At 32.5% G+C, this 57,671-nt stretch carries 56 protein-coding genes, 1 tRNA gene, 1 other RNA gene and 1 pseudogene; 15 read left to right on the forward strand and 44 right to left on the reverse strand.

The window, feature by feature from the left end; translation table 11 throughout:
* Window positions 1-131: 131 nt before the first annotated feature.
* From BBG48_RS00005 to bioB, 23 genes are all read right to left on the reverse strand, one after another.
* Window positions 132-662: a flagellar hook assembly protein FlgD gene (locus BBG48_RS00005; RefSeq protein ID WP_068911420.1), complete on the reverse strand. Its 531-nt coding sequence runs from the start codon at window positions 660-662 to the stop codon at window positions 132-134.
* A gap of 12 nt (window positions 663-674) precedes the next feature.
* Complete coding sequence (locus tag BBG48_RS00010; protein WP_068911422.1) at window positions 675-2,120, reverse strand: flagellar hook-length control protein FliK; 1,446 nt, start codon at window positions 2,118-2,120, stop codon at window positions 675-677.
* Window positions 2,120-3,430 carry a hypothetical protein gene (locus BBG48_RS00015; protein ID WP_068911424.1) on the reverse strand — a complete coding sequence of 437 codons (1,311 nt, stop codon included), beginning with the start codon at window positions 3,428-3,430 and terminating at the stop codon, window positions 2,120-2,122. The genes BBG48_RS00010 and BBG48_RS00015 overlap by 1 nt, the downstream gene beginning before the upstream one ends.
* A gap of 33 nt (window positions 3,431-3,463) precedes the next feature.
* Window positions 3,464-3,907, reverse strand: coding sequence for a flagellar export protein FliJ (gene fliJ, locus BBG48_RS00020; RefSeq protein ID WP_068911425.1), 444 nt, complete (start codon window positions 3,905-3,907; stop codon window positions 3,464-3,466).
* 33 nt (window positions 3,908-3,940) lie between these two features.
* Complete coding sequence (gene fliI / locus BBG48_RS00025) at window positions 3,941-5,239, reverse strand: flagellar protein export ATPase FliI (protein ID WP_068911427.1); 1,299 nt, start codon at window positions 5,237-5,239, stop codon at window positions 3,941-3,943.
* Window positions 5,240-5,241: 2 nt separating this feature from the next.
* Window positions 5,242-6,057: a FliH/SctL family protein gene (locus tag BBG48_RS00030; RefSeq protein ID WP_068911429.1), complete on the reverse strand. Its 816-nt coding sequence runs from the start codon at window positions 6,055-6,057 to the stop codon at window positions 5,242-5,244.
* Window positions 6,050-7,075 (reverse strand): flagellar motor switch protein FliG, encoded by a 1,026-nt coding sequence (gene fliG, locus BBG48_RS00035; protein ID WP_199560367.1) that lies wholly within the window; start codon window positions 7,073-7,075, stop codon window positions 6,050-6,052. The genes BBG48_RS00030 and fliG overlap by 8 nt, the downstream gene beginning before the upstream one ends.
* Before the next feature lie 15 nt (window positions 7,076-7,090).
* On the reverse strand, window positions 7,091-8,653 hold the full coding sequence (fliF, locus tag BBG48_RS00040) for a flagellar basal-body MS-ring/collar protein FliF (RefSeq protein WP_243446712.1): 1,563 nt from the start codon (window positions 8,651-8,653) through the stop codon (window positions 7,091-7,093).
* A gap of 22 nt (window positions 8,654-8,675) precedes the next feature.
* Window positions 8,676-8,978 (reverse strand): flagellar hook-basal body complex protein FliE, encoded by a 303-nt coding sequence (fliE, locus tag BBG48_RS00045; protein WP_068911434.1) that lies wholly within the window; start codon window positions 8,976-8,978, stop codon window positions 8,676-8,678.
* Between the two features lie 11 nt (window positions 8,979-8,989).
* A complete protein-coding gene (flgC, locus tag BBG48_RS00050) occupies window positions 8,990-9,439 on the reverse strand; it encodes a flagellar basal body rod protein FlgC (RefSeq protein ID WP_068911436.1) in 450 nt (149 codons plus the stop codon).
* Complete coding sequence (gene flgB, locus BBG48_RS00055; RefSeq protein ID WP_068911438.1) at window positions 9,439-9,834, reverse strand: flagellar basal body rod protein FlgB; 396 nt, start codon at window positions 9,832-9,834, stop codon at window positions 9,439-9,441. The genes flgC and flgB overlap by 1 nt, the downstream gene beginning before the upstream one ends.
* Window positions 9,835-9,857: 23 nt before the next feature.
* An RNA gene (rnpB, locus tag BBG48_RS00060) (RNase P RNA component class A) lies at window positions 9,858-10,189 on the reverse strand.
* Between the two features lie 97 nt (window positions 10,190-10,286).
* Window positions 10,287-10,769: a 2-C-methyl-D-erythritol 2,4-cyclodiphosphate synthase gene (ispF, locus tag BBG48_RS00065; protein WP_068911440.1), complete on the reverse strand. Its 483-nt coding sequence runs from the start codon at window positions 10,767-10,769 to the stop codon at window positions 10,287-10,289.
* A 27-nt stretch (window positions 10,770-10,796) separates the two neighbouring features.
* Window positions 10,797-11,630 carry a PIN/TRAM domain-containing protein gene (locus BBG48_RS00070; RefSeq protein ID WP_243446713.1) on the reverse strand — a complete coding sequence of 278 codons (834 nt, stop codon included), beginning with the start codon at window positions 11,628-11,630 and terminating at the stop codon, window positions 10,797-10,799.
* Window positions 11,631-11,898: 268 nt separating this feature from the next.
* Window positions 11,899-13,296 (reverse strand): DNA repair protein RadA, encoded by a 1,398-nt coding sequence (gene radA / locus BBG48_RS00075; protein WP_068911443.1) that lies wholly within the window; start codon window positions 13,294-13,296, stop codon window positions 11,899-11,901.
* Entirely contained in the window at window positions 13,296-15,761 is a 2,466-nt protein-coding gene (locus BBG48_RS00080; protein WP_068911445.1) for an AAA family ATPase, read from the reverse strand. The genes radA and BBG48_RS00080 overlap by 1 nt, the downstream gene beginning before the upstream one ends.
* A gap of 104 nt (window positions 15,762-15,865) precedes the next feature.
* Window positions 15,866-16,993: a tRNA 2-thiouridine(34) synthase MnmA gene (gene mnmA, locus BBG48_RS00085; RefSeq protein WP_068911446.1), complete on the reverse strand. Its 1,128-nt coding sequence runs from the start codon at window positions 16,991-16,993 to the stop codon at window positions 15,866-15,868.
* A gap of 287 nt (window positions 16,994-17,280) precedes the next feature.
* Window positions 17,281-18,054 (reverse strand): hypothetical protein, encoded by a 774-nt coding sequence (locus tag BBG48_RS00090; protein WP_068911448.1) that lies wholly within the window; start codon window positions 18,052-18,054, stop codon window positions 17,281-17,283.
* Between the two features lie 11 nt (window positions 18,055-18,065).
* Window positions 18,066-19,052, reverse strand: coding sequence for an ABC transporter permease subunit (locus tag BBG48_RS00095; protein ID WP_068911450.1), 987 nt, complete (start codon window positions 19,050-19,052; stop codon window positions 18,066-18,068).
* Window positions 19,030-19,926: an ABC transporter ATP-binding protein gene (locus BBG48_RS00100; RefSeq protein WP_068911451.1), complete on the reverse strand. Its 897-nt coding sequence runs from the start codon at window positions 19,924-19,926 to the stop codon at window positions 19,030-19,032. Before BBG48_RS00100 ends, BBG48_RS00095 begins: the two co-directional genes overlap by 23 nt.
* The gene (locus BBG48_RS00105; protein ID WP_068911453.1) at window positions 19,923-20,333 is read right to left on the reverse strand and encodes a GntR family transcriptional regulator; all 411 of its coding nucleotides are present in this window, start codon (window positions 20,331-20,333) and stop codon (window positions 19,923-19,925) included. Before BBG48_RS00105 ends, BBG48_RS00100 begins: the two co-directional genes overlap by 4 nt.
* A gap of 452 nt (window positions 20,334-20,785) precedes the next feature.
* The gene (locus BBG48_RS00115) at window positions 20,786-21,172 is read right to left on the reverse strand and encodes a uracil phosphoribosyltransferase (RefSeq protein WP_068911457.1); all 387 of its coding nucleotides are present in this window, start codon (window positions 21,170-21,172) and stop codon (window positions 20,786-20,788) included.
* A gap of 179 nt (window positions 21,173-21,351) precedes the next feature.
* Window positions 21,352-22,329, reverse strand: coding sequence for a biotin synthase BioB (bioB, locus tag BBG48_RS00120; RefSeq protein WP_068911459.1), 978 nt, complete (start codon window positions 22,327-22,329; stop codon window positions 21,352-21,354).
* 180 nt (window positions 22,330-22,509) lie between these two features.
* On the opposite strand from bioB, the gene BBG48_RS00125 reads away from it, so the two are divergent.
* From BBG48_RS00125 to BBG48_RS00135, 3 genes are all read left to right on the forward strand, one after another.
* Window positions 22,510-24,867 (forward strand): endonuclease MutS2, encoded by a 2,358-nt coding sequence (locus BBG48_RS00125; protein WP_068911461.1) that lies wholly within the window; start codon window positions 22,510-22,512, stop codon window positions 24,865-24,867.
* A gap of 24 nt (window positions 24,868-24,891) precedes the next feature.
* Window positions 24,892-25,278 carry a hypothetical protein gene (locus tag BBG48_RS00130; RefSeq protein ID WP_068911463.1) on the forward strand — a complete coding sequence of 129 codons (387 nt, stop codon included), beginning with the start codon at window positions 24,892-24,894 and terminating at the stop codon, window positions 25,276-25,278.
* Window positions 25,279-25,341: 63 nt separating this feature from the next.
* Window positions 25,342-26,022: a metallophosphoesterase gene (locus tag BBG48_RS00135; protein WP_068911465.1), complete on the forward strand. Its 681-nt coding sequence runs from the start codon at window positions 25,342-25,344 to the stop codon at window positions 26,020-26,022.
* On the opposite strand, the pseudogene BBG48_RS00145 reads toward BBG48_RS00135, so the two are convergent.
* Window positions 26,019-26,653: pseudogene (locus tag BBG48_RS00145) on the reverse strand (GntR family transcriptional regulator). The gene BBG48_RS00135 and the pseudogene BBG48_RS00145 overlap by 4 nt on opposite strands.
* A gap of 51 nt (window positions 26,654-26,704) precedes the next feature.
* Window positions 26,705-26,992 carry an NAD(P)-dependent oxidoreductase gene (locus BBG48_RS00150; RefSeq protein ID WP_094754327.1) on the reverse strand — a complete coding sequence of 96 codons (288 nt, stop codon included), beginning with the start codon at window positions 26,990-26,992 and terminating at the stop codon, window positions 26,705-26,707.
* Between the two features lie 592 nt (window positions 26,993-27,584).
* On the opposite strand from BBG48_RS00150, the gene BBG48_RS00155 reads away from it, so the two are divergent.
* Window positions 27,585-27,902, forward strand: coding sequence for a DUF1292 domain-containing protein (locus BBG48_RS00155; protein WP_068911469.1), 318 nt, complete (start codon window positions 27,585-27,587; stop codon window positions 27,900-27,902).
* Between the two features lie 341 nt (window positions 27,903-28,243).
* Here BBG48_RS00155 and asnS read toward each other — a convergent pair whose 3' ends face one another.
* The 14 genes from asnS to BBG48_RS00230 form a co-directional block, all read right to left on the reverse strand.
* Window positions 28,244-29,632: an asparagine--tRNA ligase gene (gene asnS, locus BBG48_RS00160; RefSeq protein WP_068911471.1), complete on the reverse strand. Its 1,389-nt coding sequence runs from the start codon at window positions 29,630-29,632 to the stop codon at window positions 28,244-28,246.
* A 150-nt stretch (window positions 29,633-29,782) separates the two neighbouring features.
* Window positions 29,783-30,481, reverse strand: a complete 699-nt coding sequence (locus BBG48_RS00165) for a pseudouridine synthase (RefSeq protein WP_068911473.1) — start codon at window positions 30,479-30,481, stop codon at window positions 29,783-29,785.
* A 35-nt stretch (window positions 30,482-30,516) separates the two neighbouring features.
* Window positions 30,517-31,074, reverse strand: a complete 558-nt coding sequence (gene lepB, locus BBG48_RS00170) for a signal peptidase I (RefSeq protein ID WP_068911474.1) — start codon at window positions 31,072-31,074, stop codon at window positions 30,517-30,519.
* A 51-nt stretch (window positions 31,075-31,125) separates the two neighbouring features.
* Window positions 31,126-32,442 carry a CdaR family protein gene (locus BBG48_RS00175; protein ID WP_068911476.1) on the reverse strand — a complete coding sequence of 439 codons (1,317 nt, stop codon included), beginning with the start codon at window positions 32,440-32,442 and terminating at the stop codon, window positions 31,126-31,128.
* Window positions 32,435-33,328, reverse strand: coding sequence for a diadenylate cyclase CdaA (gene cdaA / locus BBG48_RS00180; RefSeq protein WP_068911478.1), 894 nt, complete (start codon window positions 33,326-33,328; stop codon window positions 32,435-32,437). The genes BBG48_RS00175 and cdaA overlap by 8 nt, the downstream gene beginning before the upstream one ends.
* A gap of 113 nt (window positions 33,329-33,441) precedes the next feature.
* Window positions 33,442-34,704: a competence/damage-inducible protein A gene (locus BBG48_RS00185; protein WP_068911480.1), complete on the reverse strand. Its 1,263-nt coding sequence runs from the start codon at window positions 34,702-34,704 to the stop codon at window positions 33,442-33,444.
* 28 nt (window positions 34,705-34,732) lie between these two features.
* The gene (locus tag BBG48_RS00190; protein ID WP_068911482.1) at window positions 34,733-35,731 is read right to left on the reverse strand and encodes a galactose-1-phosphate uridylyltransferase; all 999 of its coding nucleotides are present in this window, start codon (window positions 35,729-35,731) and stop codon (window positions 34,733-34,735) included.
* A gap of 222 nt (window positions 35,732-35,953) precedes the next feature.
* Window positions 35,954-36,439 carry a QueT transporter family protein gene (locus BBG48_RS00195; protein ID WP_068911484.1) on the reverse strand — a complete coding sequence of 162 codons (486 nt, stop codon included), beginning with the start codon at window positions 36,437-36,439 and terminating at the stop codon, window positions 35,954-35,956.
* A gap of 107 nt (window positions 36,440-36,546) precedes the next feature.
* On the reverse strand, window positions 36,547-37,347 hold the full coding sequence (locus BBG48_RS00200) for a metal ABC transporter permease (RefSeq protein WP_068911486.1): 801 nt from the start codon (window positions 37,345-37,347) through the stop codon (window positions 36,547-36,549).
* Complete coding sequence (locus tag BBG48_RS00205) at window positions 37,337-37,999, reverse strand: metal ABC transporter ATP-binding protein (protein WP_068911487.1); 663 nt, start codon at window positions 37,997-37,999, stop codon at window positions 37,337-37,339. The genes BBG48_RS00200 and BBG48_RS00205 overlap by 11 nt, the downstream gene beginning before the upstream one ends.
* A 50-nt stretch (window positions 38,000-38,049) precedes the next feature.
* Window positions 38,050-39,057, reverse strand: a complete 1,008-nt coding sequence (locus tag BBG48_RS00210; protein WP_068911489.1) for a metal ABC transporter substrate-binding protein — start codon at window positions 39,055-39,057, stop codon at window positions 38,050-38,052.
* A gap of 825 nt (window positions 39,058-39,882) precedes the next feature.
* Window positions 39,883-39,958, reverse strand: a tRNA-Thr gene (locus BBG48_RS00220).
* Window positions 39,959-40,170: 212 nt separating this feature from the next.
* Entirely contained in the window at window positions 40,171-41,472 is a 1,302-nt protein-coding gene (locus tag BBG48_RS00225) for a BaiN/RdsA family NAD(P)/FAD-dependent oxidoreductase (RefSeq protein ID WP_068911491.1), read from the reverse strand.
* Window positions 41,473-42,183: 711 nt separating this feature from the next.
* Window positions 42,184-42,936: a CAMP factor family pore-forming toxin gene (locus tag BBG48_RS00230; RefSeq protein WP_158527882.1), complete on the reverse strand. Its 753-nt coding sequence runs from the start codon at window positions 42,934-42,936 to the stop codon at window positions 42,184-42,186.
* Window positions 42,937-43,443: 507 nt separating this feature from the next.
* Here BBG48_RS00230 and pyrH point away from each other — a divergent pair.
* The 10 genes from pyrH to BBG48_RS00280 all read left to right on the forward strand — a co-directional run bounded on the left by pyrH (window position 43,444) and on the right by BBG48_RS00280 (window position 50,334).
* On the forward strand, window positions 43,444-44,142 hold the full coding sequence (pyrH, locus tag BBG48_RS00235; RefSeq protein ID WP_068911492.1) for a UMP kinase: 699 nt from the start codon (window positions 43,444-43,446) through the stop codon (window positions 44,140-44,142).
* Window positions 44,143-44,175: 33 nt separating this feature from the next.
* The gene (gene frr, locus BBG48_RS00240; protein WP_068911494.1) at window positions 44,176-44,733 is read left to right on the forward strand and encodes a ribosome recycling factor; all 558 of its coding nucleotides are present in this window, start codon (window positions 44,176-44,178) and stop codon (window positions 44,731-44,733) included.
* Window positions 44,734-44,736: 3 nt separating this feature from the next.
* Window positions 44,737-44,949: a hypothetical protein gene (locus BBG48_RS00245; protein WP_068911496.1), complete on the forward strand. Its 213-nt coding sequence runs from the start codon at window positions 44,737-44,739 to the stop codon at window positions 44,947-44,949.
* Window positions 44,950-45,009: 60 nt separating this feature from the next.
* Entirely contained in the window at window positions 45,010-45,474 is a 465-nt protein-coding gene (gene smpB, locus BBG48_RS00250) for an SsrA-binding protein SmpB (RefSeq protein WP_068911498.1), read from the forward strand.
* Complete coding sequence (locus BBG48_RS00255; protein ID WP_068911500.1) at window positions 45,474-46,811, forward strand: MATE family efflux transporter; 1,338 nt, start codon at window positions 45,474-45,476, stop codon at window positions 46,809-46,811. The genes smpB and BBG48_RS00255 overlap by 1 nt, the downstream gene beginning before the upstream one ends.
* 27 nt (window positions 46,812-46,838) lie before the next feature.
* Window positions 46,839-47,567, forward strand: a complete 729-nt coding sequence (locus BBG48_RS00260) for a hypothetical protein (protein WP_068911502.1) — start codon at window positions 46,839-46,841, stop codon at window positions 47,565-47,567.
* A 62-nt stretch (window positions 47,568-47,629) separates the two neighbouring features.
* A complete protein-coding gene (locus tag BBG48_RS00265) occupies window positions 47,630-47,995 on the forward strand; it encodes a VOC family protein (RefSeq protein WP_068911504.1) in 366 nt (121 codons plus the stop codon).
* A gap of 20 nt (window positions 47,996-48,015) precedes the next feature.
* A complete protein-coding gene (locus BBG48_RS00270; RefSeq protein WP_068911507.1) occupies window positions 48,016-48,552 on the forward strand; it encodes a phosphatase PAP2 family protein in 537 nt (178 codons plus the stop codon).
* 46 nt (window positions 48,553-48,598) lie between these two features.
* Window positions 48,599-50,026 (forward strand): aminoacyl-histidine dipeptidase, encoded by a 1,428-nt coding sequence (locus tag BBG48_RS00275; protein WP_068911509.1) that lies wholly within the window; start codon window positions 48,599-48,601, stop codon window positions 50,024-50,026.
* A gap of 44 nt (window positions 50,027-50,070) precedes the next feature.
* Window positions 50,071-50,334 carry an HPr family phosphocarrier protein gene (locus BBG48_RS00280; RefSeq protein ID WP_068911510.1) on the forward strand — a complete coding sequence of 88 codons (264 nt, stop codon included), beginning with the start codon at window positions 50,071-50,073 and terminating at the stop codon, window positions 50,332-50,334.
* 77 nt (window positions 50,335-50,411) lie between these two features.
* On the opposite strand, the gene BBG48_RS00285 is transcribed toward BBG48_RS00280, so the two are convergent.
* The 5 genes from BBG48_RS00285 to BBG48_RS00305 form a co-directional block, all read right to left on the reverse strand.
* Complete coding sequence (locus tag BBG48_RS00285; protein WP_068911512.1) at window positions 50,412-51,122, reverse strand: MgtC/SapB family protein; 711 nt, start codon at window positions 51,120-51,122, stop codon at window positions 50,412-50,414.
* Between the two features lie 13 nt (window positions 51,123-51,135).
* On the reverse strand, window positions 51,136-51,861 hold the full coding sequence (locus BBG48_RS00290) for an MgtC/SapB family protein (protein ID WP_068911513.1): 726 nt from the start codon (window positions 51,859-51,861) through the stop codon (window positions 51,136-51,138).
* 127 nt (window positions 51,862-51,988) lie between these two features.
* Complete coding sequence (locus BBG48_RS00295; RefSeq protein WP_068911515.1) at window positions 51,989-53,488, reverse strand: tripartite tricarboxylate transporter permease; 1,500 nt, start codon at window positions 53,486-53,488, stop codon at window positions 51,989-51,991.
* A 19-nt stretch (window positions 53,489-53,507) separates the two neighbouring features.
* Window positions 53,508-53,951: a tripartite tricarboxylate transporter TctB family protein gene (locus BBG48_RS00300; protein ID WP_068911517.1), complete on the reverse strand. Its 444-nt coding sequence runs from the start codon at window positions 53,949-53,951 to the stop codon at window positions 53,508-53,510.
* Window positions 53,952-54,021: 70 nt separating this feature from the next.
* A complete protein-coding gene (locus BBG48_RS00305) occupies window positions 54,022-55,017 on the reverse strand; it encodes a tripartite tricarboxylate transporter substrate binding protein (RefSeq protein WP_243446714.1) in 996 nt (331 codons plus the stop codon).
* Between the two features lie 163 nt (window positions 55,018-55,180).
* Between BBG48_RS00305 and BBG48_RS00310 the strand changes: the two genes are divergently transcribed.
* Complete coding sequence (locus BBG48_RS00310) at window positions 55,181-57,343, forward strand: helix-turn-helix domain-containing protein (RefSeq protein ID WP_068911521.1); 2,163 nt, start codon at window positions 55,181-55,183, stop codon at window positions 57,341-57,343.
* Window positions 57,344-57,671: the final 328 nt, after the last annotated feature.

A 57,671-nucleotide genomic window follows, 5' to 3' on the forward strand; every position in this document is an offset into this window, starting at 1 on the left:
AGTAACAGCAGAGCTCATTGATCTCATCATAACGGTTTTTCCCCCTGTATAAATCTATATATTTTTTAGAATTTTTTACAATATTTTAAATTAAAATTCATGAATAATTATTATCTATTCTTTATTATATACTATCCATTATTTACAGGAGTAGTACCTGTTGTAGTTGTTGTGCCACCATTTAATTTTTTTATTTCATTTTGTAGTGTATCTATTTTTTCAAGTAGACTTTTTGTATTTTTATCATAAGCTTTGGCAAAGTCACCCATTAATTTTAAGTAGTCTAAATTTTCAGTAGCAGGCGTGATGCTGCCCATATACTTACCCATTGTAGTATTTAGATTTTTCATTTCTTGTAATAACGCATTTGTAGTATTGCCTTTACTGTCTTTTGTCTCAAATGTCTTTTTGAAGTCTTCAAATGATTTAGCCATATTTGTAATCTGCTCAGTAGCTGTAAGCTGAGCCATTTGACTCATAAACTCTTCATTTTTCATTGGCTCTAGTGGATTTTGATATTTCATTTGTGAAGTCAAGAGTTTTAAAAAAGTATCCTTGCCATATGGATTATTTTTTTCTTTTTTTATTTTTTCTTCACGTTCTTTTCTTATTTTTTCATAAGTACTAACATCTACTTCTACTGGTACTATTTTATCAGCCATTTTCTCACCTTATTATATTAAATCGTTAAATGAATCATCATCCTTGATGTATGGGTTAAAGGATTCGTCCTCATCCTTTGATATTGTGCCTATTTTGCCGGAATAATTTCTAGCTTCCATAAGGTTTTTATGGAAAGATAAATCTTCGTTATTTTGTCCTACTTGAACATTTATATCTTGAACTGTAATGCCTTGGTCTGTCAACGCTTGTCTCAATGTAATCATTTGATTTTCAAGAATTTGTTTTGCTTTTTCTGATTCTACAAAAAATGACGCATTGAAAATTCCGTTTTCAGAATTTATTTTTACACTAAGCTTCCCTAAGCTTTCCGGTTCTAATTTGATATTAAGGCTAGTTTTGTTTGAGAAAAATGCAACTCTAATTTCATCAACTACTTTGCTGAAATTCTCTATTTGCTGAGTCATATTTGGACTAATCATTTTAGCCTGTGCTATGGCTTTATCTCCAAATATAAATGTTTTTATGTCAGCAACATTTCCCTGAACTGTATCTATATCGGTTGTTTGATTAAGATTATTAATTTCTTCTAAAATATTTTGTCCGTCAAATTGATTAGAGAAATTTTGCAAGTTGTTATTCATTGAATCATTTTTAAGACTCTGTAGCTCTTTGGCAAAATCCATAGGTGCTTGTTCAGGTTCGTCAAGCACTTGTAAATTCTCTTCTATTAGCCTTGATGATAAATCCATTTTGTCTAAATTCTTAGCTATATCATTTTGTAATAGTGCAAACTGTTTTAATACATTTTGGTCTAATACTGTAGTTAATTTCGTATCCTGACTTACTTGGCCTTTATTCATTAAATCTACCAGTTTGTTTAATGCCTGTTTGACATCGCTACTAAGATTTAATTTTTCTGTAATATCTTGAATATCTTCTTTGTTAAGATTAGATAGTTCCTCTTTAACATCCTCTAGAGTAGCTTGATTTTCCTGTGCATTTGCAATTAGATTTACTGTATTTAAAACTGCTGCTACTTCCTGTGAAACTTCTTTGTCTGTGTTATCTTCTGCAACTTTATTGTCTTGTGGTTTTACTTCAGTTTTGTCGTCAATTTTATTCGTGTCTATTTTATTATTATCATCTTGATTCATTTTTTTTGAATCAGATTTATTCACATCCTGTGTTTTTTGAGCATCCTTTACATCTTGCAGGTCTTTTTTTTCGTTATTTTTCACTGTATCAGTTTTTTGCGTTTTACCGTCTGATATTTTTTCTGTGTCGTTTAGCTTTTCTGCTCTTGGTTTAAATGTTTTTTGGGATTCAATCCCATTTGATTTTGTTTTAAATCTGTCACTTACTTGTCTGTTATTGATGTAATCTTTAAAATTGCCAACAGACGTATCTTGTGGACTTAACTTCAAATTCTTTGTTAAGTCAAGCACTATACTCTGGTTACTGAGTTTATCGCTCGGTGTCTGGCTGATTTTTTCCATCAGTTTCCTCCTGCTCTATTTGGCTCGGGTATTCCGATTTGTCTGCTTAAATACGCAGCTTTATCTACCTTGTTTTGATTTTTGAGCTCTGAGATTACTCCAGCAACAAGATTTGGTTTCATGCGTTTCATTGCCTCTACCGCCATATCTTCTTCTGATATGGTAAACTTTCTAGTAGGGTCTATGATATATTCTTTATATGTTGGATTTTGGTTTACAAGTGCATCTATAACTGCAGCTAGACTTGCACTGTCCATTTTCTCATATGCTCTTTTGAGTATATCGACATCGTTGTTATAATTCTTTAATATTTTTATAGAACTCGCTATTACTGTAGATAAACTACCATCAAAGTTTATTTGATAGTCTTCAACGTTTTTAATAGCTGATATTACTGACTGCATTCTTTTTTCATCTTCAAAAGAATTGAGTATTTTAGCCGCACTTAAATAATTCATATTTGAAAAAATAACTGCCAAATCTTCGTCTTTAAATTTTTTTATATCCTGCAAAGATGCAGCTGCTAGTTTTGGCTCAGAATTACCATAAACTTTTGCCTGCGACACATTTTTTCTCAAAAATTCTGTATAAACTTCTTGCTGTTTTTCAACTTCTCTTAAAAAATCAGGGTTTAATCTATTTTTTATTCCATCTATGTAAATTGGATTTATATAATGTAACACCCTTGCCACAAATGTTGCTTGCGATGCACCAAGAGCATTTGCAACCTTATCATAATCCATTGTTTGTTGTAGTTCATTTGATATTGCATCTATTGCTCCACGCACTCCTAGTGATGTGTAGTGTGTAGATGCATCCATACCCTGTTTTGCTAATTCTGTTTGCATAGCTTCATATTCTGACTTTATAACATCATTTTTTGATGTCATTTTTTTTATTATCGCATTAATTTCGTCTGACTTTCTAGGATTTATCAAATTCATTGAAGATGCTATCTTTTCGTATGATTTTTTATCTTTCGCTTTTATCTCTATTAGCTTGTTTGCTGCATCTTCATTACTCATTGTTAGATAATAGTTTGCCAATTCTGACACTCTTTTATCTCCAAGCCCCTGAGCCTGACTTGCTTTTTTTAGCTCTTGGTCAGCCTTGTATTTTGATATTTCGTTATTTATTATTTTGTTTGCATTTTTATTTGTAAAATAGAGTATGCCAAAAGTAAGCCCAACTATGAATAAAAATAGTAATATTACTGCTATCCCTATTTTTAATCCATTAAGTATGGACCTACCTCTTGATTTCTTTGTTCCAAGATTCGCAATGTCAAGATTGTCTTTTTCTAAGCTCACTTTGGTACTCCTTTATATCTCCAAACTTGAAAATTATTTTATTTTTTTAGTGTAAGTATAGCTAACTATTTGGTCTATAACTTTTGCTTCTTCTTTTTGTTCTTCTTGTAAAAATCTTTGATAAGTTTTTTCTTTTAAATTATCATACGTTTTTCTAGTTTTTCTTGATTCAAGATATTCGTCTTTTCTTTCATCGGCCTCTTGCTCTAGTTTTTTTATTTCTATTTTTTTCTTGTCTATCGCCTTGCCAAGGTAATCAATATATCCATTTATCTCTAATACCTCAGATAGCTGTGAGCCATCGCTGATTTTTAATACTCTTTCTTGTCCCTTTAATTTATATTCTTCTAACAAGTCACCCAGCTCCATATTTGCAATTTCCACTTTTTTATTTGCTATAGAGGCTGCATTTTTTCTATCGTCTTCTTCTTTTTCTTTGATATCAAGAATTTTTTGTAACCTAAAATTAAATGCCATTTTGCCCTCCGCCAAAATAAAGTGGTTTACATTCTAGACTAAATTAATCACCATGTCGTGTATTTGTTCGTAGGTGAATTTATCGTACACTTTTTGTTTTAAAAAGTCATTGATGTCGTCTATTTTATCAATAGCTAAATCAACCTTTTCACTAGTACCTTTGACATAAGCTCCTATATTTATCAGGTCCTCAGATTCTTTATATGTAGCCATTAAGTCTCTTATATTCCCGACTTTTTGCATATAATCTTGATTTGTTACTGCCGGCATTACCCTTGAAACAGAGGCTAATATATCTATTGCAGGGTAATGATTTTTATTAGCAAGTGCACGACTTAAAACTATATGACCATCCAAAATACCTCTAACGGCATCTGCAATCGGCTCATTCATGTCGTCCCCATCGACTAAGACTGTATATAGTCCAGTTATAGAGCCTTTGTCAGAATTACCAGCCCTTTCTAAAAGCTTTGGCAACTCAGCAAATACTGATGGTGGATATCCTTTTGTAACCGGAGGCTCACCTATTGCAAGTCCTATTTCTCTTTGTGCCATAGAAAATCTAGTGAGGGAGTCCATCATAAGTATTACATTTTTACCCTGGTCTCTGAAATATTCTGCTATTGATGTAGCTATCATTGCACCTTTTTTCCTTATAAGTGCAGGCTGGTCTGATGTAGCTACTACAACAATAGACCTTCTAAGTCCTTCTTCTTGTAGGTCATTTTCTATAAATTCTTTTACTTCTCTTCCTCTTTCGCCTATAAGTCCTATAACGTTTATATCTGCTAGAGTATTTCTAGCAATCATACCTAATAAAGTTGATTTACCAACACCTGAGCCGGCAAATATTCCTATTCTTTGTCCTCTACCACAGGTAAGCATTCCATCTAGCGCTTTTATACCTAGTGGCAGTGGTTCTCTTATTTTATCACGCGCCAATGGATTTGGTGGTGGACTGTTTACCGGATAGGCTCTGCTCAAATTTAACCGCTCTTTATCATCAATCGGTTGTCCTAAACCATCAAGCACTCTGCCAAGTAGTTCATGTCCTACTTGTACCTCTAAGCTATTGCCAGCAGCAATTACTACTGACCCAGGCCCTATACCTTGCATATCACCAAGCGGCATCAACAATACGGCAGTATCTGTAAAGCCAACTACTTCTGCAAGTATCGGATTTTCCGACTTTACCGGATAAATTTGGCATACTTCTCCGATTTGAACTTGTGGTCCTGTAGATTCTATTGTCAGTCCTACTACCTTAGACACTCTCCCCTTATATGAAACAAGAGAGACATCAGATAGTTTATCAAAATATTTTTTTAGCATTTTTATTCGCCTTCAATAAGCTTATTAAATTCTTCCCTAAGCTTGATGATTTGTTTTTCTATGGATGGATTGACAGTACCCTCTACGCTTTCAATTTCTATGTCACCCTTTTTATATCCGTCCATTATTTTAAACTGTATATCTTTCACAGTTGGAAAAGTGCCTAGAATTTTATCTCTAAGTAATTTAGTAGAGCCAAAATCCTCGCTACTTATTTTTATTAAAAGAGATGACCTGGAATGAAAGTCAGCTATTGCTGACATTATTACATTAGTAACTATTTGGTCATCTTTTTCAATTTTTTCCCTAATTATTTTTTCAACACACTTTAATACAAGGTTGATTATATCTTTTTCTGAATTTTCTATTGTTGATTTTTTGTATGTTTCAGCCTGTTCTATTACTTCTTTTCCTTCTTTTAACAACGAATCGTACTTTTCAATTACTGATTTTTTGCCATCTTGAATTGCTTGTTCTATTTTTTCTCTGTAAGACTGCTTTGCCTTATCCCTCGCCTCTTCTATTATCCTTCTGGCTTCTTCATTGGCATCTTGAAGCATTTGGTCAGCTAACTGTCTTGTATTTTTACTTAGCTCTTGGGCTTCGTTTTCCAATTTCTTTTTTAATTGCTCTAGCTTTTGGATTTTTTCCTTAGCCTGATTTTCCTCAGCTTCAGTTGCTTTTAAATTTTCATTTACATTTTCACTGAAGTTTTCTGAGGATTTATCAGGCAAAAAGTCCTTTTTTTCGTCTTTTTGAATGCCAATTATTACTTTATCCTTCATCTCTACATAGCCGGATTTTATCAGTCTAGCCAACTAACTCATCTCCTCCGCCTCTTGAGATTATTATTTCTCCCGCTTCTTCTAATCTTCTAATAACATTTACTATATTTTGTTGTGCTTCTTCTACATCTCTGAGCCTTACCGGTCCCATGAATTCCATTTCTTCTTTTATCATTTCAGCCATACGTTTAGACATATTTGCAAAGATAAGGTCTGATACTTCCGGTGTAGCACCTTTTAATGCAACTGTTAATTCCTTGTTTTCTACATCTCTTATGAAACGCTGTATTGCTGTAGAATCCAAAGATACGATGTCTTCGAATACAAACATCTTCTTCTTGATGTCTTCTGCAAGTTCTGAGTCGGATTCTTCAAGATTTTCGATGATGTATCTTTCTGTACCTCTATCAACAGAGTTAAGTATTTGGACTATAGAGTCTATACCGCCGGCTTTTGTATAGTCTTGAGTTACTATATTTGAAAGTTTCTTTTCTAAGACAACTTCCACTTCCTTTATAACTTCCGGATATGTGCTATCCATTGTGGCGATACGTTTTGCTACCTCCACTTGTTTTTGCTCACTCAATGAAGATAATATTTGTCCTGATTTTTCCGGGTCTAGGTACGCCAATATAAGTGCAATTGTTTGCGGATGTTCGTTTTGTATGAAGTTTGCTAATTGAGCCGGGTCTGTTTTCTTAGCAAAGTCAAATGGTTTAACCTGAAGAGCTGCTGTCAATTTATTAATTACTTCATAAGCTTTATCAGAGCCCAAGGATTTTTCAAGCACTTCCTTAGCATAGTTTATACCGCCCTCGGAGATATAATCCTGAGCTATACACATTTCGTAAAACTCATCAAGAACTTCTTCTTTGACAATAGGGTCTACTTTTCGTACGTTGGCAATTTCCAAGGTCATTTCTTCAATTTCTTCTTCTGTCAAATTTTGATAAATCTTAGAAGAAGATTCCGGTCCAAGGCTTATTAACAGTATAGCAGCTTTTTGCTTACCATAGAGCGTTGTGCCTGTTTTTGTAGTTGTTTTAGCCACAATTATTCCCCTTTCCTATTCTTCTTCCATCCAAGTTTTTAAAAGTTGTGTAACAATTTCCGGATTCTTTTCAATCAAGTCTTCTATGCTCTTCTTCTTGCCAGATTCTTTTATATCCAATTCTATGGTTTCAACTTCTCTATCCATCTTTTCTTGATTCATTTTACCCAATTGTTTTTCAGCTTCTACTTTCTTTCTTCTTCTAGAAATTACCACAAATGCTACAAGTGCAATTATCGGTATAAGAGCCAATAATCCTATTGCTATCCATTGCCATAATGGTATTGTGCCTCCTGTAGGCTGTGTAGCTGTTGTATCTTTATTAAAGCTTTCAGCAAATACTTCAACAGCCTGTGTCTGTAGTCCTGTTGCGGCTGTAATTAGATTGACTATCTGTGTCTTTTTATCATCAGATAAATTCCCACCCTCAAGACTGTCTTTATTTAGTATAACCGATACTGTAATACTTTCTATTGTTCCTTTTGCCTTTTCTACACTATCAACTATTTCATTTATTTCGTAGTTAATTGTATCTTCTGTTCTGTTATATTTAGAATTACCATTTTCATCTACTGTTACATAGTTTGTAGTGCCGCCTTGTTCATTGTCATTCGCTGTAACCCCAGGCGTTCCTAATGCCGGATTTTTATTCTCAACTACCTCTTTATTTCTCTGCTCACTCCTTATTATGCCTCCTGTTTCTCCCTCTATTGGAGGATTAAATACTTTCTTTTGAGTTGATTGAGTGTCAAAATTCAGTTTTACTGATGCCATAACTGAAAGGTTTTCATATCCAAACATCGGAGATAGAAAATTATGTAGAGAATCCTCTAATTCTTTTTTCACTTTTTCTTGGACTTCTAAGTTTGAGTTTGCAAGGGCTCCACTATCTTTATCGCTTGGATTTTGATTTAATATTTGACCGTTTGGTCCATGTATTGTCACATTTTCTACTGTTAATCCTTCTACAGAATTAGCAACTAGTGCTGCTATACCATTTATAGATTGAGGGTCTAGTGTACTACCACTTTTTAATGATAATACTACACTTGCTTTAGTCGGTTGCTTATTTTGCTCTAAAACAAACTCAGAGTTTTTTGGTATAGATAAGTTTACATAAGCTTTTTCAATATTTGGTATCGACTCTATAACTGTGGAAATTTGGTTAGCTAGCGCATATTGCTTTGCTGTATTTTTTTCATCGTCACTCATAAACATGGAGTTCATATTTATCAGCTGAGAATAATCAAACTTGGCATTAGGCACTCCACTACCTGCTAGGTCAACCATTATTTTATTTCTTTGATTTTCCGGCACAGCTATAGAAGATTGGTTCTCTATTTTATAATTCACGTTCATTGAGTCAAGAGTTGTAGTAACTTGGTTCATCGTTGTTAAATCCAAATTACTATAAAGTGTTACATATTGAGTTCTAGTGAGCTGATAAATTGCAAATGAAAGCATAGCCACTACAGCTAGTGCTGCAAGGCTAACTGCTACTATCTGCCTCCTAGTATATTTCTCCAAAAACGTATTTAAGGAGTTTCTTAATTTGTTTATGTTTTCCAAAATATCCACCTCTTAATAATGTATTGGCATATTATATCTGCATTCTTAATATTTCTTTGTATGCCTCTACCATCTTTGATGTGAACTCTGTTACCATCTGAACTTTTATGTCTGCTATGCCTTTAGCAATTGTCACATCGTGGATATTTTCAACTTCCCCGTTTATTAACTGTTTATTTAGCTCTTCTGTGTATTTTTTTGCATCACTAGCATCATAAACCGCCTTTTTTAAGAAATCTGAAAAACTTACATCATATGTACTATCCTGAGTAGTCTGTTCAAATATCTTTGGAATGTTATTTATTGGCACTTGTGTATTTATTGAATTTATCATACTCTACCCTCTTATTTAGCTATTTCCATAGCTTTTTGTATCATTGCCTTGGATGTGTTAATTGATGTTACATTTGCTTCATATGCTCTTTGTGCTGTTATCATGTCAACCATTTCTGTTATCATGTCAACGTTACTCATTTTTACATAACCGTTTTCATCAGCGTCAGGATGTCCAGGCTCGTACTTCATTTGGAAAGGTGACCTATCTTCTACAACTCCTACCACTTCTACTCCACCTGATACTCCGCTTTTAGTACCCATTTTTTTTGATTCAAAAATCGATTTAAAGCTGGGATCTTTTTTTACTTCTTCAAAAACTGCAACTTGTCTTCTATATGGTTGTCCGCTTTTTGTCCTAGTTGTCTGTGCATTTGCAATATTTTTTGCAATTATATCAAGTCTAGTTCTTTCTGCTGTAAGAGCTGTTGCTCCTATATTCATACTTGAAAATATGGACATTATTTTCTTCCTCCGGTTATAGCAGAATTTATTGATTTAAAATATGATGTTACAGCATCTGCAATCATAGAATATTGCAAACCGTTTTTGCTTTTATCAAGTTCTTCTGTATCAACATTTACATTGTTACCATCTTCTCTAGTGCTCACTGAGTTATCAGTAGCTATAAAGGGCTTTTTACTAAAATCTGTAGGTATAGGAATATGCTTACTATTAGTTATAGCACCTCTTAGGTGATACTTTGTGTTTGAATTTGCTAAAAATTCTTCAAATTTTACATATTTCCTTTTATATCCAGGAGTATTGGCATTAGCTAAATTACCGCTGATAGCTTTATCTCTAAGGGCATAGGCATCCATGGCAGAGTTTAAACTGTTTAAATATGTATAATCCATAGTGTCCTCCTTTAAGTAAATAAAAAGTGAGTAAATCTGTAAGCCGAGTTCTGTATTTGATAGCCATCTATCTACTCTAAGAGTTGCCTCTTAGCTCTAGCGACCTACCTTTGGGACATGACGGGCAGCCATTTTTTTATCCCTTCTTGGTCTTGCTTCAAATGGGGTTTACATAACAAGACAGTCACCTGTCTTTTGGTGAGCTCTTACCTCGCCTTTCCACCCTTACCGTTTTTACGGCGGTATATTTCTGTTGCACTAGCCTTGGAGTCGCCTCCACCGGACGTTATCCGGCATTTTGCCCTGTGAAGCTCGGACTTTCCTCATATTTCTATGCGACTATCTGATTTACTCAGAATTCATTATATCATTTTTACTTTTTAAATTCAATTTATTTGTGTTAAATTATTATAAATTTATGAATTTTTTCATTTTTTTTGCTTTATTTTTTACTAGTTTTTTTCTAAAAGACAGGTAGCATGAGCGGCTATCCCCTCTTTTTTTCCCTCAAATCCTAGGTGTTCTGTAGTTGTAGCCTTGATGCTTATATTTTCTATTTCTGTGCCTAAATTTTTGGATATTTTTTTTCGCATATCTTCTATGTGAGGCTTTAGCTTAGGTTCTTGAGCAATCACTATAGAGTCAATATTTACTATTGAGTACCCTTTTTCTATGATAAGCTCATTTACTTTTTTTAATAGCTCTAGCGAGTCTGCGTTTTTATATGCTGCATCTGTATCCGGAAATAAAACCCCTATATCGCCCAAGCTAGCTGCTCCAAGTAGAGAGTCTATGATTGCGTGTACTAAAACATCTGCATCTGAATGACCCTCCAACCCTTTTTCATAAGGTATTTTTTGTCCTCCGATTATAAGGTCTCGACCAGCGACTAATTTATGAACATCGTAACCGACACCTATTCTTAAATTTGTCATAGAAATCCTCAAAATTTAAAATTATTTTTATAATACTTTTGCAAATATCATTCGTCCTGCAGAAGTCTGTAATACAGATGTTACTTCTACGTTTACATCATAGCCAATATATTTTTTACCATTTTCTATAACTATCATTGTACCGTCATCTAAATAAGCTATGCCTTGCTGATTTTCCTTACCTTCTTTTAATACTTGGACTATCATTTTTTCACCGGCTACCATTCTGGGTTTTACAGCATTGGATAAATCATTGATGTTCAGTACCTTTACTCCATGAATTTTTGCAACCTTATTTAGATTATAGTCGTTTGTAACTACTGCTCCCCTTATATCTTTAGCTAATTTTATAAGCTTGATGTCCACTTCATCCGCATCATCTAATCTGCTATCATTAATTTCTACTATAATTTTAGGATTGTTTTGTATTTTATTTAAAATGTCTAGTCCGCGTCTGCCTTTCGCTCTTCTCAAATCATCTGTAGAGTCTGCTATATGCTGCAATTCATGCAATACGAATGTAGGTATTATTATTTTCCCATCAATAAAATCTGTTGATAATATCTCTGCTATTCTTCCATCTATTATGACGCTTGTATCAAGTATTTTGTTCGGTGCACCTGAGCTTTTTTTAGAGGCTTTTTCTTTTGGCATTTTTATATTTTGGAGAAATAAAATTGCCTCATCTTTTTTAATCCTGCCCACATTTATCCCTATATATCCCAAAAATATGTATACCGCTATACTAATCGGTACGCCTACATATGGCAACATATCCAGTGGCTTTGTTACAAAATACGCTATAATCATAGCTACAATAAATCCGATTACCCCTGTTATTAATTCATTAGACGGTATCAACAGAACCTCTTTTTGAATATAATTTGCTATTTTTTGAGCTCTTTTCAATAGGAATGGGGATATTATATAAAATATGATTCCAAATAATAGTACAAAAAAAATGGCAATACCTATTGAATAATTTAAAAATAATTGCGACTTGATTTTGAATTCTTGCATTAGCTGGCTTATTAAGAAATAAATGAGATACCCAACCGGCATTCCAGCCAATGCTATAAATAATTTTAACGCTCTTTTTATCAATTTAATCACTTCCTTTCTATAAAAATTATTTTTTCTCAGATTTTTCTAAGGCTTCGCTAAATAAGCTATTAATATCCGATACTCCCTTAACTTCTATTTTTATATCCTTGTCTTTTAATTTTTTTATGTCATTGAAATTGTTTTTAGGGACTATTATTCTTTCAAATCCCATTTTTTGAGCTTCGATTACTCTTTCTTTTACAAAGCTGACACCTCTAAGCTCTCCTGTAAGGCCTATTTCTCCGCAAACTACTGTAAGCGGTTTAACAGGTCTATTTGTATAACTAGATACAACTGATAAAACTATGCCGGCATCTATAAATGGTTCAGTAATTCTAATTCCGCCCGCTAAATTGACATAGACATCATAAGACGAAATTGCTACCCTTGAATATTTTTCAATTACCGCTAATAGCATATTTAATCGGTTAAAATCTGTACCTGTGCTGGTTCTTCTTGGTGATGGAAAATTTGTCGATAGCACCAAGGACTGTATTTCAATGAGCATAGGTCTTGTACCTTCAACTGTACCGGCAACTGCCACTCCAGGATTATTTTTATTTTCACCTAATAGCATTTTTGACGGGTTACTTACTTCTATTAGTCCTTTATCTGTCATTTCAAAAACACCAAGCTCATTTGTAGAACCAAATCTGTTTTTTACAGCTCTAATCATTCTGTATGGACTGTATTTTTCCCCCTCAAAGTAAAGCACTGTATCCACTAAATGCTCTAACACTCTTGGTCCGGCAATTGCTCCATCTTTTGTAACATGACCTACTATAAAGCAGCATATGTCTTTTCCCTTGCAAAGCTTCATCAACCTGTTTGCAATATCTTTTACCTGAGAAACTGAGCCCGGTAAAGAGTCCAGTGTCGTTGATGAAATTGTTTGAATTGAGTCTATAATTATTACATTCGGCTTTAATTCGGAAATTGTGGTTTCAATTGTCTCTAGGTTAGTCTGCGACATTATTAATAGGTCATTATCTTCACTAAATAGTCTATTTGCTCTTAATTTTATCTGACTGAGTGATTCCTCCGCTGAAACATATAACACTTTTTTCTTAGAGGAAATGTTGTGAGAAAGTTGGAGAAGTATTGTAGATTTTCCAATGCCTGGGTCTCCACCTATCAGAACTAAAGAGCCGCTTACTATACCACCGCCCAATACTCTATCAAATTCACTTATGCCGGTTGAAAATCTTGAATATTCCACGCCTTTTATTTCGCTAAGTTTCATAGGAGTGGTGTCCTTGCCAAGATTTAAAAGCGTGGCTTGTTTTTGTGCTTTTTCCATTGCATCTGATACAACTTCTTCGACAAATGAACCTATTTCATGGCATTTAGGGCATATCCCCCACCACTTGGATGTTGAATATCCGCAATTACTGCACACATATTTTGTTTTTAGCTTTGCCATTATCCCTCTTTTTCTACTACGTTAAAGTCGAATTTATCTTCATTTGCAGTTATTTGAACTGTATTTTTTGGTTTAATTTCTTCTAATAGAATTTTTTGTGCCAACACATCTTCTATATTAGTCTGTATTGCACGATTTAGCGGTCTTGCTCCATATTCTTCACTAAAGCCTATTTTAACAAGTAGCTCCACTGCCTTTTCATCTATATCAATTAAAATCTGTTTTTCGGTCAATCTGTCTTGAAGTTTTTCAACCAACAATTTAATAATTTTGCCTACATCTTCTCTGCTGAGTTGTCTAAAGCTGATTATTTCGTCAACCCTGTTTAAAAATTCGGCTTTAAAATATTTTTTTAAAGCATTTTTAAATTCTTGGTCTTTTTCCACCTGATTGGATTTTTCATCAATATTTGAAAACCCTAATATGTTTTTATTCATAATTTTAGTTGCACCAAGGTTCGATGTCATGATTATTATTGTATTTTTAAAATCTACTTTTACTCCTTTAGAGTCTGTAAGCGTGCCTTCATCCAAAATTTGTAACAATAGGTTAAAAATTTCCGGATGTGCTTTTTCTATCTCATCAAACAAAACTATAGAGTATGGTTTTTTCAAAACTTGCTCTGTAAGCTGTCCTCCTTCCTTATGCCCTACATATCCGGGAGGTGAGCCTATTATTTTTGTAGCATCGAAGGGCTGTGAGTATTCGCTCATATCCAGTCTTATTAGAGAATTTTCATCGTCAAAAAGCTGTCTTGCCAAAGCTTTTGCAAGCTCTGTCTTGCCCACACCAGTTGGACCTATAAAAATAAATGAACCTATCGGTTTTCTTGGGTCTTTTATTCCTGTCCTTGACCTTTTTATAGCTCTAGATACACTGTCTACCGCACTTTTTTGTCCAATAATTTGTCTTGCAAGCTCTGTATCTATCGATAAAATCTTTTTGGTTTCACTTTTACTAATTTTTTCTACCGGAATACCTGTAACGATACTTATTGTAGCTGCTATATCTTCACTTCTTATGCTGGATTGCAAATCGTATTTTTCTATATCAGCGGATTCGTAAATGGAAAGCTCTGCAGCTAAGTCATCTAATTTTTTTTCCATATCTTTTTTTAATCTGGAGACATCTTCTTCATGTAAATGCTTTAGGTTGTCTTCTATATTTCTTGTCTGTTTTACTATATCCCTGATTTTTAAATAGGTTTCATTCCTTGATACTACTTTGGAGGCTGCTGTTTCATCTAATATGTCAATTGCAGAGTCAGGTAGAAATTTAGTAGAGAGATATCTCTTTGAATATTTTACAGCATATTCTATTGTGTCCTTTGGTATATCAAGGTCATAATAGTCCTGTAATGTAGATATATTGCCAGCAATCATTGAGATTGCCTGCTCAATGCTTGGTTCATTCAAATCTACCTCTTGTAGCCTTCTTTTTAAATCATGGTCTCTAAAAATATATCTTTTATAATCTGATGTAGAGCATACACCTATTATTTTTATCTGTTTATCTACAAGTGCCTGCTTTAACATATTGCCTGCCTCTGCTGTATTTTCCTGACTAGCTATTATCGACAAGCTTTGAAAATTATCTATGAAAATTATAGTCTTACTTCTATTTTTAATTTCTTCTAATAATTTCCCTATACGTTCTTCCAGCTCACCCTTATACTTTGTGCCTGAAATTACCTTCGATACATCTAATTGAAGTATTTCATTATGTTTTAAAAACTCAGGCACTTCATTTTTGACTATTTTTTGTGCCAAGCCATAGATTAGAGCTGTTTTTCCTACTCCGCTTTCGCCTACGATAAGTGGGGTGTTTTTTTCTCTGCGTGCCAATATGTGTGTTACTCTTTCTATTTCTGCATCACGCATAGTGATTATATCTAGTTGATTTTCTTTAGCAAGATGTGTAATATTTTTTGTAAATTTTTCTAGCTCTCCCTCTTTTTTTTCTTGGGGTGTTTTAAATCCATTTTCTCCTTGTCCGTCTAAATTCGGCTGTCCTACTTTATATAGCTGTGCCAAATCAATTTTATTTTTATAGTCTATTATTTCTCTTTCAACGTAGTCATCATATATGTCATTTTTATTAAGTATATATTTTGCTAAATTGTTGTTTTTAAGAATAGAAAGCAGTACGTGCTCAAGTCCTACATTGTTAAACCCCAGTTGTCTTGACAAAGTAATAGAGTCTTCAAATATCTTTTTTATATTATCTGAGTATGTGAACATATTTTGCAAGGACTTTCCCTTAGGGTTTAATTTTAACACTTGCTCTGTCACAAAATCAGAGTCTAATCCATTTCTAAGCAGTATCTTGTCTATTAAAAAATTGTCATCTTGTTTTGCCAAAACTATCAATAAATGTTCGCTGTCAACTATATTGTGATATAGTCCGCTTGCCTCTTGAGCACTGAGATTAAGTAATCTTTTGCTAAAGGATGTGAAAGTCTCCATATATTCACCCCCTATTTGAATTTTTTTATAATGTGAATAGAAATCATAAGGTATAATTAATTATAGTGACGATTATTTAATTAATGTTTAATTTAGTTACCGGTTTATATATGCTCTTTTAAAGTTTTATTTAAATACGAATATTTTTCGTCTAACGGCACTACTTCATCAATTATGGCTGAGCCTAGGCAGTATTGTCCATCATAAAATACTGCTATTTGTCCTGATGTAGCCGCTTTTACAGGGTTGTCGTAGACTACTTCAACCATATCTTCTGATTTTTTGTATACTGTGACAGGTATATCTGCCTGTCTGTATCTAAATTTAGCTGTGCATTTTAATGGGAATGTCGGCTCTTTGCCACTTATCCAAAAAACTTGGTCAGCAAATAATTTTGAAGAATATAAAGCTATGTGCTCTTCGCCTTGGGCAACGTAGATAATATTTTTCTGTACGTCTTTTCCAGCTACAAAAAATGCCCTTCCGTCACCAACTCCGCCTATACCAAGCCCTTTTCTTTGACCAATTGTATAGTGGATAAGTCCGCTATGCTCACCTATTTTTTCACCTGTGTCTACGTTTACTATGTTTCCTTTTTTGGTTAATAAAAATTTATCCAAAAATTCATTAAAGTTTCTTTCACCAATAAAGCATACTCCGGTAGAGTCTTTTTTTAGTGCTGTGGCTAAATCATACTCTTTGGCAATTTCTCTAACTTCTTTTTTTTCAATCTCACCTATCGGAAAAATTGTTTTTGACAAAGCATTTTGCCCTATCCTAGATAAAAAATAGGTTTGGTCTTTGCTGTTATCTACTGCTCTTTTTAATTTGTATTCGTCACCAACTTTTTCTACCCTTGCATAGTGACCCATGGCTATATAATCTGCATCCAATTTTAGTGCATATTCTAAAAATGCCTTGAATTTTATTTCTTGGTTGCACATTACGTCAGGGTTTGGTGTCCTTGCTTTTTTATATTCGTTTAAAAAATATGTGAAAACTTGCTCCCAATATTCTTTTTCAAAATTTACTGTGTAATAATCTATGCCCAATTTGTCAGCTACTTTTCTTACATCCTCGTAATCCTCTTTAGCTGTGCAAATATCATCATTTGTATCGTCCCAATTTTTCATAAAGATGCCTGTGACATCATATCCCTGCTTTTGTAACAAGATTGCTGCAACAGAGGAGTCAACCCCACCACTCATGCCTAACACTACTTTTTTTGCCATCGTATTTCCTATCTATATTTATGGTTTAAATAAGTACCAATGAATTTTTAAATATCATTTCTATTATATCATAAGAAGTGAGTTTTACAATATTTGTTATTCTTTTTTTTATGCAAATTGCAATAGATTAAGTTGATAAATATTTTGAAATTTTTTTGTGAAAAAACCAAGTCCATTTGTAAAACAGACTTGGTTTTGATTTAGAATTGATTACTTAATTTTCTGACTACTAAATATCTTTGTCATTGTTTTTTCGGTCGATAATAGAGTTTTTTACATCTTTAATATTAATCTTCAAGTATAGTGCCATCGTCTCCATAATTTTTAGTTTCTGTGATGTACTCAATTTTATATTTATTGTAGCTTTTGTCTTTATTCGGCACAATTCTAAGAGTATTTTGTATTGTACTAGTGAAAGTTTCGCCTTCTTTTTTCTCGTCTATTATTTTTTTTGTGACAAATTTATTCATTATAGCTCTTGTGTCAAAATATCTGTTGTCAAGATTTGCATAGGCTACTATTTCGCCTTTTCTAATCAATAATACTATTGCGTCTACGGACAAGTCAAACTTGCTATATCCATCTTTATCCTTTGATATTACATTTGGAATTATTTTTTTATCAGGCATTAAGCCTTTAAATATTTTTTTGTATTTCGGGTCGGAAAGCGGAACTTCATTTTTTACATCAAATTTAATATTTCTAGGATTTGTTATTTTATTATTTTCCATAAATGTTTTTAGGTCTGTCTGATTGGTTACAGCATATTCATAATTACCTCTATGCCACTCACTAAACGATTGATTGAACGAAAAATATCTGTTGTAATCATCAAGGTCTTGCTGTGATAAATCAATTCTCACAAATAATGTATCAAATAAATCACTGTTTAGGCGGTCTGTAAAATCATATCCTCTGTTTTTAGCTATGTTGTCATAAGCTAAGTCCTCTGACAGCTCATTTGCGTAATAATGTTCTAACGGATTTTTATAGAAAAATGCTAAGCTCATTGCAACATATAATATAAAGAGAGCTAAGATTATTATACTATTTTTTTTCATCTTTTTACCCCCTATATAGCTCTTTTGTTATTAATCAAATATTTCGGTATAAAATAACCCGCCAAGCTACCTAGTACCAATCCAATTGATTTGTTAATTAAAGTAAATGATGAAACAGAGTAAAGCATAGCCTCAAATATTATGCCTCCAAGAAGAGCCATGCAGATGAAAAATCCTACTTTAAACACCGGCTCTGTCCACTTAAATGTCAAAAACTCACCGTTTTTTTCCATCTTATACATTTCAAATAATATATATCCAGCAAAAAGATATAAGATGCAGTATGCTAAAAGCACATATTTAGAAGTCAACTCTGATGCTACATAAAATAACTGTGCTGAAGGGGTCACCCTTGATATGATTTGCCCAAGCTGGTTGTCTATTGCATCTCCTCCTTTAATAAATGCAATTATTAATGCGTATATACCAAAAGGCATAGCTGAAAATATTGTGCCACAAATTAAAGACGCTGCTGTAGAGCCAAATAGCATCGATATCATCACAAAATAACTAAATATAGTTAATTTTATTATAATTCCGGTTATAAACATCTGCAAGGTTTCATTAAGATATATTACAGAGCTGATAAGCGGATTTGTAGAAACTATCATATATGTCAAAAAATACATAACTATTGATGGTAGTATAAACAACACCATACCAGTGATAATTTTTGTAGCATAAATTTGCAACCTTGAAAATGGTGCTGTAACTAATACTTCAATAGTCTTACTGTTTTTTTCTGCTGAAAAAAGCATTAAGCTGGCGGCAATCATAAATATAGCTTCCACAAATATAAAGCTTGGATTGGCAAAATTTCTGTATGTATTTACAAAATTATACATATCAATATTGCCTGAGGTTATATCCATTATTATCTGCAAACTTCTGAACGGAAAATAAAATGCCAAGTATACAAAATTTACAACAGCTAATACTGAAAGTGTTTTTACTTCTTTTTTGAACAAAGTTATATTAAATAGTGACTTGTTTGACATAATTTTCACCTCCCATAGCATATATAAATATTTCTTCCAAGGTCATATCCATTTTTTCTACCAGTACAGGATGAAATGGTATGCTGGCTTGCTTGAATACTTCAAAGTCCATATCAACTATTATTTCGTAAACCTTTCCATATTGACGGGTGATGTTCGGATTGAATTTTTGTTTAAATTCCTCTGTCATTTCACCCTCAAAGGCAATCTGTACCTTTTTATATTTTGTCTTTAACTCTTCCATTTCTTTAGTCATTTTAATTTCGCCCTTGTCCATAAAGGCGACTGTATCGCTTATCTGCTCCAGCTCTGAAATGTTATGCGTGGATATCAGTATGCTTGTGCCTCTTGAGATTACATCTTGCACAATCAGATTAAGCACCTCACGTCTTATGAATGGGTCTAGTCCTGATGTAGGCTCATCCATCAGTATTATTTTCGGCATACAAGAAAGTGCTATAAGTATGCTGAGCTGAGTTTTCATACCTTTTGATAATTGTTTTATTTTTTTCTTATCAGAAAAAGTAAATACTTCTCTAAGTGTCTGATATCTTTTGTCACTCCAAGTAGGATAGATATGGCTGTAAAATTCTCTCATATCCTTTACAGTGAAGTTGTTATAAAACATTATGTTATCGGGCACATAATAAATATTTTCTCTTGCCTTGGCATTGTCGCTTACGTTTAAGCCATCTAAGGTGACTACTCCTGCATCAGGTCTGTAGATACCACATAATAATTTTATAAGCGTGGTCTTGCCCGCACCGTTTGCTCCTATTAGTCCAAAAATTGAGCTTTCCTTTAGCTCTAAATTTACATTTTTTATAACAGGTGCGACATCGTATGCCTTGGATAAATTTGACGCACTTATCATATATTTTCCTCCTTAGTTTGACTGTTTGGTACTTGTTGTCCTTTATCATAGGTTTCGCTGACTATTTTTACCAATTCGTCTTTGTCTATATCTAAATACATACACTCTAAGACAACTTGTTTTAACATTTCTCTTATCTTTTCCATGCTAACCTCTTTATTTATTGCCTTTATAGTTGGATTTATAAAACTTCCTTGACCTCTTTTTACATAAATTATGCCCTGTCTTTCAAGCTCCTGATAAGCTTTTTGCACTGTGTTTGGATTTATGGTCATTTGCTGTGATAACTCTCTTACCGATGGTAATTTTTCATCAGCTCTCAGCACACCGTTTAAGCTCAAGTGCTTTACGGAGTTTATAATCTGCTCATATATGGGAACTCTACTCCTTACATCAATTTCAATCAATATCGCACCTCCTCTTTGCTATCTTTTTGTATTAAAATATTTTTGATTTTTTCCACTTTTATTACTACATAATGCCAAAACTGTTCGTAATGTGTGTAATAAATCGCAAATAGTATAAGTAATATAGCCGGCAACACAAAAAGCATAATAAAAAGTATTAAATAAAAGTCTAGCATATTTAACCTCAAACTTAATTATCAGAATTATTATTGTTGTTATTTATAAGATAAACAATTAGGGCAACTATGCCTATTATTACGCCAAGAAAAATTATTGAGCCTATTGAGAAAACAGCCATGGATTTACCTCACTAGTAAATAAAATTTTATATTAATATTACATCTTCTATGTGTCATATTTATGATAGTACACCGCGTACAAAAAGTCAATACTATTTTTGGAAAATTTTTAAAACAAAAAACTAAGACAAAAATTCGCCTTAGTTTTTTTATTTATATAAATCTTTGCTCTATCAAATTAAACAATCTGTCAGCAGTGTCCGGTCCTTTTTTGCCCTTTTGTTTGGCTTGATTATTGCCCACAAAATAATTGCTAGATACTCTCACTGTAAATACCGGATAATTTTTTAATAATTCTACTGCTTTTTCTTGGATAACATTTGTAGCGATTATAATTTCTACTTTTGGATTTTGAGTTTTTATGACATTAATTATTTTTGATATTGACTTAGCTGTATTTATTACACTGTCGACTATAACAACTATGTCCTGTTTTATTTCAGGTAGTGCATCTTTTTTTGGATTGATTGTATAAAAAGTGCCTCCTAGTCCAAAATATACACCGTCTCCAAAAAATCTGCCTCCTCTTTCTAAAACCAAAACCGCAGTATTTTTACTTGGAAATATTTCAAAAATTCTTTGTCCGATTTTTTCACCTAGCCTGAAGTTTAATTGTTTTTTATTAAACTTTTAAATTTACGGGCGAACAAAGTTCGCCCCTACATATATCCATGAAATTATGCAGGAAATATTTTAAATTTTGATTATTTATCAAAAATTTATTTTAAATCCTTATTAGGCACAAAGCCAAGCTTGCTTATCATTTCTATGTCGGTTTTGGTATTTATACCATGAGTTGTGAGCATATCTCCGGAGATTGCAGCATTTGCTCCGCTCATAAATGCACTTAGACCTTTGTCCTCTAGGTTTATTCTACCTCCGGCTGTCCTAATATATGCGTCCGGCATTATAAATCTGTATGTTGCGATTATTCGATTGACTTCTAGTCTATCTAATATTTTATTGTTTTCAAATGGTGTGTTTTTGATTGGATTTAAAATATTCATTGGTACACTTTTTATATCCAGCTCTCTAAGGGTAAGTGCCATATTTATCCTGTCTTTAACGGTTTCTCCAAGTCCGAATATTCCTCCGCTGCATACCTCCATGCCTGCTTTTTTTGCATCTTTTATAGCATTTACTTTATCTTCATATTTATGAGTGCTACAGACCTCCGGAAAATAATCTCTTGACGACTCAAGGTTATTATGCACTCTTGACACTCCTGCATCATGTAGTTTTTTAAAATTTTCGTAGCTTAAAAGTCCAAAGGATATACATACGTCTATATCCACCTCTTGGACTATTCTTTTACAGATTTTTGCAGCTTGGTTTACTTCTTCGTCATTTAATCTTTTGCCTATAGTAACAAGTGAGTATCTGTTTACCCCTGAGTCTTTTTGTCTTTTGGCATCTTTTACTACTGTTTCTTCATCTAATAGTGGAAAACTGTCAACCACCTTGTTGTAATGAGCAGATTGGGCACAAAATTTGCAATCTTCGCTACAATTGCCACCCTTGGCAGATATTATGGCACAAAGGTCAAATTTATCTTGCATGAAATGTTCTCTTATTTCGTTGGCAGCTTTAGTTAGCGTATCATAATCTGAATTATAAAGCTCAAGTGCCTCATCAAAATTGATTTTGTAGCCATCAATCACTTTTTCTTTTAATTTAATAATCTCTTTGATTGTCATTATGTATCCTCATTTATATTTAATTTGAATTTACTTTTTACATTTTACACTGTTTAATTATAATTGTAAACTATATATTTAATATTGTTTACTATTCGTTGAATATCTTAAAATTTTGTGTAGCTTTAATTAATGCATCATTTATGTTATAATAGCTGTAATTGTAATGAAAGGAAATCCATGAGAAAAAAATATACAACAACACTTGAATTCGATAAAATAAAATTAATGCTAGCTGATTTTGCCATAAGTGAAAACACAAAGTCTTTCATAGACAAGCTAGGCATATCAACAGAGCCTAAAATGATAAAAACTTACCAAGCCGAAACCTCAGAGGCACAAAAAATAATACTCCAAAAAGGAGCTATCCCCTTTAGAGCCTTTTTTGACGTGAGATTATTTACAAAAAAAGCCAGCATAGGCTCAACATTGGATACAAGAGCACTACTTCAAATAGCACAAACCATTTCTACAGCTAGAGTATGCAAAGCATATATAGAGCAGTTCCAAGAAATTCCACACATACAAAATCTAGCAGAGCAAATAACTGTACTTAAAGACTTAGAGGACGAAATTTTTTCAAAAATAATTTCTGAAACTCAGATTTCCGACAATGCCTCTGCTAATTTAAGAAGAATTAGAAGAAGTATAGAGCAAGAAAATCAAAATATAAAAAATAAAATAAGCTCTATGCTAAGTTCATCGGCATACAGCTCAGTATTGCAAGACTCAATCGTAACTATCAGAAACGATAGATTTGTACTGCCGGTAAAAGCTGAAAACAAAAATGCACTAGACGGCATAGTCCATGACACCTCCAGCTCAGGAGCTACATTATTTGTAGAACCCATGGCTATAGTAAATATGAACAATAAGCTTAGCCAATTAAAAAATGAAGAGCATAAAGAAATAGAAAAAATCCTACAAAAACTAACCGCAGAAGTAGGACAATACTTCCAAGAAATAAATGATAACTTAAAAGCCTTAGAAAAATTAGATTTTATAAACGCAAAGGGCAGACTGTCAGTATCTATGGAGGCAAACGAACCTCAGCTAAATAATGAAAAATATGTAAATCTAATCCAAGCTAGACACCCATTAATCCCAAAAGATAAAGTAGTAAGCTCAAATATAATTTTGGGAAAAGACTATACCACACTGATTATAACAGGTCCAAATACAGGCGGTAAAACCGTTACATTAAAAACTCTTGGGCTTTTATGTATGATGTTTCAAGCCGGCTTGCACATACCATGCCAAGCACAAAGCACATTACCCGTTTTTAACGACATCTATGCAGACATAGGCGATGAGCAAAGCATTGAGCAGTCGCTGTCCACATTTTCATCACATATTTCAAACATAGTAAACATACTAAAATTCGCCAACAAAAATAGTTTAGTTTTAATCGACGAATTAGGTTCAGGTACAGACCCAATAGAGGGAAGTGCCCTTGCAATTTCCATACTAGACGAATTAAAAAGAAGAAGTGTGCTGACTTTAGTCACAACTCACTTTAGTGAGCTGAAAAATTACGCACTGACTACAGACGGAGTAATAAATGCCAGCGTAGAATTTGACGTAGCTACATTATCTCCAACCTATAGACTGACTATAGGCTTGCCTGGTAAATCAAATGCCTTTGAAATATCAAAAAAACTTGGCATATCTGATGAAATAATTGCAGATGCAAAAAAACATATCCAAAACGACAACCTAAAAATGGAAGATATCCTAAGCCAAATAGATAAAGTAAAAAATGACTATGAAACAGATAAAGAAAATCTTGAAAAAGAACTTGAAGATGCAAAATTTATCAGAATGAAGTTGGAAAATAAACAGCAAAGACTGGAAGAAAAAAACAAAGCCATGCTGGAAGAGGCAAAAGAGCAGGCAAGAAAAATGATAGCTGACGCTAAACAAGAGGCAGACAAGATTGCAAAGCAGATAACAAAACTCCAGCATATGTCTGCATACAAAGAGGTTGACAAACAGCTTAATAATATCAGGACAAATATCAGAGGCTACGAAAATAAATATCAAAAGGCAAAACAAGAATTAGTCAAAAAATCAGAAACCCCACTTGATACAGTAAAAGAGGGAGACACCGTCTATGTAAACAGCTTTGCCCAAAATGCAAAGGTAATCTCTGTTGATGAGCAAAAAGACGAAATAGTAGTGCAAATAGGAGCAATAAAAATGCCCCTTAAAAAAGAAAATCTCTCCCCCGCTCAAAAGCAAAAAGAGAAAAAAGCTACAAAATCTGCTAAAATTTCAAAAAACAAGGTTGAAAGCGCTAGACTTTCTTGCGATGTTAGAGGACTTGATTTAGAATCCGCTCTATTAGAAGTGGATAAATATATAGACGACAGCTATCTGGCACAACTACCTGAAGTCACAATAATTCACGGCGTTGGTACACTAGTATTAAAAAACGGTATACAAAATTACCTAAGAAAACACAATCACATAAAATCCTTTAGAGATGGTCAATACAATGAAGGTGGCATAGGAGTGACAGTTGCAACTTTAAAATAATAATTTTATTAACGGAGGAAATGTATGGTACTTGCAGGTGTAACAGAAGAAAACAAATGGCTTGTTTCCGCTTGGATTTTGACATATAAAGTAGGCTGGGATAAAATACTCAAAGCGTGTGCATCATGCTCTGAAAATTATCACGAATTTGAAATTTTGGTAGATAAAAAACTAGTTCCAATAAAAACTAATGAAGAAATTATGAAATTAGAAGAGGCACAAAATCTCACGTTTAGAGGTTTATTAAAAAATATTGGTGCAGGTATAATGATTACCTTATATAATCAATCTGACCTTGTAGACGTGTACGTTACTATGACCACTGAAGAATTTTCCAGTGCTGACTATGAAACATTTAACAAAGCTCTTGGTGGCTACTTAGATAGTATAGAGCTGGCAATGTATATATAAATTCCAATTTTACTTTAAAATTTTAAAATGATTATAACTTTTTACACAAGATAAGGAATTAACATGAGCATTTTTGCAATAGCAGACCTACATTTGACTCAGGATGTAAATAAATCCATGGAAAAATTTGGCTGGATAGATTATGACAAAAAAATATTTGAAAATTGGCAAGAAAAAGTCACATCAGAGGATTTAGTCATTATCCCCGGCGACATATCTTGGGCAATGGATACTATAGATGCCTATCCGGATTTAGAAAAAATAAAAATTATGCCCGGCAAAAAAGTTTTGTTAAAAGGCAACCACGACTACTGGTGGAAATCTATTACCAGCTTAAATAAATATGATAAAGATATGTTTTTTATACAAAATAACATCTTTGAATTTGAAGATTATGTTATAACCGGCTCAAGAGGCTGGATTTGCCCAAATGACTCAAAATATACAGAGCATGACGAAAAAATGTATCAAAGAGAAACCCTAAGGCTGGAAAACTGCCTTAAACTAGCTCAAAAAACCGGTAAAAAAATAATCCTCATCATGCACTACCCACCTACAAACGATAAAAAAGAGCCGTCAAATTTTACGGCTCTAGCAAAAAAATATGATGTACCCTATCTAATTTACGGACATCTGCATGGCAATGACAATTTTAATGCCAGTATAATCGGATTAGTGGAAAATACTCAATATCACCTTGTGTCCTGCGATTACCTTGAGTTTAATTTAAAAAAAATAATTTAATCCGCTCTAGTCATTTTTATCCCATACAAAATAAATGTTAGTTTCTCAAAAGACCACCATATGTGGTCTTTTAATAATTTCTGAGCTTTTTTTAAATCTTTATCTAGCACAGCATCTATTATATCTAAATGCCACTGCGTTGATTCAGCTACGCTGTCAGTTATTATATTAGCCTCATATCTGTACCTTTCGACTTGAGAGTTGATTTGCTCAGACATTTTTTTAGATATTCATTTTGAGACTTATCCAAAATAATATTGTGAAATTCTTTATCCACTACTGCAAAGTTTTTTAGAGCTTTTTTATCCCCTGCCCCATATTTTGATAAATTATTTGTAAATTTATTTCTAATATTTAGCAATGTGTCCTTGTTGACTTCATTAATAGAGGTTTTCATAGCATAGGTTTCAATTAATATCCTAGCCTCATACATATCAGAAAGCTCTTTAATAGAAAGCCCCTTTACAATAGTTCCCACTCCATCAAAGCTTTTAAGATAGTTTTCCATTTTCAGTCGTACAAAGGCTTTTTTTACCGGTGTCCTGCTCATATCTAAATCTTCAGCAACACTATTTTCTGTAATTAGGTCGCCCTCTTTATACTCACATTGGATGATTTTGTTTCTAATTATTTAATAAGCTTTATCAGATAAGACTTCTCTCATGGTAATCCTTTAATAATTCTAAACTACAGGATTTCTTGGCTCTTGTCCTCTTAGCACTGAAAGCTGATTGCTTAAAGCATAATCTTTCAAGGCTTTTAATGATTGATTTGAAATATGTGATATATGTGGCGTTACCAAGATTCCTTTTGTGCTGAGCATTGGGTCGTCTGCTTTTGGTGGTTCTGTTTTTATTACGTCCAATATTGCACCTTTAATTTTGTGTTCTTTAACTGCATCAATTAAGTCCTGTTCGACAATTATTTTACCTCTTGCAGTATTAATAATATACGCGGTTTCTTTCATCATGCTCTAAATCATAATCTGACCACTCTTCATCAATTATCCAAATTAGCATAATTTCCTCCTATAAAAACATTTTAGTCAATGGTGGACTGAATATTAAACTGAAAACCAACAGTTTTTCTTCAAAATCATCGTAGGCTTTAAAGATTTTTTCCATTACAGCTCCTTTCTTTCATTTTATTTAATAATTGCTATTGTTTTATATTTTATATATGCTCAAGAAGTCTTAGACTTAGGCTATGCGGCACCAGAAGAATTGTTTGATGAGTTTTTAGATGAAGTGTATTCAAATGTCAATGCCTTAGCGACTTAATAAAAATTTGTTCAATTTGAGCTTGCAATTTTCGTTTATGATATAATTTAAAAGCTTTTTTATTTTAACATAGCATTTTTCTATATTTTAACACTCAATTTTTAAAAATTAAATAAAAAATATTGTTTCTATATAAGATTTTTTTGTGTATTTTTTTATATTGTGATTGACATTTTTGTCATTAACTGGTTTAATATAGCTATATCTAAAGATTAAGGGGAATGTATCTCCTAAATCTAATACAGTTTTTTCGTATAAAATTTAGCTATTTAGGAGGATAATATGAGCGATTTTTTAGACAAAGATAATGGAGAAGATGGAATAGAATACTTCGATGATGAACAAACTATTGATTTAGTTCTTGATGATGGTACTACAATGACTTGTGATGTAATAGGTCTTTTCGAGGTTGATGATACTGAGTATATCGCTCTAGCTGAGCCTGAATCTGACAATGTATTAATCTACATCTATGAAGAAGTCGGCGATGAAGTTAGTCTTAAAAATATCGAGGACGAAGAAGAATATCAAGCTATTTCTGAAGAATTCATGGAATTATTCAGCGATATGTTCGAAGACGAAGAGGGCGAAGGAGAATAATTTTTTTTCTTAGCTAAACTAATTTCTCTAAAAGACTTATGCTAGGCAAATGCCAAGTATAAGTCTTTTTTATATATAAAAAGCTCGCCTATTTTGAAAATTTGGCGAGCTTTCTTATACTATTAGGCTAGATACTTTCGTTTCGGTGTGATTTTCTCCTACGGTGGCGGCTCACAATCTCCTTATTTGAACATATCCGTCTTTATTTATGATTTATTTTGTTCTTAGTATAACCCCAATTAAATTACTTTAATTATATTTTTTAATAAAATCTTAAATTTATAGGCAAACAAGGTTCGCCAGTGCATCTTGATTTTATACTTTTGTATTAAAATTTATTTTTAAAATTCTGCGTTTCCTACTGTTCTTGGGAATGCTATTACGTCTCTTATATTTTGCATACCTGTAAGATACATAATCATTCTTTCAAAACCTAGTCCATAGCCTGAGTGTTTTACTCCGCCATATTTTCTAAGCTCTAGATACCACCAGTAGTTATCCATGTTTAAACCGTTATCTTTAATTTTTCTTTCTAAAATATCTAGTCGTTCTTCCCTTTGAGAGCCACCTATTATTTCTCCAACTCCGGGCACTAGTAAATCCATAGCAGCTACAGTTTTTCCATCATCATTTTGTCTCATATAGAAAGCTTTTATTTTTTCCGGATAGTCTGTAACAAAAACCGGTTTTTTGAAAATATGCTCTGTTAGATATCTTTCATGCTCTGTCTGTAGGTCTATTCCCCATTCTACTTTGTAGTCGAATTTATGTCCTGAGTTTAAAAGTAACTCTATAGCTTTTGTATAGGTTATTCTTTCAAAATCGTTGTTTAAGATGTTGTCTAATCTTTCAAATAAGTTTTTGTCTACGAAACTGTTGAAAAATTCCATTTCCGGTTTTGCATTTTCTAAGCAGTAGCTTATGATATATTTTACCATTTTTTCTGCTACGTCCATATTTTTATTCAGGTCTGCAAATGCCATTTCAGGTTCTATCATCCAAAATTCAGCTGCGTGTCTAGCTGTGTTTGAGTTTTCTGCTCTAAAGGTTGGTCCGAAGGTGTAAACATTTTTAAATGCCATCGCCATTATTTCTGCCTCAAGCTGTCCACTAACTGTCAAATGTGCCTCGTTACCAAAAAAGTCTTGTTTATAATCAACTTTTCCATCTTTCATTGGAGGTTTTTCCATGTCAAGAGTTGTAACTCTAAACATTTCTCCTGCTCCTTCTGCATCGGAGGCTGTGATTAGTGGGGTATTGGCATAGACAAAACCATTTTCTTGGAAAAATTTGTGTACTGCATACGCTGCAACTGAACGTACTCTAAATACTGCTAAAAATGTATTTGCTCTTGGTCTTAAATGTGCTATTGTTCTTAAAAACTCTAGCGAATGTCTCTTTTTTTGTAGTGGATAATCTGTGTCTGATGTAGCTAATAATTCTATTTCGTCAGCATTTATTTCAAATTTTTGTTTAGTTCCATCTATAGAAAGTAGCTTTCCTTTTATATGAAGTGCTGTATATAAAGGATACTTTGTAATTTGTTTAAACTCTTCAAATTTGCTTTCGTCCACTACTATTTGTATATTATTAAAGTAGCTACCGTCATTTAGCTCAATAAAGGCGATTTTATTTGAGTCTCTAAGTGTTTTTACCCAGCCCTCAACTTCAATGTCTTGTCCTATATATTTTTCATAATCTTTAAATAGCTCGCTATTTGATAATATCATTGTTTTCCCTTTCGTGCCGCAAGGCTTTTATTTTTCTTTTTTGCCGATTTTTAATCTCAATTAAACCAACTTACAAATTATAGCAAAAATTCCTATTCTTTGAAAGTATAATATCATAAATAAAATTATATATAAGGCTTTAAATGTATTTTACAAATTAAAGAAATATTCTTTTTCCTGCTCTGTTAATTTTCTATAATTGCCCTCTTTTATTGTGCCTAGTTTTACTTTGCCTATGGCAATCCTTTGTAATTCTTTAACATTTCTGCCAAGCTCAGCTATCATGTTTCTAATTTGTCTTTTTTTGCCTTCAAATAAAACTACCTTGTAGGTTGCTGCAGAAAAGTCATAAAGCTCTATTTCAGCCGGCATAGTAAGTTTCCCTTCTAAAAGTATGCCATTTCTGAATTTTTCCATCTGCACATCGCTTAGTCTACCGTCCAATGTCACAAGATATTTTTTCGGTATATGGTTTTTTGGATGTGTTAATTTATTTGTAAGCTCTCCATCGTTAGTAACTATCAGTAGTCCTGTAGAGTCCATATCAAGTCTGCCTACCGGATATACATCTATTTCCGGCGGAAAATACTCTCTTATGCAAGGTCTGTCAAATGGATCAGACACGCTAGAAAGCACTCCTTTTGGTTTATTAAATAGATAGTAATATTTATTTATTTTTTTATCAGAGATTATTTCTCCGTCAACTTCGACTTCGTCCATATTTTTTACATCATAGGAAAAGTCTGTTAAAATCTCTGAGTTTACCTTGACTTTGCCCTGTTTTATCATGTCATCCGCTTTTCTTCTTGAAAGCTCAGTTTGACTGGCAATATATTTATTTATTCTCATATCAATTATAATCCATATCTTTTTGTAATATTATTTTAAAATCCTCTGATTTGGTTAAAGGGAAACACTCTTATTGCAACCTTCCCTATTATGCTATCTTCACTTACTATACCGACTTGCTCTGACCTAGAGTCTAGGGAATTAGGTCTATTATCGCCCATTACAAACACTGAGTTGTCAGGTACGGTCAAGTCTACTAATCCATCTGTATAGTCACCGTTTATATAGCCCTCTTCTTGCAGTTCATCGTTGATATAGACCTTGCCGTCTGTAATCACTACATGGTCGCCCGGAACTCCTATTATTCTTTTTACTAAATCTTTATATTCATTTTTTTCGTCCGGTAGTGTAGATTTAAATACGATTATATCTCCATTTTTCGGCTGTGAAAACCAATAGGATGTCTTGTTTAATATTAAATAATTGTTGTTGTCCAGTGTAGGGTACATTGATTGCCCTCTGACAATGGTAGGTGCAACAAATATAGTTATTAAAAATGCCAATGCAAAGGCGAAAATTATTGTTTTAATCCATTCAACAATTTCTTTTTTTATGTCGATTTTGTTTACTTGCTGTGAGTCTTGTGGTTCCATTTTACCTCCAGTAAAATATATTACTAAACTTTAATTGGTTTTTGGGTGTATCTATTTATTATCTGTGTCTGATGTTTTTTCTGTGGTATCTAATGATGTATTTGCATCATTATTAACATCTTTTTCTATATCAGATTTATCCGGCTTTGTAATTTTTTCACCTTGAGCCTCATTGTCTTGAAAATTCTTGTCTACCTTTATCTTTGATGGATATATTAAAACGTCTGATATATTTTTAGTAGTTTTATACTCAATATTCACATATCCATCTTCAGGAATATGTCTAAGGTCAGCATATAGAGTTATATCATTTTTTGAAACAGATAGTGAATTTGTATTAAATGTGACAACTATATTTGATATCGGCTCTAATATAGCATTTATAGATGTATCGTCTTTTAACAGCTGCACATCTTGCCCACTGTAATCAAACTGTACTAAGCCATCAATTGGTAGACTTTTTTTCAAATTAATTGTGACTTTGCCGGTGTCTACTTGCACACCTTTTGGCACAATAAGTGTGACATCTCTTGATGAGCTACCTCTGAGCTGCATCATAGTTACTTCTTGAGTAGAGATTGTTTCTATTTTATCGATTGTGCTAGGTGAGCCCTTAATCTTCACCTCGGATTTATCTAGTGTAAAGCTATCTTTATTTACACCTAAATCATTTTTTTCAATTGTCAAGCTTATTGGTACTTCTTTTTCTTTTTTCAGTTTTGCGGTTATGGCTAATTTATCCTTATCTACTGTCAGTCCGTTTATTTGATTTCCATTTGTATCAAGTATTAAAACCTTGCTCCACTTTATGAAATCAGATTTTTCTCCTTGTAGCTCTACTTGTACCTGAACCTTATCAGCTTTATCTGTTAAGCTTTTTGGCCCTGATATATATACGTTATTAGCTGAAATATCTATTGAGTCTACATAGTATCCACTAGGCAAATTTCCAATTGTTTTAATGCCTACCTTCTCATATTTTACAACATTTTCTTCTAAATTAACTTCCATCACTGAAGGGTGTATCTCGTAATTAACTCCCTCATATTGAGATGCTATATAAACTTGAGCTGAATTTACACCAATTTTAGGGTCATCTATTTTCATATGCAGCTCTATGCCATTTTTTAGGCTTTGGCTTACTTCACTCCTTCTACCAATTATCTTTACATTTGCCTGCAACATTTGACCCGGACTTACTGCAAGATTATTTTCTACAATGGTGTCTAAGTTTGATATATTAACATTCACATTATTTATTTGCCTGTTATCCAAAGGATTGGAGTCACTCATTACATAAATCCACGCAAAAAAAGCCACTACCACACAAGCAATTTTAATCTTCAAGATAGAGCTACGTTCATTCATTTGATTTAACCTCGCTCTTTTTTACATCGTCTTTTGATACCTCTATATCTTCCAAACCAACATAATCTTTATCTACAGCTTTTTCTTCTGATTTTAAATTTGCATAATCAATAAGATTTTGCTGCATTAAGGTTCTTAATCTATCTTCAGAAAGGTCTCTGTATAATCTTCCTCTAATACCGATAGATATTGCCCCCGTTTCTTCGGATACTACCAATGAAACACAATCTGAGTGCTCTGTTATGCCAAGTGCTGCTCTATGTCTTGTACCCAGCTCCTTGCTAAGACTTTTATTTTCTGTAAGTGGCAAAAAACACGCTGCCGATATGATTTTATTATGTCTAATAAGTACCGCTCCATCATGCAGTGGAGTGTTTGGTATAAATATATTTATAAGTAGTCCCCTAGAAATGTCGGCGTTTAAGAATGTTCCGGTCTGAGCTATTTCATTTAATCCAATATCTCTTTCAAATACTATGAGTGCTCCGATTTTTTGTCTTGACAAGGACAAGCAAGCACTGACTGTCTCTTCAATAGTATCTTGTATCTTTCCTAAACCATTTTTATCTGATTTTAGTATGAGCTTGGTTGTACCAAGGTATTCCAAAACACGTCTAAGCTCAGGCTGAAACACTACTATGATAGCAATAAGTCCTACTGTCATGGTGTTTCTTAATATCCAGTTGACTGTATAAAGATGACAAAATTCTGATAATTTAAGTGATAAAAGTATAATTATAATTCCCTTTACTAGCTGCTGAGCTCTAGTTTCTTTTATAAGCTCATAAATCTTGAATGTGACGTAGCTGACAATGAATATATCAAGGATATCGGTTAATTTTATATGTGTTACTAAATCTATTAAAGAATACAAATAATTATTCACTGCTCACCGCCCTTTTTACCCTTATTTTAAATATAATCATAACAATAACATAAAACTTAGTTTATCAATAAATCAATAAATTATCCTTAATTAAAATTTACAATGTGGAAAAATTAAGCCTGCTCATCAAAATCATATTTTGGTACGTTTAATGTCCTTCTTAAAAAGTCCAAAGCTTCTCTTACTGCTCTAGTTCTTATTTTTTGTCTGTCTCCCATCAGGTTGAGTTTTTTTACATAGGTTTTGCCTTTGACGTATAACCCAACATATACAAGTCCTACTGGTTTTTCTTTTGTGCCTCCGGTAGGTCCGGCTATACCTGTGGTAGAAAGTGCAATATCAGTATTTGCAACTTTTGCTGCACCTATCGCCATAGCCTCTGCAACTTGCTTTGATACTGCTGCGTATTTATCCAATAAAGCTTTTTCTACTCCTAAAAATTCAGTTTTAGACTCATTTGTATAGGTTGTAAACCCAGTTTTGAATACTTTGCTAATCCCATCAATATTTATTAATGCTCCGGACAATAGTCCCCCTGTGCAAGACTCAGCTGTCGATATTGTAAGATTATTTTCCATTAAATATCTGCCTACGACTGACTCCATTGTCAAATCTTCACCATAGGCGTATATATTATCACCTAATAGTTTTTCTACTTCTTTTACAAATGGTGCTAGCATTTTTTTTGCTGTCAGCTCGTCTTTTGCACTTGCCATAGCTCTTAAAATTAACCCTGTTTCTTTAAAATATGGCGCTAAAGTGGGATTTTCTTGCGCTTTTATTAGCGGCATTACTCTTTCTTCCATTATTGACTCGCCAATGCCACACACATTTATAACCTTAGACACAAATTTTTGGTCTGAAAATTTTTCAAGATATGGTATTATCGTTTCTTTTACCATTGGTGTAATTTCTCTAGGTGGTCCGGGCAATACTATAATAATATTTTTCCCGTTTTCAATTATGCAGCCGCTGGCAGTGCCGTTGTTGTTATTAATTATCTTTGCACCATCAGGGAAATATGCCTGACGAAGATTGCCTTCGTTTAAATCTTTTTCTCTATGTTTAAATATTTTTTTTAATTTTTCAAGCTCGCCATCATTAAAAATCATATCCACACCAAGAGTTGCCGCAACGGTTTCCTTTGTAAGGTCATCTTTTGTAGGTCCTAGTCCTCCTGTAGTTATGATTATTTCACTTCTTTCAAATGCACTAGTTAGTAATTCTTTTAATCTCTGCTGGTTATCTCCTATTGTTGACATATGGTAAACGCTGATGCCTATTAGCTTTAGCTCTTTTGCTAAAAATGTAGCATTTGTATTGACGGTTTCACCTAAGAGTAATTCTGTTCCTACATTAATTATTTCTGCTTTCATTTTATCCTCTTACTTTTATATAGTTAATCTAAATGCTGTTTGCTCTTTTTATCATTTGAGCAGCATCCTCCGGTATTATGGAATTCACCCTTATGCCCGATGCCATTTCAAAGCCTGCTCCACCTGAAAGTTTTGGAACGATTTTAAAATAATAGTGGTACGCAGCCTCATAACCTGAGTAGCCTTTTACTAGATAATTTAAATACATATTAAATGGAAAGTCTCCGATTGCTTTATACAGCATTTTAAAAGTTGTATAAATTACTTCAGACAAGGATTTTATATTTTCTTCTTTTTCAAAATACGGCTGGTGTTTTTTCGGCATTATCCAAGTTTCAAATTTATATCCGGGAGCATATGGCTCTAATACTACAAAATCTTCATTTTGATATATAACTCTTGTATTTTGTGATAGCTCATACTCAATCATTTTGCAAACAATGCACTTACCATCTTCTTTGTATTCTTTTATAGCCTGCTCAATTTCTTGGGTGAGTTTTACCGGACAAGCGTCAAGACTGATGATTTGGCTATGTGAATGTTGCATACTTGCACCTGCAAGCATTTTATAATTTTTAAAAAGACTAACGTAAGAAACATCCGGATTTTTTATATGCTCCTTAAACCTTTTATGGATTAGCTCATAAATTAGCTCAAACTGCTCTTTATCGATGTTAAAGTAATTTTTATTGTGTATTGGTGACTCCACAATCACGTCATGCATTCCTGTAGAAACATAGCAATATTTATTTAAATTTTTTATTTCTAATTCATTTTTTATAATCGGATATAGATTAGGTACAGCTCTAACCTTCCAATCTACTAAATCACCATCAACGAAACTTGCCTGTGGTGTCATGTGTTCATTTCCCTTACAAAACGGACACTCATAGCTATACTCCACATCATCGAACTTGCTAAAAATATTCATAATCTGTCTGTCCCATAGGTCAGATGGTTTTGACTCTCTGATACTTGTGTATATTACAGGTCTTTTGGATATTGGGTTAAGCCTTATCTGTGACATTTCTCCCTCATAGAATTTTATGAAAAGCACAATAATTTCATAAGATTTTTAATTATTTATATTTTATCACCTTTTATGACATTTAACAATAAAGATTGCCAGTATATCAAGATTTTTTAAAATATAAAATTTTATTTATAGACATTGTTTTATAAAAATTAGCAAAATTTGTATAAAAATTTTGTAATAAAAAAAGGTTACCCTAGGGTAACCTATACATAATTACTGTTGGATTGGTACTAGCACATTATTTTTAACATACGGATTTTTTTCAAGTAGCTTAAATACTGCAACTGAAATAATTGACACTGCCACAAACTCACTAATCATAATCTGCGAAGTAATAGCTAAAAAGCCTTCCATAGAGCCACTTGCAATGCCAATACCTATGCTGACTATGAACGAACAAAGTGCCGGCATAAGCGATGCTACATAGATATTTTTTATTTTTGACATTAAGGTCAAAGAAATAAAAGTGTGAGCAGTTCCAAAAATTAAATCATAAATCCCGTAGTTAGAATACAAATTTGCTAAAAAGCATCCCATAGTTATACCAATACGATATACCGGATTATACCATGCTAAAATATTTAGAACTTCAGCTATCCTAAACTGCACCGGTCCATAAGAAAAATCTCTCAACAAATATGTGACTACAAAATAAATGGCGGCAACTAATGCCTGTCTTGTTAAAACTTTAGTTTTCATTTTTCCTCCTTGATTTTTAAAGTGGGTGCCAAGAAACACTTAACAACAAATGCGAATTATACCATAAATTTTCGATTTAATCTACGATTTTATGATAAATTTCTAATTTATCTATCTGAAAAAATATTCACAATTATGCTGACTAAAGAAAAAAACATAACAGACAAAATCGCTATTGTGCCGCCTGGTTTTAGTGAAAAATAATAAGATACAGTTAACCCTACCATTACTTCACAAAACGCTAACAAAATACTGGTTATAATTAGACTTTTATAGCTCCTTGCAAGCATTATAGATGTCGCAACAGGAAGTACAATTAATGATGTAACAATAAGTGCCCCTACAGTCCTTGAAGAAATTGAAACTGTCAATGCAGTTAGTAAAACAAAGACTATATCATATAAAGGCACATTAACTCCCGATATCCTTGCACCTTCTTCATCAAATGCCATATACATCAGCTCTTTGTAAAGCATTAAAACCCCAAACAAGACCAAGATTGTAATTGCAGTAATTAATATTATTTCTGCATCTGATATAGAAACGATACTGCCAAATAAAAAAGCATTAAATGCACTTGCATTTTTTATAAAGCCGGACAAAACACCGGCAAGTCCAATACCAAGTGAGCTTATTACCGCAATCGCAATATCCCCTCTGTCATTGAGATTTTTATTTATTACCCCTACTAATAAAGAGGCAACTATACAAAGTAAAAATGAAACTACCAGCGGACTTTGTCTTATTACAAAACCCAAGGCTACTCCCGCCAACGCTGTATGAGATAAGGCATCTCCTATCAAAGACATCCTTTTTAATACTACTATTGTGCCAATGCTTGGCAGTATCAACGACAAAAGAGCTCCTACATAAAACGCTCTTCTCATAAATTCAAATTCAAATATCATATTTTTTTAACTTTCCGTATTCTATCTCATATACTGATTTACAATATTTTTTTAAATTTTTTATATCATGACTAATAATTATTATGGTAATATTATCATTTTCATTTATAGTTTTCAATGTCTCATAAATCAAAAGAGAAGAATTTTTATCAACACCAGTGGTAGGCTCATCCAAAATCATAATATCAGGTTCACTGACAAGAGCCTTGGCAAGCATAACCTTTTGTCTTTGTCCGCCCGAAAGCTCAGAAATTAATCTTTTGGCAAAGTCCTCCATACCAACTAAGCTAAGAGCCTCCATGACTCTTAGCTTATGAGTATTGTTTGCAAATTTGAACGGACCTATCTTAGGATATAGCCCTAACATTACTATTTCTAAAACAGTTGCGGGAAAGTTTACAGATTTTTTGTCCTGCATCTGAGATACATAACTAATAACAGGTCTTTGCCCATCAACATCAGTCACTTGTACTGTGCCGTTTTGCACCTTTAGTATGCCTGCAATCAACTTAATCAAAGTAGACTTACCTGCACCATTACTACCTATAATGCCTATAAAATCTCCTCTTTTTACCGATAGACTGATATCATCAAGCACATCAGTTTTTCCGTAGGAATATGATAGATTTTGAATGTTTATTAATTCTTCCATTTTTACTCTTTACTAGTTAAAGTTTAGTTGGTTATTTAAAAAAAGTGGTTTTATTTAAAAGAATTAACTATTTTATCCAAGTTCTTGTTCATTATTGATAGATAGTCTTCACCCGCATCTTCAGCCTCTTTAGTCAGTCCTTCTAGTGGGTCTAGCACGTCAACTGTCGCACCGGTTTCTTTAGAGATGCTATCAACAGTTTTTGAAGATGAAAGGGTTTCTTGGAATATAGTTTTTATATTGTTATCTTTTATATATTGTATAATATTTTTCATTGTAGCTGGATCAGGCTCAGAGTCTTCAAACACTCCTTCTATACCCATTTGAGTTAGACCATAATCTCTGCACAAATATGCAAATGCTTCGTGAGAAGTAACTAGACCTCTACCTTGAAAATCTTTTAATTTTTCTGCGTAGGCTTTGTCTGTATCCTGTAATTTTTTAATGTATTCTTCGTAATTTTTTTCATAAAAATCCTTGTTTGTCGGGTCTTTTTCAACTAAGGCATTTTTTATATTTGTAACCTGCATTTGTGCCTCTTTAAGTCCTAGCCAAATGTGTGGGTCATACATCCCATGTTCGTGGTGGTGATGTTCTTCGCCTTCGTGTTCTTCATGCGCCTCTTCGCATTCATGTTCATGCTCATCAGCATCTTCTTGATGTTCATTCTTTATTAGATCTATACCTTCAGATGTGTCTACATAAGATATTTTATCATTAGTGACCGCACCTTTTGCATCTTCAATCCAGCTTTCCATACCTGCACCATTATAAATCAATAGGTCTGCTTTTTCAAGAGTTACCATATTATCTGAAGACAATTCAAATCCATGTGGCTCAGTACCTGCAGGTACAATATTTACTAAGTCAACTTTATCTCCTGCGATTTTCTTAGTAAAATCGTATATTGGATACATTGAGGCAACTACTTTGATTTTATCGCTTGAGTCTGCCCCATTTGATTGAGTGTCGACTGCTTGGTCTTTTTTTGGAGTACAAGCACCTAGCATTGCTGTAGCTACAGCTAATGATAATATTTTTACAAAAGTTTTTTTCATTTCTTACTCCTAAATCTTAAACTTTGAATAAAATAATATAAAATAGAAACCAAAAAGCTTTGAAAATTCATAAATAAATTTACGTTTTCTTATATAACTCAGTAGGTAGAGCACTGCCTTGGTAAGGCGGATGTCGCTTGTTTAAATCTGCTTGTAAAATTTATTTTGAATTATTTTTTGACTTGGTAATTAAATTATATAAATTTAGTTAATACAATTAAATAAGTTCTTAATGCAACTTATTTGTAACAAACAATATATTATTATATAACTAAATTTTTATATGTCAATCAAATAAACATTATTTTAATCGTTTAATTGCAATTGTTTTAAGAATTATTTTTCTATTTTTTTCATATTTTTTAATTATTTTTTTAATAAAAAAAGACCTATCTAATTTCTATGGTCTTGATAAAAAATTCAATAAAATAATTTTTCTTGTCTTGTTACGTTTTTTGTTACGTTTCACTTTGCATTTTTATCTTGTTGTGGTATAATTATAAAACAGAAAAGTAAACCTATTCGGTTTGCCACTATTTTAGATTTTTAAATCTTTAAAAACCGTTGTAATGGGCATACAGCGGTTTTTTTATGCTTACTTTTTCTTTTCTTGAAAAAGGGCAATTACTTGTAATATCAAATCTATTGACATTATAACAGCTGTTATAACTTCATATTTTGACATACAATCACCCCCAATCTAATTGAGATTGAGGCAAACCGGCTGTACTACTTTTCTCTTATGCTAGATTATATCACAAAAGGCACTTGCTACAAAGAGCCTTTTTTATTTTGAAAAAAATAACCCCCTAAGGGGTTATAAAATGGAGCTTACGAGCGGACTTGAACCGCCGACCTCCGCCTTACCAAGGCGGTGCTCTACCGACTGAGCCACATAAGCAAATGTATAGTTATTTTATACATTTAATGCGTATTTGTCAAGCTGTATATATCAGTATTTTTAAAAGACATCAAAAGTGGCTTAATTTAAACATTAGTCACTTTTTAGTTTTATAGATTTCGTGTAATTTATTTCATTTAAATATATTCACTTTTCAATATTTTTTTGGTTTAATGACATTGTTGTCAAATATTATTTTGTGTTTTTATTTTTTATCTAAAATTTAATCCAGCAGTGTATCCTGTACTAAATGCAATTTGCAAGTTGTATCCTCCACTTTGTGCATCAATATCTAGACATTCTCCAGCAAAATACAGATTATCTATTCCTTTGAAATTCATTGTTTTTGGTGAAATTTGTAAAATATCAATACCTCCCTTGGTGACTGTAGCTGAGCTGATATTGCCATAATTTTTTACTTGAAGTCTATGCTCTTTTATTTCCTGTAAAATTTTTAGCTTTTGCTCTTTTTTTAGATTATTTACATCTGTTTTGTCATATTTTTCTAATAAAAATTTGCATAGCCTATGTGGCAAATATTGTGAAAGTTTAGTTTTTAGTAATTGTTTCTGATTATTAAACAGCAGATTTTCCAGCTGTTCACTAGAAATACTTGGTAAAAAATCAAGCTTTATAAAAATCGGTTTTGATTTATAGGTTATATATTTTTGCTTTTCAGCTAATTTTTTATCTGTTTTATAAGGAAAGCAATTATCTATTTTCATATCATTTATGTCTTGAAATCCTGAAATCTTGCCGGTCAATTTTATTACACACGGTCCACTTATTCCATTTTTTGTAAAAAGCATATCCGATGTCTGAGCATATATTTTATCTCCTACGTCAGCTGAGACCGTTACATTTTGTATAGATAATCCCTGTAACTCACTGTAGTCCTCTACTGTATCTATACCGGTTAGACTTGGATACATTTTTGTTATTTTTATATTTTTTTGCTTTAACAGCTTAAATGTTTTATTTATAGTGTAAGACAATCCTCCTGTTGCAATTATTACATAATCAAAATCATTTTTATATTCATATTTTCCATTTGTGGTTTTTAAAGAAGAAACCATTTTTTTGCCATCTTCATCAGAAATTTCAAAGTCAATCAATTCTTCACCAGTGTGAATTTTTACATCTTTGTTTTCCAATTGTCTTATAAATGAATTGACTAATTTTTGAGCACTTTCATTGGCAGGATAAGCCTTATTGCCCTCACACTTTACTCCTACTCCAATTTTTTCTAAATATGCAATCATATCGTAATTACTAAAATTAGAAAAAGCACTGTAAAAAAATTTGGCATTTGTATTTATATTATCAAAAAAATCTTCTTTAGAGTCTAAATTTGTTACATTACACCTACCTGAGCCAGTAATTGCTAATTTTTGTCCTAATGCTTTATTTTTTTCTATAATTATTACATCATTTTCTTCAGTTTTTGCAGTCAATGCAGCAAATATTCCCGCTGCCCCGCCACCTATTATTAAAATAGTTTTTTGTTTTTTCATTTTTTGTCCTTAATTTTTATTTTTGTATTCGCTTATGTGATAACATGGTACTTGCGGTCTTGTTCCTTTTTTACACCAACAATATTTTGGTTTATTTATCCTTGCAAAGCCTGCTTAATCTTCAAACATTAGTCTATTTTTATTTTCACGACAATAGTTTTCCAACTCTTTTGCTGTTTCTTTAATTTTTTTGAGGTTTCTATAACATCTTCGCTTGCTTTATTTAGATGTTTACTTCTTGGCATTATTTTTCTATATCCATGTATTTTAAATACTCTGTAAATATAAGTATCTGCTGTTATTTTTTTATTTCTTCATAAAATACTATTTTTATTCTTTTTGCATCTAATATTTGTCCTTTATTCATTGTTTTTTTAAACTTTAATAGTATTTCTTTTTTTGTTCAACTGTTAAATACTTGTTGTTTCCGCCTTTATAATTATTTTTGCTATTATTACTTTTTCTTATTTCTTCTACTTTGTTATATTCTTGTTTGGTTACTTCATATATTTTTTTATAAGATATATTATACTACAAATTTAAAGGGAAATCAGTATAAGAGTAGGAATATATGCCTTACTTTAAATAAACAGGAATTATTACAAAATTTGAATATACCATTATAATATTGTAGAATTTTAGTATAAATTTATAACAAAAAAAACTGATAGGTTGAAATCTACCAGTTCTTTTTTGTTATCGATTTATATATTACTTAGCTTGTGCTATAGCTTCTTTTAATGCTTCATCCAAATCTTTTATAGCTTGTTCCACATCAGCTACTGTACTTCTCAAGCTTAGTTGTACTCCTACAGCGTTTGTTATTTTTTTATTAAGTTCGTTATATACTTTGAAAGGTACTTTTCCTAGCACTTTGCTATCTCTTTCAAATCTTGTGTTCCATATAGCAGAATCTAAAGCTTTTTTTACATAAATAGTTGCTTTGTCTGTAGATGTAACGTCTGCCATACCTCTTGCTTTTTCTATTACCGCTTGTAATTTATCTATTTCGCCTTTTACTTCGTCAGTGCCAGCAAAAGGATTAGCTGCAATTATTATAGCTTTTGTTATTTCTGCACCTATTTCTATATGAGCTTGTCTTACTTTTTTATTTAAATCATTTGATGCAGTAGCTATAGTTTTTGATATTTCAGTGAATAATTCCAATCTTGCCCCTATTGAATCAAGGTCGTATATAGTTTCTGTATTAAAACGTTCTCCGTTAAAAGGTGTAGCCACTTCTTCTACTTGGGCTTGCATTTTATCTAATTCAGTAGCTAATTGAGCAGCGTATTGTTCATATTCGCTACCAGCCACTTCAGCTTCAACTGCTTCTACTTCAGACTCAACTTGATTATATTTAGTTTGCACTGGAGCTTCTGCAAATGCTCTTTGATTTAAAATCGCTGTTCCACCAAATACCATAGATAATGCCAATGTTAAAGATATGACTTTTCTTTTCATAATTACCTCCATAAAATATTTAACAAAAAGTATTCTTATCATTTTGTATACACATAAAAATAATATTTATAAATACATCGAAAAAAGTTTATTCGGTGTATTGTATTAAAAATAATAGCATTTCAAGAAAAAAAAGTAAATAGTCTTTTTATACTCATTTTGCAAGCATAATTACTCTCTTATGCAATAAATTTGTGATTAATTTGTAATTAAATTATACTAAAAAAATACATGAAATAACGTTATTCAAAAATAATAAAACCTATAAATTATTATATTTTCAATCTTTTTTATAAAAATATTTTCCATCACAAACTTTTTATACAATATGAAATTTTTCCTAGAAAAAACTTCAAAATAAATATTTTAATTATTGATAATGTCAAAAACCATTCCCAAAAAATATAAATGTATGTTATAATATTTCTATCGAAAGAGGATAGCTTTAAGATAATTTATTTTATTATATTTATTCTCTTACCCCAGTATAAAGGCGAGGAAATTAAGATGCAAAAATATAAAAGAATCCTTCTCAAGATGAGCGGTGAGGCTCTTTCTGGAGAAAAAGGCTTTGGATTTGATGAAGGTATGCTAGAAAAAGTTGCCAAAGAAGTTAAAAGCATTGTCGACCAAAAAGTCGAAGTGGCAATTGTTGTTGGCGGCGGTAACTTTTTTAGAGGCAGAAGTGGTAAAGATATGGAAAGAGCTCAAGCCGACTATATAGGTATGCTGGCTACCGTTATGAATTCCTTGGCATTACAATCGTACTTAGAAGGTGTCGGTATAGACACTAGAGTTCAAACTGCAATTGACATGAGACAAATAGCTGAGCCATATATCAGAAGAAGAGCTATAAGACATTTAGAAAAAGGTAGAGTAGTAATATTTTCTGCTGGTACAGGTAGCCCATATTTTTCTACAGATACAGCTGCAGCACTTAGAGCAGCAGAAATAGGTGCAGATGCCCTACTGCTAGCTAAAAATGTGGACGGTGTATATGACAAAGACCCTAACGAATTTGCTGACGCTAAGAAATATCAACATATCAGCTATATGGACGTTTTGTCACAAAACTTAAAGGTTATGGATTTAAGTGCAATCACACTTTGCATGGATAACAATATCCCGCTTAGAGTATTTTCTTTAAAATCAGAAAATATGCTTGATATTATCAATGGTTCTGAAGTAGGCACAATAGTAAACTAAAATTTAATAAAATATAAATTTTCGGAGGATGAAATGTTAAAAGAACAAATAAATCAAGTTAAGGATAAAATGGATAAAACCGTATCCGTTTTAGGTGATGACCTAGACACAATAAGAACAGGCAGAGCAAACCCAAAAATGCTTGACAAGGTTATGGTAGACTATTACGGCACTATGACACCTATAAAACAAATGGCACAAATCACTGTACCTGAGCCAAGAAGTTTACAAATTCAACCATGGGATAGAAGTAGCATAGGTCTAATTGATAAAGCAATCCAAATGGCAAACCTTGGATTTAATCCAACAAATGATGGCACAAGCCTTAGGATAAACATACCTCAGCTTACAAGTGAAAGAAGAACAGAGCTATGCAAGCAAGCTGAAAAAATTGGAGAAAATGCTAAGGTCGCTATCAGAAATATCAGACGTGATGCAAATGATGCAATCAAAAAAGCAGAAAAGAAAGACAGCTTACCTGAGGACGAAGTAAAAAATACTTTAGACGAAATCCAAACCCTTACTGATAAAGCAATAAAAGAAATCGACAAAAAAGTATCTGAAAAAGAAAAAGATATTAAAGAGGTATAAGTCTTGGATTTAAAAAAATTTTCTTATGAATTGATTGGAAAAAATCCTGCTTATGTTCAGGAGTATCTGTCAAAATTAGGATATTTAGTTAAAATCCAAGCCTTAGAGCCAAAAAAGGATAAGGAGATTTTAACTGATGAAATTACAATCAATTTGAAAGAAGAAACTGAAAATACAATCACAATAATAACATCTAAATTCAAAAAATATATATGATGTACATCATATATATTTTTTCATTATAAAATGTTTTGTAAAATTTATTAGGATAATGCTATGTCAGTAAAAATAGTCGCAACAAATAAAAAAGCCAAATTCAATTACAATATAATTGAAAAATTTGAGGCTGGAATAGAATTAAAGGGAACAGAGGTTAAATCCATTAGAAAAGGTAAGCTCAATCTTTCTGATGGCTTTGTTTCCATTGAAAAAGGTGAAATATTTTTGAAACAAGTTCACATCTCACCTTATGAGCAAGGCAATATTTTTAATGTAGACCCTCTAAGAATTAGAAAGCTCCTCCTACACAAAAAAGAAATAGTTTACCTCTTAGGTCAAGTAAAGCTAAAGGGGTACGCAATAATACCTCTTTGTGCATACTTTAGCTATGGAAAAGTTAAAATTGAGATTGCCTTGGTTCAAGGTAAGAAAAATTACGACAAAAGAGCAGATATGGCTAAAAAAGACCAACTCAGAAATATCGACAGGGCAATAAAGAATTTTAACAACAAGGAGAGGTAATGTCAGATTTAAAAGAAAATAAAATGGGCACTGCACCAATGAAGGGATTGCTAATATCCGTTTCATCACCAATAATGGTTTCGATGCTTGTGCAAGCACTTTACAATATGGTAGACTCACTATTTGTTTCTAGGATTAGCGAAAATGCACTGACCGCAGTGTCAATTTGTTTCCCTATACAACAGCTCATGATAGCGTTAACGGTTGGGCTTGGTGTTGGTGTAAGCTCATTAGTTTCAAGATATTTAGGAAAAAAAGATTTACCCTATGCAAAAAGAATTGCAAATACAGCAATTTTCGCTTATTTTTTAATAGGGCTTTTTTATATAATTTCAGGTATATTTTTCACCAATTCCTTTGTAGATATGCAAAATATAGCCTCAACTATCAAACCTGATGCAAAAGCCTATATGAGATGGGTCACAATTTGTTCCCTGCCACTTTGTTATACAATTTGTTTTGAAAGGCTCTTAGCCTCAACAGGCAGGACTTTTTACACCATGATAACCCAAGGTAGCGGAGCATTGGCAAATATCATACTTGACCCAATATTTATTTTTACATTCGGTTTAGGAGTACAAGGTGCTGCAATAGCCACAGTTCTTGGTCAATTAGTAGGTTCACTAACCGGTTTATATTTTCATATAAAAAAGAACCATGAGCTAAAAATAGATTTTAGTCTACTAAAATTTGATACAATCATTATAAAAGAAGTCTTAGAAATAGGCTTTCCTTCTATGGTAATGCAGAGCGTATCATCATTTACCTTATTTGTTTTTAATACAATTCTATCAGCATTTTCAGGCACAGCAGTTGCATTTTTCGGAGTATTTTTTAAACTGCAAAGTTTTGTAATTTTGCCAATAATTGGCTTGTCAAATGGACTACTTCCAGTAGCTGCATATAATTTTGGAGCAAAAAATAAGCAAAGAGTTCACGATGCGTTGAAATATGCCTTAATTTATTCATTGTCTTTCATGTCAATAGGCTTATTATTATTTTTGATTTTTCCAGTGCAAATCCTCAATGTTTTTAACGCCTCTCCAAAAATGATTGAAATTGGAGTACCTGCACTTAGGATAATACCTATAAGCTTTATCTTTGCTACTGTTTCAATTATACTATCCTCCATGTTTCAAGCGTTAGGTAGCGGAGTACCTTCGCTTATAATATCACTCATAAGACAAGTCATACTTTTAATGCCTCTTGCATATTATTTTTCATTAAGCGGAAGAATAAACAGAGTTTGGTATTCTTTCTTGATTTCTGAAATTATAGCTTTCTTGATTTCAATATTTTTAGCAAAAACTATATTTAAAAAAGCAGATTTAGATTAAAATTTCGCATTTTTATAAGGAGCTAAGATGCACGAAATAGATTTAACAAAGGTACATGAAGAGTCTAAAAAATTTGCAAATATAGACCTTGTACCTACAAATAGGCAAATAAAATCCAACTTTAAAGAGTTTAAATTTTTTCAGCTAAATACCTTTGATGATTTAAAAAATTTTAATGATGATACCATTAGACTTGAAATTTCCAAAATTAAAAGCAATTTTGAGTCCATAGTAAAAGATTTTCTTTCAGACCCAAAAAAAAGTATACTAGTTGCAACAAGCGAAAACAGCGTTGTTGGAATCTGCATATATTCCTTATTAGCTAAAAATGCCCAACTAAGTCAAAAGCTTGATAAGCTTGACCCTGATAAGACTGCTAACATAGAATTTTTATTTGTTCAAAAAGGGAGCAGGGGTTTTCTTTTGGGACAAAAACTTCTTGCATTAGCAGAATACCTTTCCATTGAAAAAGGCTACAGTGTTGGGGTTATTGTTATAAAAAATACAGATTATTTTCTTTTAAGCACCGCTCTAGCTCAGTCGTACACAATATCTTCTTTAGACGAATCAAATTTTGTACTTACTTGCCCTCTTGGCAAGATAATAGAAGATATCGTAGAGCAATACAGTGTAAAAAATACAGACATGAAATGGCAGCAGGACGTATTAGACCTTGGCTTTGTGGGTATTAAAGTTATAAATTATAAATCAAATGATAATTTTTTTGTTAGCTATTCAAAGGCTTATTACAATTAATTCTTGTAACATCATTTTTTATATGGTAGACTAATAAATATGATTTTAAATGGAGTTGAAAAATGGAATTTACATTTGCTCATAATAATTTCAATGTTTTGAATCTTGAAAAAAGTATTAATTTTTATAAAGAGGCTCTTGGTCTAGTCGAATCAAGAAGAAAAGAGGCTTCTGATGGTAGTTTTACGTTAGTTTATCTAACAGACAAAAACAAAACTCACGAATTGGAGCTAACTTATTTAAAAGACAGAAAGAGCCAATATGATTTAGGTGAGAATGAATTCCACCTTGCCTTTAAAACTGATGACTTTGAGGCAGCACACAAAAAGCATTTAGAAATGGGATGTATTGTTTTTGAAAATAAAAATATGGGGATTTATTTTATAGCTGACCCTGACAATTACTGGCTTGAGATAATACCCGGTTAATTAACCGAAAGGATTGAAGGATGATTTGGGAAAGCAAATTTTTGTATTTTTTGCAAACTAATGTGCGCTCCGATATCATTGATAAAATAATGATACTTGTATCAACATTAGCAGACAGAGGACTTATTTTCATAGCTTTGAGCATTTTTATGCTATTTATGCCAAATATGGCAAGAATATCATATATGTCATTGACATCCTTGACGTTTAACGGATTAATTACAAATGTCATTTTAAAACCCCTGATTGCTAGGACAAGACCATTTGAAAAATATGACCTTATAACATCCGTACTGGCTAAATTGCCACAGGACTATTCATTTCCATCCGGTCATACATCTGCATCATTTGCATTTGCAACATCAGTTTTTTTATACAATAGACAGCTTGGCATACTTGCATATATTTATGCTTTTTTAGTAGCATTTTCAAGAATGTATATTGGCGTACATTACCCCACTGATATTATGGTAGGCATGATTATAGGTGTAGTAGTATCCGTTTTATGCAATAAATATGCAATTGTCATATACAAAAAAATCAGTGAGTTTATCTAGGTTTCAAATGAAAGTTAAATATATAAATTAATTTAAGGAGGAATATATGTCTTTAGATTTAGAACCAAAAGAAGTATTTAAATATTTTTACGAAATTAACCAAATCCCAAGAGGCTCAGGAAAAGAAAAACAAATCTCTGATTATCTAGTGAATTTTGCAAAAAAGAGAAATCTAGAAGTAGTTCAAGATGAAGAATACAATGTAATCATCAAAAAACCTGCCTCTGCTGGATATGAAAACTCACCTACAGTGATTTTACAAGGACACATGGATATGGTTTGTGTCAAAGAAGACGGCAGTGAACATGACTTTGACAAAGACCCAATACAAATGTATGTAGAAGATGGATTTTTAAAAGCTAAACAAACTACATTAGGTGCTGATGATGGTATAGCAGTAGCATACAGCCTTGCAATATTAGATGGAGATTACAAGCACCCTGCCCTAGAAATATGTATCACAACCAACGAAGAAACCGGTATGTACGGTGCAGATGCACTAAAACCGGGCAGCTTAACAGGTAGTGTTCTACTAAATATGGACTCCGAAGAAGAAGGAGAATTTTTAACCACTTGTGCAGGGGGAGCAACATTTAATGCTTATTTCCCAATTAAAAAAGAAGATTTCACAGGACAAGGATTATCCTTAACTGTAAAAGGACTTCTTGGAGGTCACTCAGGTGGAGAAATTCACAAACAAAGAGCCAACTCAAATAAAGTCCTTGTGAGATTACTAAATGAAATAAGAAAAGAAAATGAACTAAGAATTATAAGTATAGTCGGTGGCACAAAGGACAATGCAATACCTGCAAATTCTACAGCACAAATAATTGTAAAAGATGCTGCCAAAGCCGAAGAAACAGCAAAAAAATTATTTGAGAGCATAAAAAAAGAATATAGTGTGCAAGATCCGGATATGCAGCTTGAAATCTCTAAAACAGACGTAAAAACAGCATATACCAAAGAGCTTACAGATAATATAATTGACTATCTAATGACAGTACCTGACGGAGTTATAAAAATGTCAATGGATATGGAAAACCTAGTTGAAACTTCGTTAAATAATGCTATACTTAAAGAGGCAAATGACAATTTAATGATAATAACTTCAACTCGTAGCTCAGTAGAAAGCGAATTAGACGATTTACTAGATAGATTGCAGATTTTTGCAAAAACTTTTAATGCTGATTTCAGCATATTAGCTAGATATCCGGGTTGGGAATATGAAAAAGACAGCAAAGTAAGAGATTTAGCCAAAAAACTATATGAAGATATGTTTGATAAAGAGGCTAAATTAACTGCAATCCACGCCGGAGTAGAATGTGGCTTACTAAAAAGAATATTGCCTGACTGCGATATGATAAGCTATGGACCTGATATGTTTGATGTTCACTCTCCAAAAGAACATCTTGATATCGCATCTGCAAAAAGAGTTTTTGATTTCACAGTAAAATTATTAGAAAATTTAAAATAAACACCTAAATAATTTTTAAATTTATTTAACAAGGGAGATTTAGCATGATAAAAAATGAAGTAACAATTAAAAATGCAACAGGTTTACATTTAAGACCGGCAGGAGTATTAGCTAAAATAGCAAGCGGATGCAAATCTGATATAATACTTGTAAAAGGTGATAAAAGAGTAAACCCTAAAAGCGTACTAAATGTAATGTCAGCACAGATTAATAAAGGCGATAATATTACTATCGAAGTATCAGGTGATACAGAAGTAGAAGATATGAAAAAAATCGTTGATGCCATAGAAAGTGGTTTAGGCGAATAAATAATCATTACAATGTAAAAACCCACACTGCAAATGCAGTGTGGGTTTTTATATTGTAAATATCGTTAAATACATTATCACCTAGATAAGAGTAAGTCTACTAAATCTACATCATCTACTTGCTCAATTTGCTCTAAAAGCTCATCTATCACATCTACATGATTTGGTTGTATTGTTATAATTGCACAGCGATATTGCTCATTGTTCGCATCGTACTTCGCCAATTTAGCAATTTCTATATGGTCAATTTTAATCATATTTGTATCAAAAATTTCAAATATTTTATCCAAAGTTTTCTTATTTCTATACTCTATATATATTGTCCTATCTTTAGATAAATATTTAATATTATATTCAAACTTGGATAGCACTGACTCCACAATAAATATCAATGCTGTAGCTATCAAGCCGCCTTCATAAAAACCAGCCCCAAACGTCAAGCCTGTTATAGCCACTGCCCACAAGCCTGCAGATGTAGTTAGCCCTCTTACCTGCCTCCTTGGAGTCCTGATAATAGCACCTGCGCCTATAAAGCCTATCCCTGCTATTACTTGTGCTCCCAACCTTGCCATATCAGTAGTATAATGCATAAATAATGTTAAATACTGTCCTGTAAGGGTAGTCATGCAAGCACCTACACATATCAATATATGTGTCCTAAATCCTGCTGAACGTCTTTTGTATTCTCTTTCAATCCCGATTATTCCACCACATACAAGTGATAGCATCATTTTTAAAAATACTGAGGCAAAGCTCATATCTCTTAAATTATCAAAAAGACTTATCAATCCATTACCCTTCCTATATCTCGTCTATTAAATTTATACACTTCAGGCTTGATATTTCTGAAATAATAGAAGTATGATTTGATTTTTCATTTAATCTAAGTAACATTACAGCACTTGGTCTTTGTCCTCTTTTTGAGTCTCCTCTTTCAAGGTCAAAATCATACACTCTTATTTTTTTATTTTCCATAAAAAGCAAGATTTCTCTTATTTCTTCTACTGCGTTAAATTCTACATAAATATTCATGTTGCAAGAGTTTTTCACAAAATAATTGGACAGTATCGGTAGAAATCTGTTGCAAATAAACACTGTCAAAAAGCCTAAAAAAACACATTCGTAAAAGCCAGCTCCAATACATAATCCCATACAAGCAGATGCCCAAAGACTAGCTGCGGTTGTGATACCTTTGACCTCTTGTTTTGCATTTATAATAATAGTGCCTGCCGCTAAAAAACCTATACCGTTTATGACTTGTGCCCCAAATCTTGATACGTCAGTTATAACATTTTTACTGACCAATCCTCTTTGGATTGCACTTTGGAGCATATCATATTCATACTGACTTAATATCATTGTAAGGGTAGAGCCTATACACACTAGTATATAAGTTCTCAGACCTGCCGGAAGATGCTTACTTTCTCTTTCAAAGCCTATAAAAAATCCCAAAATCACTGAAAGAATTAATCTAAACACCACTGAATATATTGTAAATTCCCTTAAAGGATTAAAAAAACTAATCATTTTATTATTCCATTTCAAATATTACGTTTAACATATCTTTGCATATTTTGTTTTTTAACCGTAAAAACTCTCTACCAAACCAAGAATTTAAACTACTGCTTTTCTTTTACAATATGCAAGCTTTTAATTATTCAGATACCTCCGGAGATATTTTGTTCATCAATAATGGAGAAAATATTCCAAAAACACATAATACTATTAAAATCCAGCAAAGTGGTGTAGAAAACAATATTGAAGGGTCACCGCCCGACAATGCAAGCGAACGTCTTAGTCCTTTTTCTCCAATTGGTCCTAGAATTAATGCAAGCACTATGGCAGCATTATTTAGGTCAAATTTTTGAGTTAAATATCCAATTACTCCAAAAATAAGCATAATAACAACATCAAATAAGTTTTGATGTATAGCAAATGAACCTACTACGCACAATATTGTAACTGCCGGTATCAATATAGCGTCTGACAATCTTGCTATTTGAGCAAATGCTCTGCAACCCAGCAGACCAATCCCTAGCATTGCAAACTGCGTAAGTACAAAGCCTGCAAAAAATGTGTATGTCATTTTAGCTGTTTCACCTATGAAAAGGTCAGGTCCAGGTGTCAAGCCTTGAATTATTAATCCACCCATCAAAACAGCAGTTACACTTTCGCCCGGTATCCCAAGAGTAAGCATAGGTATTAAAGAGCCACCTGTAACAGCATTATTTGCAGCCTCAGAGCCTGCAACTCCTTCTATTGAACCTTTACCAAACTGCTCTTTTGTTTTTGAAAATTGTTTTGCTGAGTTATATCCCATAAAACAAGCGATTGACGCACCAGCTCCCGGCAATATGCCTATCAGGTTTCCTATTATCCATGAACGCCCGATAGTAGGTGCTATTTTTTTCATTTCAGCTTTTGTTGGTAGCATTTTATCACTAAATTTTTGTGCTTTTGCTCTTTGAGTTATAGCTTTTTCTGCCAATCTCAGTGCTTGGCTCATTGAAAATAATCCTATCAAGGCACAAGTCACATTTATACCTTCATATAATGAACTTTGCCCGAACATAAAGCGTTTTACACCCTCCATAGGGTCCATACCTATTGTAGAAATAAGCAAGCCAAAAGCTCCTGATATCAAGCCTTTTATTATTGATTTTGAAGATACTCCAGCTATAATTGTAAGTCCAAAAATGGATAGCCAAAAATATTCAGGAGAACCAAATTTCATAGCTAATTGTGCCAATAAAGGTGCAAAAAAGTATAAAGAAATACATGATAACAAACCACCAAAAAATGATGCTATACACGCCACACCCAAAGCCTTACCTGCTTGACCTTTTAAGGTCATTTGATATCCTTCAATAGCGGTAGCAGCAGATGCCGGAGTCCCTGGAGTATGTATTAATATTGCAGATATTGAACCTCCAAAAATAGCTCCACAATAAATCGCTCCCAGCATAATCAATCCGGTAGATGCGTTCATAGAAAAAGTCATCGGCAACAAAAGTGCAACACCCATTGCAGCGGATAAACCAGGGAGACATCCTATAACTATACCTATAGTGACACCTGCAATCATCGCAAGCAAATTAATAGGGACTAGTGCATTGACAAAGCCATTCGCCATCAGCATTAAAGTTTCAGACATTATATAAATTCCCCCTTAATTATGAAAAAAATATTCCTGATGGTAGACGCACACCTAAAAATTCAGTAAATGCCCCATATACCAACAACATTATAACAACAGTAGTGAGCGCTATCTGCCACTTCTTAACTTTAAGAAATAAAAGAACTGCCACCATATATATTACTGAGGATATATAAAATCCGATTATAGACATCAATACTATATAGGCAACAGTCATTGCAAAAATTGGAAAAAATTGTTTTGGAAGAAACCCTTTAAATTCTTCTAACCCTTTAACAACTCCAACTTTTTTAGCTGCAATAAACATTTGTACTACATAAAGACTATTTAATAAAAATAACAATACTATTATTGCAAACGGATATACCTGTGCATTTGGCGGCAATTTAATAGTCATCACTGCAAAAAACAAGCATATCGCATACATAAGACCAACTACGAATATATCAGTTTTTTTCATTGTTCACCCTTTTATTTTTCAAAAATATTTAGCTGCCAAATATATGGCAGCACAAATAATAATTAGAAAATTACCAAAGTTTTGCTACATCATCAACGCAGAACTTATATTGTTCATCTATCATAGCTTTAGTTTCTTCAGGGTTCATATATAAAGTGCTTATATTCGCTTTTTTTGCTGCCTCAATATATTCAGGGCTTTCCATAGCATCTTTAAATGCCTTAGCATAGAAATCTATTACTTCCTGAGGAGTTCCCTTTGGAGCTACTATAGCTCTACGGCTACCATACCATTTATCATAATATCCTAATTCACCAAGAGTAGGCACGTCTTTAAATTCTTCAATTCTTTCAGTGCTAAATACTCCTAGCACCTTAACTTCAGACTTCATAGATGCAATGTCAGCTACTTTTGCTACAGCAAATTGTACTTCGCCTTGTCTTAGAGCCAACAATTGGTCAGCAGTACCGCCATAAGGGATAGCTGTATATTCAAAATCTGCAGATTTTGCTAACAACTGTGCACCTATATGATTTGATGCTTTTTCTCCGTTAGTAGATGCTTTTAATTTTCCAGGATTTGCTTTTGCATAATCAACTAAGTCTTTTAAAGTATTAAATTCACTGTTTTTTGATGTCAATACTATTGCTGTTTCGTCTACATGGTTACAAATAGGTATGAAATCTTCCATAGTATAATCGCCCAACTCTTCTACAATGTTAGAACAAACTGTAGGTAGATTTATAAAGCCTAATGTATAACCATCAGGTTTAGCTTGAGATAATGCTGTCCAACCTATAGAGCCTGAGCCACCTTCTAGGTTGTTTATTACTACAGTTTTACCTATAGTTTTAGTAGCATACTCAGATAATACCCTAGCTGTAGTATCTGTACCTGAACCTGCCTTATACGCTACTATCATGGTTACGTTTTCTTTTGGTTCAAAACTTCCACCGGTAGATGCCTTTTGCTCAGAACCTTCAGGTTTTTCAGATGTTTTTGCTCCGCAAGCTGCTAATGAAATAGCTAAAGCTGAAACAAGAGCAAAAGTTAATAATTTTTTCATTTTCATTATTCTTTCCTCCAATTAAAAATTTATACATAATAAAATCACATTTTTTAGCGAACTTATTATGTATAAATCCTACCAACTATGTTATAATATGTAAAGTTTAGAAAAAATTGAACTTAACAAAAGTACAATTTTTAAACCTAACCTTGGAGGTATAATGTTAAAAATAGCCAGTGAAAATAAAATAAAAAACATAATAATAGGCATTGTCATGGGCTTTGTTTTAATTTTTTCCTTTACTATTATTTGGCTTTTTAACTCCTTTAAGGAAATATCTCTAAATTCCATTTCAGATGCCCATAACAGTTTTGCAAGAGAGCTTGATTATATATATGACACTGTTAATACCTTTGTGTTTGATTATGGAAATTATGTATTTGATACAGAGTCTGTCCAAAATTTAATGATGGAAAGATTTTATTCCTCAAAATCTATACACGAAAATGAAAGAAAACACATACTTGAAACGATTAAAAAATTTGATTTTGTTCAAGATGTATATATTTTAAACGATTTTAACGGATATGTATTTTCAACAAATGATAAATACTCAGAAGTGCATATTTCTAACCTCAAAAATTACTTTATAAAGGATTTATTTATCCATAGGAGCGGTATAAAATCTGACGTTCCTATACTTTGTCATAGCAATAATAAATTTGAAGACGATTATTATGCCTTTGTTTTTTATGCAAAAAATGAACAAAATTATCCTTTGCCTGGAATGTTAATCCTCACTGTGAGCAGTAATTGGTATAAAAAAACTTTACTCCTTGATGACACGATTGATAATATGCTAATTTTGGACTCTACCGGAAATATATTGGTCGCCTCATCAGATGTAATGGCTGACAGCTATACAAATGATGACATAAAAAAATTATTAAGTGTGCCATCAAACAGCTATTTAGAAGATAAAAAAACAGGATATACAACTTTTTCCTATAGCTATGACAATGATAAGAATAAGTACATCAGAAGTTCAAAATTAGAAAATCTACTACCAAAGCTAGTGCGTATTCAAAATATATTTTATTTCGTACTCTTTGTTTTACTTTTAGTTTTTATATCAATGTTGTTTATACTTATATCTTACACTATATTGCCATTTTTTCAGATGAACGATACCATAAAGGCTATAAAAAACACCCAGCAATACAACAATCAGGCAGTGCACAATGATAATACAGACACCCCTGTTAAAGTTTCATCATTAAAAGAAGAATTGGGCGATGTCTTAATTCATTCAAAAAGGATAAATTTAAATCTAGTATTATATGATATTCTAGTTGAAAGCGTAGCACCTGATGCAACCCTTTTATTTTCTGATATAACTGCAGTGGATTTATCCGAAAAAAGTGGATTCGGTCTCATGCTCATTCAAGCATCACATAGAAAAGACATCTATTTGGCAATACAAAACGAATACCCTAATCACATTGTATCTAAATATTCCAACACTTACTGGCTATGTGGCATTTTTAATGATTATGAAGATTATCTAAGATGTCAGGAGCTAATCTATCAAAATCTAGGAGTAAGATGCTTTTTAAGTACACTTTTCAAGGATTTTTCAACCTTGATTGAACATAAAAATAATCTTTTTGAACTAAATCAGCTCAGTGTAATGTTAGCTGACGAAACTAATATAATAGAAGAAAAGCTGATTTGCGAAAAACTTTCCAACAATCCTGTAGACAGCAAGGATTACACTTATCTAAAAGCTAGATTAAAAACAGGAAATGTAGACGCATTCTACAAAAAGTGGGAGCAAACAGTCGATTTACTCAAGAACAGAAGATATGATGTAGTCCAATATGTATACAATAGATGTAAAAATATAGTTTTATCATGTATGAAGGAAATAAATGGTGATACAGAAGGTTATAAATTAAATTCAAAAATCGAAGAATTCGATAAAATTGAAGATTTATATAGAGTTTTTGACGATTTTTTACCTATAATAGAAAATTATTTTAAAGAAAAATCAGCCCAAAAAACTGCTAGCTTGACTGACAATATCATAGAATATATAGAGCAAAACTACCTAGATAAAAATCTAAGTGCTAAAACAATTTCAGACAAATTTGATATGAACACAGCTTATATAAATCGCCTTTTTAAAAATAAAACCGGTAAGTCAATAGGTGATTATATAAATTACTACCGCATAGATAAAGCAAAGGTGTTATTAAAAGACTCCGACTTGACAATAGAAGAGTTAGCATTATCGCTTGGTTTTTCTAACAAAAAATACTTTTATGTGCTATTCAAAAAAATTACAGCTATGACACCTAATGAATACAGGATAAATACCTGATTTAAGAAATATAGCTTTCTAGGCTGAGTAAGTTTGAATTTGGTAGTATATGACTTTTAAATAAATTTACTTTTTCAAATCGCATCTTTATGTACTAGATGCGATTTTTTATTTCATAAAATAAAGTACAACAGCAAAATCTTTTACTTGACTTTTCATTAATACATGATATAATAACAATGTTAAAGCAGAAATATCCGTTTCTCACCTTATGGCGAAAGCTTTTAGGGTTCAACTACTAATGCAGTTAAAGTCGATATATATAGGTATATCGTAAATAGGGCGGATGAGCGTATGCTTATCCGTTTTTTAGTTACCAAATTTATAG

The organism is Criibacterium bergeronii (assembly GCF_001693775.2).
In the GTDB taxonomy this organism is placed as follows: Bacteria; Bacillota; Clostridia; order Peptostreptococcales; family Filifactoraceae; genus Peptoanaerobacter; species Peptoanaerobacter bergeronii.

Excerpts from the sequence above, each read along its gene's own strand:
- BBG48_RS00005 (WP_068911420.1), bottom strand. The coding sequence starts at position 662 with ATGGCTGATAAAATAGTACCAGTAGAAGTAGATGTTAGTACTTATGAA.
- BBG48_RS00010 (WP_068911422.1), bottom strand. The coding sequence starts at position 2,120 with ATGGAAAAAATCAGCCAGACACCGAGCGATAAACTCAGTAACCAGAGT.
- fliJ (WP_068911425.1), bottom strand. The coding sequence starts at position 3,907 with ATGGCATTTAATTTTAGGTTACAAAAAATTCTTGATATCAAAGAAAAA.
- fliI (WP_068911427.1), bottom strand. The coding sequence starts at position 5,239 with ATGCTAAAAAAATATTTTGATAAACTATCTGATGTCTCTCTTGTTTCA.
- fliE (WP_068911434.1), bottom strand. The coding sequence starts at position 8,978 with ATGATAAATTCAATAAATACACAAGTGCCAATAAATAACATTCCAAAG.
- flgC (WP_068911436.1), bottom strand. The coding sequence starts at position 9,439 with ATGTCCATATTTTCAAGTATGAATATAGGAGCAACAGCTCTTACAGCA.
- flgB (WP_068911438.1), bottom strand. The coding sequence starts at position 9,834 with ATGGATTATACATATTTAAACAGTTTAAACTCTGCCATGGATGCCTAT.
- ispF (WP_068911440.1), bottom strand. The coding sequence starts at position 10,769 with ATGACAAATTTAAGAATAGGTGTCGGTTACGATGTTCATAAATTAGTC.
- radA (WP_068911443.1), bottom strand. The coding sequence starts at position 13,296 with ATGGCAAAGCTAAAAACAAAATATGTGTGCAGTAATTGCGGATATTCA.
- BBG48_RS00080 (WP_068911445.1), bottom strand. The coding sequence starts at position 15,761 with ATGGAGACTTTCACATCCTTTAGCAAAAGATTACTTAATCTCAGTGCT.
- mnmA (WP_068911446.1), bottom strand. The coding sequence starts at position 16,993 with ATGGCAAAAAAAGTAGTGTTAGGCATGAGTGGTGGGGTTGACTCCTCT.
- BBG48_RS00090 (WP_068911448.1), bottom strand. The coding sequence starts at position 18,054 with ATGAAAAAAAATAGTATAATAATCTTAGCTCTCTTTATATTATATGTT.
- BBG48_RS00095 (WP_068911450.1), bottom strand. The coding sequence starts at position 19,052 with ATGTCAAACAAGTCACTATTTAATATAACTTTGTTCAAAAAAGAAGTA.
- BBG48_RS00100 (WP_068911451.1), bottom strand. The coding sequence starts at position 19,926 with ATGATAAGTGCGTCAAATTTATCCAAGGCATACGATGTCGCACCTGTT.
- bioB (WP_068911459.1), bottom strand. The coding sequence starts at position 22,329 with ATGACAATCAAAGAGATTATTAAATTAAAAGAAAAAGTGATTGATGGC.
- BBG48_RS00125 (WP_068911461.1), top strand. The coding sequence starts at position 22,510 with ATGAGAAAAAAATATACAACAACACTTGAATTCGATAAAATAAAATTA.
- BBG48_RS00130 (WP_068911463.1), top strand. The coding sequence starts at position 24,892 with ATGGTACTTGCAGGTGTAACAGAAGAAAACAAATGGCTTGTTTCCGCT.
- BBG48_RS00135 (WP_068911465.1), top strand. The coding sequence starts at position 25,342 with ATGAGCATTTTTGCAATAGCAGACCTACATTTGACTCAGGATGTAAAT.
- BBG48_RS00150 (WP_094754327.1), bottom strand. The coding sequence starts at position 26,992 with ATGATGAAAGAAACCGCGTATATTATTAATACTGCAAGAGGTAAAATA.
- BBG48_RS00155 (WP_068911469.1), top strand. The coding sequence starts at position 27,585 with ATGAGCGATTTTTTAGACAAAGATAATGGAGAAGATGGAATAGAATAC.
- asnS (WP_068911471.1), bottom strand. The coding sequence starts at position 29,632 with ATGATATTATCAAATAGCGAGCTATTTAAAGATTATGAAAAATATATA.
- BBG48_RS00165 (WP_068911473.1), bottom strand. The coding sequence starts at position 30,481 with ATGAGAATAAATAAATATATTGCCAGTCAAACTGAGCTTTCAAGAAGA.
- lepB (WP_068911474.1), bottom strand. The coding sequence starts at position 31,074 with ATGGAACCACAAGACTCACAGCAAGTAAACAAAATCGACATAAAAAAA.
- BBG48_RS00175 (WP_068911476.1), bottom strand. The coding sequence starts at position 32,442 with ATGAATGAACGTAGCTCTATCTTGAAGATTAAAATTGCTTGTGTGGTA.
- BBG48_RS00185 (WP_068911480.1), bottom strand. The coding sequence starts at position 34,704 with ATGAAAGCAGAAATAATTAATGTAGGAACAGAATTACTCTTAGGTGAA.
- BBG48_RS00190 (WP_068911482.1), bottom strand. The coding sequence starts at position 35,731 with ATGTCACAGATAAGGCTTAACCCAATATCCAAAAGACCTGTAATATAC.
- BBG48_RS00195 (WP_068911484.1), bottom strand. The coding sequence starts at position 36,439 with ATGAAAACTAAAGTTTTAACAAGACAGGCATTAGTTGCCGCCATTTAT.
- BBG48_RS00200 (WP_068911486.1), bottom strand. The coding sequence starts at position 37,347 with ATGATATTTGAATTTGAATTTATGAGAAGAGCGTTTTATGTAGGAGCT.
- BBG48_RS00205 (WP_068911487.1), bottom strand. The coding sequence starts at position 37,999 with ATGGAAGAATTAATAAACATTCAAAATCTATCATATTCCTACGGAAAA.
- BBG48_RS00210 (WP_068911489.1), bottom strand. The coding sequence starts at position 39,057 with ATGAAAAAAACTTTTGTAAAAATATTATCATTAGCTGTAGCTACAGCA.
- BBG48_RS00225 (WP_068911491.1), bottom strand. The coding sequence starts at position 41,472 with ATGAAAAAACAAAAAACTATTTTAATAATAGGTGGCGGGGCAGCGGGA.
- BBG48_RS00230 (WP_158527882.1), bottom strand. The coding sequence starts at position 42,936 with ATGAAAAGAAAAGTCATATCTTTAACATTGGCATTATCTATGGTATTT.
- pyrH (WP_068911492.1), top strand. The coding sequence starts at position 43,444 with ATGCAAAAATATAAAAGAATCCTTCTCAAGATGAGCGGTGAGGCTCTT.
- frr (WP_068911494.1), top strand. The coding sequence starts at position 44,176 with ATGTTAAAAGAACAAATAAATCAAGTTAAGGATAAAATGGATAAAACC.
- smpB (WP_068911498.1), top strand. The coding sequence starts at position 45,010 with ATGTCAGTAAAAATAGTCGCAACAAATAAAAAAGCCAAATTCAATTAC.
- BBG48_RS00255 (WP_068911500.1), top strand. The coding sequence starts at position 45,474 with ATGTCAGATTTAAAAGAAAATAAAATGGGCACTGCACCAATGAAGGGA.
- BBG48_RS00260 (WP_068911502.1), top strand. The coding sequence starts at position 46,839 with ATGCACGAAATAGATTTAACAAAGGTACATGAAGAGTCTAAAAAATTT.
- BBG48_RS00265 (WP_068911504.1), top strand. The coding sequence starts at position 47,630 with ATGGAATTTACATTTGCTCATAATAATTTCAATGTTTTGAATCTTGAA.
- BBG48_RS00270 (WP_068911507.1), top strand. The coding sequence starts at position 48,016 with ATGATTTGGGAAAGCAAATTTTTGTATTTTTTGCAAACTAATGTGCGC.
- BBG48_RS00275 (WP_068911509.1), top strand. The coding sequence starts at position 48,599 with ATGTCTTTAGATTTAGAACCAAAAGAAGTATTTAAATATTTTTACGAA.
- BBG48_RS00280 (WP_068911510.1), top strand. The coding sequence starts at position 50,071 with ATGATAAAAAATGAAGTAACAATTAAAAATGCAACAGGTTTACATTTA.
- BBG48_RS00290 (WP_068911513.1), bottom strand. The coding sequence starts at position 51,861 with ATGATTAGTTTTTTTAATCCTTTAAGGGAATTTACAATATATTCAGTG.
- BBG48_RS00295 (WP_068911515.1), bottom strand. The coding sequence starts at position 53,488 with ATGTCTGAAACTTTAATGCTGATGGCGAATGGCTTTGTCAATGCACTA.
- BBG48_RS00300 (WP_068911517.1), bottom strand. The coding sequence starts at position 53,951 with ATGAAAAAAACTGATATATTCGTAGTTGGTCTTATGTATGCGATATGC.
- BBG48_RS00305 (WP_243446714.1), bottom strand. The coding sequence starts at position 55,017 with ATGAAAAAATTATTAACTTTTGCTCTTGTTTCAGCTTTAGCTATTTCA.
- BBG48_RS00310 (WP_068911521.1), top strand. The coding sequence starts at position 55,181 with ATGTTAAAAATAGCCAGTGAAAATAAAATAAAAAACATAATAATAGGC.